52 protein-coding genes, 1 tRNA gene and 3 pseudogenes (1 of these 56 running past the window's edge) are annotated in these 57,671 nt (G+C 65.8%); 35 read left to right on the forward strand and 21 right to left on the reverse strand.

Translation table 11 applies throughout. The features are described 5' to 3' along the window. Positions 1-487: 487 nt before the first annotated feature. Positions 488-907: a hypothetical protein gene (locus tag AB0J29_RS29575; RefSeq protein WP_364793375.1), complete on the reverse strand. Its 420-nt coding sequence runs from the start codon at positions 905-907 to the stop codon at positions 488-490. Between AB0J29_RS29575 and AB0J29_RS29580 the strand changes: the two genes are divergently transcribed. After that, a complete protein-coding gene (locus tag AB0J29_RS29580) occupies positions 896-1,123 on the forward strand; it encodes a hypothetical protein (protein ID WP_364793376.1) in 228 nt (75 codons plus the stop codon). The two genes, AB0J29_RS29575 and AB0J29_RS29580, sit on opposite strands and share 12 nt — an antisense overlap. On the opposite strand, the gene AB0J29_RS29585 is transcribed toward AB0J29_RS29580, so the two are convergent. The 6 genes from AB0J29_RS29585 to AB0J29_RS29610 all read right to left on the reverse strand — a co-directional run bounded on the left by AB0J29_RS29585 (position 1,108) and on the right by AB0J29_RS29610 (position 6,648). Then, entirely contained in the window at positions 1,108-1,251 is a 144-nt protein-coding gene (locus AB0J29_RS29585; RefSeq protein ID WP_364793377.1) for a hypothetical protein, read from the reverse strand. The two genes, AB0J29_RS29580 and AB0J29_RS29585, sit on opposite strands and share 16 nt — an antisense overlap. A 355-nt stretch (positions 1,252-1,606) precedes the next feature. Beyond that, a complete protein-coding gene (locus AB0J29_RS29590; protein ID WP_364793378.1) occupies positions 1,607-2,437 on the reverse strand; it encodes a hypothetical protein in 831 nt (276 codons plus the stop codon). Further along, positions 2,430-2,987 carry an ATP/GTP-binding protein gene (locus AB0J29_RS29595; protein ID WP_364793460.1) on the reverse strand — a complete coding sequence of 186 codons (558 nt, stop codon included), beginning with the start codon at positions 2,985-2,987 and terminating at the stop codon, positions 2,430-2,432. Before AB0J29_RS29595 ends, AB0J29_RS29590 begins: the two co-directional genes overlap by 8 nt. Before the next feature lie 73 nt (positions 2,988-3,060). After that, a complete protein-coding gene (locus AB0J29_RS29600; protein WP_364793379.1) occupies positions 3,061-3,435 on the reverse strand; it encodes a DUF742 domain-containing protein in 375 nt (124 codons plus the stop codon). A gap of 7 nt (positions 3,436-3,442) precedes the next feature. After that, positions 3,443-3,850: a roadblock/LC7 domain-containing protein gene (locus AB0J29_RS29605; protein ID WP_364340981.1), complete on the reverse strand. Its 408-nt coding sequence runs from the start codon at positions 3,848-3,850 to the stop codon at positions 3,443-3,445. Beyond that, positions 3,847-6,648, reverse strand: coding sequence for an ATP-binding protein (locus AB0J29_RS29610; RefSeq protein WP_364793380.1), 2,802 nt, complete (start codon positions 6,646-6,648; stop codon positions 3,847-3,849). The genes AB0J29_RS29605 and AB0J29_RS29610 overlap by 4 nt, the downstream gene beginning before the upstream one ends. A 360-nt stretch (positions 6,649-7,008) precedes the next feature. Here AB0J29_RS29610 and AB0J29_RS29615 point away from each other — a divergent pair, with 360 nt between their 5' ends. The 8 genes from AB0J29_RS29615 (at position 7,009) to AB0J29_RS29650 (ending at position 15,220) form a co-directional block, all read left to right on the forward strand. Then, on the forward strand, positions 7,009-7,695 hold the full coding sequence (locus AB0J29_RS29615; protein WP_364793381.1) for a response regulator transcription factor: 687 nt from the start codon (positions 7,009-7,011) through the stop codon (positions 7,693-7,695). A gap of 84 nt (positions 7,696-7,779) precedes the next feature. After that, a complete protein-coding gene (locus AB0J29_RS29620) occupies positions 7,780-9,180 on the forward strand; it encodes a HAMP domain-containing sensor histidine kinase (protein ID WP_364793462.1) in 1,401 nt (466 codons plus the stop codon). A gap of 129 nt (positions 9,181-9,309) precedes the next feature. Further along, positions 9,310-10,743: a trypsin-like peptidase domain-containing protein gene (locus AB0J29_RS29625; protein WP_364793383.1), complete on the forward strand. Its 1,434-nt coding sequence runs from the start codon at positions 9,310-9,312 to the stop codon at positions 10,741-10,743. A gap of 80 nt (positions 10,744-10,823) precedes the next feature. Beyond that, the gene (locus AB0J29_RS29630; RefSeq protein WP_364392993.1) at positions 10,824-11,318 is read left to right on the forward strand and encodes a MogA/MoaB family molybdenum cofactor biosynthesis protein; all 495 of its coding nucleotides are present in this window, start codon (positions 10,824-10,826) and stop codon (positions 11,316-11,318) included. A gap of 691 nt (positions 11,319-12,009) precedes the next feature. Next, positions 12,010-12,684, forward strand: coding sequence for an MspA family porin (locus AB0J29_RS29635; RefSeq protein WP_364793385.1), 675 nt, complete (start codon positions 12,010-12,012; stop codon positions 12,682-12,684). Between the two features lie 62 nt (positions 12,685-12,746). After that, positions 12,747-13,415 (forward strand): MspA family porin, encoded by a 669-nt coding sequence (locus AB0J29_RS29640; RefSeq protein WP_364793386.1) that lies wholly within the window; start codon positions 12,747-12,749, stop codon positions 13,413-13,415. A 307-nt stretch (positions 13,416-13,722) separates the two neighbouring features. Then, positions 13,723-14,397, forward strand: coding sequence for an MspA family porin (locus tag AB0J29_RS29645; RefSeq protein ID WP_364793387.1), 675 nt, complete (start codon positions 13,723-13,725; stop codon positions 14,395-14,397). 151 nt (positions 14,398-14,548) lie between these two features. Next, positions 14,549-15,220 carry an MspA family porin gene (locus AB0J29_RS29650; RefSeq protein ID WP_364793388.1) on the forward strand — a complete coding sequence of 224 codons (672 nt, stop codon included), beginning with the start codon at positions 14,549-14,551 and terminating at the stop codon, positions 15,218-15,220. A 200-nt stretch (positions 15,221-15,420) separates the two neighbouring features. On the opposite strand, the gene mscL is transcribed toward AB0J29_RS29650, so the two are convergent. The 4 genes from mscL to AB0J29_RS29670 all read right to left on the reverse strand — a co-directional run bounded on the left by mscL (position 15,421) and on the right by AB0J29_RS29670 (position 17,726). Continuing rightward, the gene (gene mscL / locus AB0J29_RS29655; protein WP_364793390.1) at positions 15,421-15,828 is read right to left on the reverse strand and encodes a large conductance mechanosensitive channel protein MscL; all 408 of its coding nucleotides are present in this window, start codon (positions 15,826-15,828) and stop codon (positions 15,421-15,423) included. A 111-nt stretch (positions 15,829-15,939) separates the two neighbouring features. Beyond that, on the reverse strand, positions 15,940-16,662 hold the full coding sequence (locus AB0J29_RS29660; protein ID WP_364793392.1) for an SAF domain-containing protein: 723 nt from the start codon (positions 16,660-16,662) through the stop codon (positions 15,940-15,942). A gap of 110 nt (positions 16,663-16,772) precedes the next feature. Further along, positions 16,773-17,069: an FmdB family zinc ribbon protein gene (locus AB0J29_RS29665; RefSeq protein ID WP_364793394.1), complete on the reverse strand. Its 297-nt coding sequence runs from the start codon at positions 17,067-17,069 to the stop codon at positions 16,773-16,775. A gap of 69 nt (positions 17,070-17,138) precedes the next feature. Beyond that, positions 17,139-17,726: a 5-formyltetrahydrofolate cyclo-ligase gene (locus AB0J29_RS29670; protein WP_364793464.1), complete on the reverse strand. Its 588-nt coding sequence runs from the start codon at positions 17,724-17,726 to the stop codon at positions 17,139-17,141. 86 nt (positions 17,727-17,812) lie between these two features. Here AB0J29_RS29670 and AB0J29_RS29675 point away from each other — a divergent pair, with 86 nt between their 5' ends. The 9 genes from AB0J29_RS29675 (at position 17,813) to AB0J29_RS29715 (ending at position 26,965) form a co-directional block, all read left to right on the forward strand. Beyond that, a complete protein-coding gene (locus tag AB0J29_RS29675; protein ID WP_364493493.1) occupies positions 17,813-18,769 on the forward strand; it encodes a UTP--glucose-1-phosphate uridylyltransferase in 957 nt (318 codons plus the stop codon). Positions 18,770-18,970: 201 nt separating this feature from the next. Beyond that, complete coding sequence (gene glp / locus AB0J29_RS29680; protein WP_364793396.1) at positions 18,971-20,230, forward strand: gephyrin-like molybdotransferase Glp; 1,260 nt, start codon at positions 18,971-18,973, stop codon at positions 20,228-20,230. Between the two features lie 12 nt (positions 20,231-20,242). Continuing rightward, complete coding sequence (locus tag AB0J29_RS29685) at positions 20,243-20,893, forward strand: GNAT family protein (RefSeq protein WP_364793398.1); 651 nt, start codon at positions 20,243-20,245, stop codon at positions 20,891-20,893. Positions 20,894-21,225: 332 nt separating this feature from the next. Then, entirely contained in the window at positions 21,226-22,329 is a 1,104-nt protein-coding gene (glpR, locus tag AB0J29_RS29690) for a gephyrin-like molybdotransferase receptor GlpR (protein WP_364793400.1), read from the forward strand. A gap of 93 nt (positions 22,330-22,422) precedes the next feature. Next, positions 22,423-22,495 (forward strand) — tRNA-Ala (locus AB0J29_RS29695). A gap of 89 nt (positions 22,496-22,584) precedes the next feature. Then, entirely contained in the window at positions 22,585-22,788 is a 204-nt protein-coding gene (locus AB0J29_RS29700; protein WP_364793402.1) for an IclR family transcriptional regulator C-terminal domain-containing protein, read from the forward strand. 98 nt (positions 22,789-22,886) lie between these two features. Beyond that, on the forward strand, positions 22,887-23,792 hold the full coding sequence (locus AB0J29_RS29705; protein WP_364793404.1) for an FAD binding domain-containing protein: 906 nt from the start codon (positions 22,887-22,889) through the stop codon (positions 23,790-23,792). A 343-nt stretch (positions 23,793-24,135) separates the two neighbouring features. Then, positions 24,136-24,651, forward strand: coding sequence for a (2Fe-2S)-binding protein (locus AB0J29_RS29710; protein ID WP_364793406.1), 516 nt, complete (start codon positions 24,136-24,138; stop codon positions 24,649-24,651). Further along, positions 24,644-26,965 carry a xanthine dehydrogenase family protein molybdopterin-binding subunit gene (locus AB0J29_RS29715; protein ID WP_364793408.1) on the forward strand — a complete coding sequence of 774 codons (2,322 nt, stop codon included), beginning with the start codon at positions 24,644-24,646 and terminating at the stop codon, positions 26,963-26,965. The genes AB0J29_RS29710 and AB0J29_RS29715 overlap by 8 nt, the downstream gene beginning before the upstream one ends. A 164-nt stretch (positions 26,966-27,129) precedes the next feature. On the opposite strand, the pseudogene AB0J29_RS29720 reads toward AB0J29_RS29715, so the two are convergent. Next, positions 27,130-27,955 (reverse strand): annotated as a pseudogene (locus AB0J29_RS29720) (IS21 family transposase); the annotation flags it as partial. Positions 27,956-28,134: 179 nt separating this feature from the next. Here AB0J29_RS29720 and AB0J29_RS29725 point away from each other — a divergent pair. Further along, positions 28,135-28,494 (forward strand): hypothetical protein, encoded by a 360-nt coding sequence (locus AB0J29_RS29725; protein ID WP_364793410.1) that lies wholly within the window; start codon positions 28,135-28,137, stop codon positions 28,492-28,494. 229 nt (positions 28,495-28,723) lie between these two features. Here AB0J29_RS29725 and AB0J29_RS29730 read toward each other — a convergent pair whose 3' ends face one another. From AB0J29_RS29730 to AB0J29_RS29745, 4 genes and pseudogenes are all read right to left on the reverse strand, one after another. After that, on the reverse strand, positions 28,724-29,107 hold the full coding sequence (locus AB0J29_RS29730) for a hypothetical protein (protein WP_364793412.1): 384 nt from the start codon (positions 29,105-29,107) through the stop codon (positions 28,724-28,726). 223 nt (positions 29,108-29,330) lie between these two features. Next, positions 29,331-29,465 (reverse strand): annotated as a pseudogene (locus tag AB0J29_RS29735) (IS3 family transposase); the annotation flags it as partial. Positions 29,466-29,548: 83 nt separating this feature from the next. After that, on the reverse strand, positions 29,549-30,019 hold the full coding sequence (locus tag AB0J29_RS29740; protein WP_364793414.1) for an SRPBCC family protein: 471 nt from the start codon (positions 30,017-30,019) through the stop codon (positions 29,549-29,551). A gap of 853 nt (positions 30,020-30,872) precedes the next feature. Then, positions 30,873-32,393 carry a class I adenylate-forming enzyme family protein gene (locus tag AB0J29_RS29745; protein WP_364793417.1) on the reverse strand — a complete coding sequence of 507 codons (1,521 nt, stop codon included), beginning with the start codon at positions 32,391-32,393 and terminating at the stop codon, positions 30,873-30,875. A gap of 510 nt (positions 32,394-32,903) precedes the next feature. Here AB0J29_RS29745 and AB0J29_RS29750 point away from each other — a divergent pair. The 3 genes and pseudogenes from AB0J29_RS29750 to AB0J29_RS29760 all read left to right on the forward strand — a co-directional run. Then, positions 32,904-33,167: a hypothetical protein gene (locus AB0J29_RS29750; RefSeq protein ID WP_364793419.1), complete on the forward strand. Its 264-nt coding sequence runs from the start codon at positions 32,904-32,906 to the stop codon at positions 33,165-33,167. 145 nt (positions 33,168-33,312) lie between these two features. Beyond that, positions 33,313-34,110, forward strand: a complete 798-nt coding sequence (locus AB0J29_RS29755) for an IclR family transcriptional regulator (RefSeq protein ID WP_364793421.1) — start codon at positions 33,313-33,315, stop codon at positions 34,108-34,110. A gap of 129 nt (positions 34,111-34,239) precedes the next feature. Further along, positions 34,240-37,530 (forward strand): annotated as a pseudogene (locus AB0J29_RS29760) (NAD-glutamate dehydrogenase domain-containing protein); the annotation flags it as partial. A gap of 3 nt (positions 37,531-37,533) precedes the next feature. On the opposite strand, the gene hutC reads toward AB0J29_RS29760, so the two are convergent. Then, on the reverse strand, positions 37,534-38,295 hold the full coding sequence (gene hutC, locus AB0J29_RS29765) for a histidine utilization repressor (protein ID WP_364793423.1): 762 nt from the start codon (positions 38,293-38,295) through the stop codon (positions 37,534-37,536). 190 nt (positions 38,296-38,485) lie between these two features. On the opposite strand from hutC, the gene hutU reads away from it, so the two are divergent. The 6 genes from hutU (at position 38,486) to AB0J29_RS29795 (ending at position 46,595) form a co-directional block, all read left to right on the forward strand. After that, positions 38,486-40,156, forward strand: coding sequence for a urocanate hydratase (hutU, locus tag AB0J29_RS29770; RefSeq protein ID WP_364793425.1), 1,671 nt, complete (start codon positions 38,486-38,488; stop codon positions 40,154-40,156). 6 nt (positions 40,157-40,162) lie between these two features. Then, positions 40,163-41,350 (forward strand): imidazolonepropionase, encoded by a 1,188-nt coding sequence (gene hutI, locus AB0J29_RS29775; protein ID WP_364493475.1) that lies wholly within the window; start codon positions 40,163-40,165, stop codon positions 41,348-41,350. Continuing rightward, positions 41,347-42,303, forward strand: a complete 957-nt coding sequence (gene hutG, locus AB0J29_RS29780) for a formimidoylglutamase (protein ID WP_364793427.1) — start codon at positions 41,347-41,349, stop codon at positions 42,301-42,303. Before hutI ends, hutG begins: the two co-directional genes overlap by 4 nt. Positions 42,304-42,422: 119 nt before the next feature. Beyond that, positions 42,423-43,817: an amino acid permease gene (locus AB0J29_RS29785; protein ID WP_364793429.1), complete on the forward strand. Its 1,395-nt coding sequence runs from the start codon at positions 42,423-42,425 to the stop codon at positions 43,815-43,817. 54 nt (positions 43,818-43,871) lie between these two features. Next, entirely contained in the window at positions 43,872-45,464 is a 1,593-nt protein-coding gene (gene hutH, locus AB0J29_RS29790; protein WP_364793431.1) for a histidine ammonia-lyase, read from the forward strand. Between the two features lie 423 nt (positions 45,465-45,887). Continuing rightward, complete coding sequence (locus AB0J29_RS29795) at positions 45,888-46,595, forward strand: class I SAM-dependent methyltransferase (RefSeq protein WP_364793433.1); 708 nt, start codon at positions 45,888-45,890, stop codon at positions 46,593-46,595. Here the strand turns inward: AB0J29_RS29795 and AB0J29_RS29800 are convergent. Together AB0J29_RS29800 and AB0J29_RS29805 are read right to left on the reverse strand one after the other, a co-directional pair. Then, complete coding sequence (locus tag AB0J29_RS29800) at positions 46,576-47,424, reverse strand: alpha/beta hydrolase (protein ID WP_364793435.1); 849 nt, start codon at positions 47,422-47,424, stop codon at positions 46,576-46,578. The two genes, AB0J29_RS29795 and AB0J29_RS29800, sit on opposite strands and share 20 nt — an antisense overlap. Before the next feature lie 10 nt (positions 47,425-47,434). Next, positions 47,435-48,469 carry an alpha/beta hydrolase gene (locus AB0J29_RS29805; protein WP_364793437.1) on the reverse strand — a complete coding sequence of 345 codons (1,035 nt, stop codon included), beginning with the start codon at positions 48,467-48,469 and terminating at the stop codon, positions 47,435-47,437. A gap of 246 nt (positions 48,470-48,715) precedes the next feature. Between AB0J29_RS29805 and AB0J29_RS29810 the strand changes: the two genes are divergently transcribed. From AB0J29_RS29810 to AB0J29_RS29830, 5 genes are all read left to right on the forward strand, one after another. After that, entirely contained in the window at positions 48,716-49,660 is a 945-nt protein-coding gene (locus AB0J29_RS29810; RefSeq protein WP_364793466.1) for a helix-turn-helix transcriptional regulator, read from the forward strand. 353 nt (positions 49,661-50,013) lie between these two features. Further along, entirely contained in the window at positions 50,014-50,799 is a 786-nt protein-coding gene (locus AB0J29_RS29815; RefSeq protein WP_364793439.1) for an IclR family transcriptional regulator, read from the forward strand. A gap of 395 nt (positions 50,800-51,194) precedes the next feature. Continuing rightward, a complete protein-coding gene (locus tag AB0J29_RS29820) occupies positions 51,195-52,376 on the forward strand; it encodes an acyl-CoA dehydrogenase family protein (protein WP_364793468.1) in 1,182 nt (393 codons plus the stop codon). Positions 52,377-52,576: 200 nt separating this feature from the next. Next, complete coding sequence (locus tag AB0J29_RS29825) at positions 52,577-52,996, forward strand: YciI family protein (protein ID WP_364793442.1); 420 nt, start codon at positions 52,577-52,579, stop codon at positions 52,994-52,996. A 12-nt stretch (positions 52,997-53,008) separates the two neighbouring features. After that, positions 53,009-54,340, forward strand: coding sequence for an RNA polymerase sigma factor (locus tag AB0J29_RS29830; protein WP_364793444.1), 1,332 nt, complete (start codon positions 53,009-53,011; stop codon positions 54,338-54,340). A gap of 131 nt (positions 54,341-54,471) precedes the next feature. On the opposite strand, the gene AB0J29_RS29835 is transcribed toward AB0J29_RS29830, so the two are convergent. Continuing rightward, complete coding sequence (locus AB0J29_RS29835; RefSeq protein ID WP_364793446.1) at positions 54,472-55,074, reverse strand: hypothetical protein; 603 nt, start codon at positions 55,072-55,074, stop codon at positions 54,472-54,474. 145 nt (positions 55,075-55,219) lie between these two features. On the opposite strand from AB0J29_RS29835, the gene AB0J29_RS29840 reads away from it, so the two are divergent. Together AB0J29_RS29840 and AB0J29_RS29845 are read left to right on the forward strand one after the other, a co-directional pair. Then, complete coding sequence (locus tag AB0J29_RS29840) at positions 55,220-56,161, forward strand: ATP-binding cassette domain-containing protein (RefSeq protein ID WP_364793448.1); 942 nt, start codon at positions 55,220-55,222, stop codon at positions 56,159-56,161. Beyond that, the gene (locus tag AB0J29_RS29845) at positions 56,158-56,907 is read left to right on the forward strand and encodes an ABC transporter permease (RefSeq protein ID WP_364793450.1); all 750 of its coding nucleotides are present in this window, start codon (positions 56,158-56,160) and stop codon (positions 56,905-56,907) included. The genes AB0J29_RS29840 and AB0J29_RS29845 overlap by 4 nt, the downstream gene beginning before the upstream one ends. On the opposite strand, the gene AB0J29_RS29850 is transcribed toward AB0J29_RS29845, so the two are convergent. Next, positions 56,891-57,671: the 3' portion of a BTAD domain-containing putative transcriptional regulator gene (locus tag AB0J29_RS29850; RefSeq protein WP_364793452.1), read on the reverse strand. Its footprint extends 2,360 nt past the window's final position; only the last 781 of its 3,141 coding nucleotides appear in the window; its start codon lies beyond the right edge, outside the window — the gene reads right to left on this strand; its stop codon occupies positions 56,891-56,893. The genes AB0J29_RS29845 and AB0J29_RS29850 overlap by 17 nt on opposite strands.

Genomic DNA, 57,671 nt, shown 5'->3' on the forward strand with positions numbered 1-57,671 from the left:
TCGTCGAAGCGCATGCGCCGCAGGCGCGAGTCTCGACGGCTCGGACGCGAGACTGAAGGGGGCCGCGAACACGCCGCGCCCGCGCGGCCAAAAACATCGAGCACCATGTTCACGGCCATGCGAACTCCTTCGAACGAACCGCTATGTGCAAGCTGACGATAACTCGCGCGCTGCTGGCATGGGACGGGAACGGGTGGGGTCGATGGTCGATCGGCCGAGTTGGCTGTTGACGCTCTCGCGGGGTCTCGGATCGGAACCACCCGAGAGTGCGGCAAACTGATAGCTACTCGAATGATGTGTGTCACGTGGTAATTTTCCGGGTCCTCGATTGCGATGCGGTAGCTCTTCGGTAGATTACGTACTGGGAGTTGGTTTTTCGTGGTCGTAAAAGTCCTGGCGCAGTGATGATTTCGTGCTCCCGCGCCGGTACTCTCGTCCAAGAGGGCGGGTTCTCGGAATCCGGTTCACCGGATCTCTGAGAACCCGCTCATCGCCAAAATTCTGACTCCTCTGGCGATTTCCCCACTTCCCGGCTACCGGGCAGACCTGGCAATTCCGCCAACAGCGACTCGAGTCGGGCCAGTTGCTCACCCACGAAGTCGGCCGGACCCTCGATCAGTGAGAGCGGCCACGGCCAATGCGGCCCGTCCAATCGCTTGACCTCCTCGGCCAGCTCTGCGGTGGTGGCTTCGAGTTCGCTGATTTCCGTGCGCAATTCGCCTACTTGCGTACGCAATTCGGCCGATTCGTCCTCCAGCTCCTTGATCCGCTGGAGCACCGCGGCCACGCCATCCACCAGGGTCAGATAGCGGCCCTCCGCATCGGTGCCGAGCTGCGGCCAACCGGACAGCCCCGGACCGCGCAGCTGGATCTGGATATCGCGCAGCACTGCATCTTGTTCGGGCATCACATCCGGTTCCTCCCATACGAAGTCCCACTGGCCGAAATCTATTGTCTCTGCCTCGTTTACATCACCGAGACGCCGTTGACGACTACCTGCCGCAAGGTCTACTGGATATTGCGGCTGGTCTCCACATTGGTACCCGACCAGGCAGCGTTCTGCCACGACCAGGTCGCGACGCTCGCGTCCAATGCCCGGCTGATCGATCAGAAACCCCAGTAGCTACCCACATTCGTGGGGCCGAGTACGGTCGCCGCATCGTTGAGATAGGCATTGATCGCCAGATGATCCCGCGGTGTCGAATCGAAATCCGGGCAGAAGTTGATCGGCCGATCGGGACGACCGCACAACGCAACACCTGCGCCAAACCCGCACGCGCATCGACGATTCCGGCGTCATAGCCGTCCAGCATCCTGGTCGCGGTCGTCTCCGGTTCGACACGATAGAGATGCCGTTCGTCCGCAGATCATCGGCCTCGGCTGGGGTCGACTGTTTGCCGGGCAGGGCAGACCACCCTCGGCGAAGTAGCGCATGACAAAATCGAAACCCGCCGCTCGGATGGCCGCACCGCTGGGACGGCCCGCTGCATAGCCGAGACCGAGACGCATATCGGTAACTGTAGGGGCATCATCGGCAGAAATCGGCGGCATTGCCGAACCCGCCGAACCCGCCCGCGCCCGGTGGTTGACCAGGGCTCCAGTCGGTTCAGCGCGCCGACTGGAGGTCGGACCGGCTCTCCCGGAGTTCGGACTGGCGCTTGGCCTCGAGCGCGGCCGCGGTTTCGCGCCGATCAGGTGCGATGAGCACCGCGCTGATCGGGACAGCCAGGGCGAGCGATCCGATGACGAACATCGGGAAAACGAATTCGAACAGCGTGAGTCCGTCCGGCGCCTTCGCGGTGGTGTCGACGGTCAGGTCCAGGGCCGCGATACCGGCGTAATACATGCCCGCGATGCCGACGGCGAACAGCAGCACCGTGGCCGCTCGCGCGAGCAGGCCGTGCAGCGCCTGGAACGACCACAGCGTGCCGATGCCGGTGATCAGCGCGACCACCACCGCGACCGCCGTGAGCCATGGCGAGATCTCGACCGAACCCTGGATGCGGAGGGACCCGAGCTCCAGATACAGGGTCAGACCGATGCCGAATCCCATGACCAGCCCACCCGGGAAGAGCCGGGCCAGTTGCAGCCGGCGGCCGATGATGATCAGCGCGACGAATACCGCGACGAACGACGCCACCATGGCCGCGATCATCCGGCCGCCGTCGAAGCGCGCGGCGGTACCCGAAATATCGAGGCCGAGCAGCGCGACCGAGGTCGACAGCCATGCGCCGACGCCGCCGATCGCCACCGCGGCCGAGGTCACCCACACCAACCGGAACCGGGATGAACGCGCCGCGTGCAGCACACACGCCAGTCCGACCACGGCGCCGAGCACCGAAACGCCGAAGGAGAGTCCGGCGACCCAATACCCCATCGAGAACTGGTCTACCGCCGCGCCGCCGTTCGCCGCAGCGAACAACCGGACGTCATGCATGTCGGGCGGTTCCTTCCAATTCGAGCGCCTTCAGTTGGGCGATCGCGTACTCGGTGACGGCCGCAAGCGCCTGGCGGACCTCCATGGCATTGCGCGCGTCGATATCCACGATGGGCACCCCCTCGCGCACCGAAAGCGCCTCGCGCAGTTCGGCGATCGGGAAGCGGGGTGCGCCCGGGAACCGGTTGACCGCGATCAGGAACGGCAGATTGCGCGCCTCGAAGAAGTCGACGGCGGCGAAGCTGTCCTCGAGCCGTCGGGTGTCGATGAGCACCACCGCGCCGATGGCGCCGCGGATCAGGTCGTCCCACATGAACCAGAAGCGGCGCTGGCCGGGCGTGCCGAACAGGTACAGCACCAGGTCGCCCGGCAGGATGATGCGGCCGAAATCCATAGCGACCGTGGTGGTTGCCTTATCCGGAGTATCGGCGAGATCGTCGATACCGTCGGAAAAGCGGGTCACCATGGCCTCGGTGCGTAGTGGGACGATCTCCGATACCGCGCCGACGAAGGTCGTCTTTCCCGCGCCGAAGCCGCCCGCGACCACGATCTTGGTCGAGGCGACGCGAGCGTCGGCCTCGGCGGATCCGGAGTTGCCGAGCTGCCCGTAATTTCCGCCTTGCCTATAGGGCACGGAGTCCACGCAAAGTCCTTTCCATCAGGGAACGGCGCTCATCGAAGCTTGCCTCGTCGTTCAGGGTCGAATGCACGCGCAGCGCGCCGTCGACGACGAGGTCACCGACCATGACCCGGACCATGCCGAGCGGTCGATCCAGGTGGGCGGCGATCTCGGCGACCGACAGCCGGTTCGTGCCCAGCCGCAGGATCTCGGTGCGCAGGTCGCCCGCTGGCCAATCGAGATGCGCAGTGTACGACAGGGTTTCGATAACCGCTTCGAGCGGTAGGTCGACCGCGGGTTCGGTACGCCCGGAGGTCAGGGCGTATGGTCTGACGCGGGTGGTCGGCCGGTTCGGCCCGTGGCCGGGTGGACTCGACATCGTTGGATCAGACGGCTGTCCGGGCGGTGGCCGTGACCACCGTGCCCACACGGTCGACGAGCAGGGCCATTTCGTAGCCGATCCGGCCGATATCGTGCGACTTGTTGGCGAGCACTGCCAGGTGCGACCCGTTGCCGACGCTCATCACCAAAAGGTAGCCGCGCTGCATCTCCACGATCGACTGCATCACCTTGCCGCCGTCGAAAAGCGATGCGGCTCCGGTGGAGAGACTGGCCAGGCCCGCGGTGACCGCGGAAAGCTGTTCGGCGCGGTCCGCGGGTAGATTCGGACTGGTCGCCTGCAGCAGACCGTCCGCCGTCACCAGCACCGCATGCGACACTCCGGGCACATCCTTGGTGAAGCGGGCAACCAGCCAGTTGAGGTTCTCGTCCGTGGTGCTGTTCGGGTTGGTCATACAAGCCCTCCGTCGTTGTACTGCGCTTCGGCCCGCCCGCTGCGGACCCCACTGAGATGCCTGGTCAGGTTGTTCCGGATCTCCTCCGGATCGCGTATGCCGGGTTCCTCGACCGGCGCGAGGCCGCCGGGCACCAACTGCGCTCCGGGCCTGCGGATCGGCAGTCCGCCGACGGTACGGGCCTCTGCGGTCGGATGGCTGGCCTGTTCGGCGGCCGTCCAGCCCGCGTCGGCCGGGGAGGTCCATGCGGACGGCGAGTGTTGCGCCGCCGCGGGTTCGACCAACCACTCCGAGACCATCCGCTGATAGATCGGGGTGGGCGATTCGCCCTGCACGGGCTGCAGTCGGGTCGAGGTGTTGGTCGTGGCTTCGGCCGAGACCGGTTGTAGTCGAGTCGAGGTCGGCTCGGGTTCCGCTGCGGCGGCGGGCCTTCTGGCCGGCAGCGGCGGCCGCAGGGTGGGCTGTGGCCCGGTCGCATCCGGCGCGGCGGGCTCGCGGGAGACGATCGGCATAGATCCGGTGTGCGCCGGTTCGTCGGGCTGTTCGGCCCACAGATCGGCGACCGCGCCGGGGGACGCCTGCGGTTCCATATCGATGACCGAATTCGGTCCGGTGGCAGGCTCATCCGTCGGGGTCGGCGGCCCGAACGGCGCGCTGCGGGATCGGTCGTCCTCGACGCGGCGGCTGCTCGGATTCTCCGCGAATACGTCGATCGAGGTTTCGGTGTGATCATGGCCGGGTATAGATATCTCAGGCGCGTCGGCGACGCGCATGGTCGGACGACGTTGTGGCAGACCGGAACTGGTGACCGCGAACCGCGACGGTTCACGCTGCGGCAGACTCGGCACCGGCACCAGGGTGCGTGGCGGCTGTTGTGGTGACGGGGCCGACGACGGGGCCATGGTCTGCGCATCGATGGCCCGCTGGTTCGGATCGGTCGCATCGAGCGGCGGCGCGACGAGTGCGCCGGGCAGGTGCACGCTGGCAGTGATGCCGGGCTGCTGCGCCATGGTCGAGGTGCGGCGCAGGCCCACCGTGATGGTGTGCCGCTTGGCGAGTCGGCCGACGACGAAAAGGCCCATGCGGCGCGCGGTTTCGACGGTGACCTCACCACCGGAGGCCAGCCGGTCATTGGTGAGCTGTAGATCCTCCGGCGACATGCCGAGGCCGCGGTCGGTGATCTCGATCAGATAGCCGCCGTCCACCGCGCGCGCCACCGTCACCGCGACCGGTGTGGTCGGCGGGGAGTAGCGCAGCGCGTTATCGATCAGTTCGGCGACCAGATGTTCGATATCGACGGCGGGCTCACCGGCGACGATGCCGTCGGGCACCGCGCCGATTTCCACCCGCTGGTAGTCCTCCACCTGGGAGACCGCACTCCAGAGCATGTCCGATAGCGGCACCGGATGTAGTTGACCGCGGCGCAGAGCGGTACCGGCGAGCACCAGCAGGTTGTCGCCGTTACGGCGCATGCGGGTGGCGAGGTGGTCGAGGCGGAACAGGCTCTGGAGCCGTTCGGCATTGTCCTCGTCGTGTTCCAGGTCCTCGATCAGTGACAGCTGCTGTTCGACGAGGGATTGACTACGGCGGGAAAGGGTTTCGAACATATTCCCGATCTGCAGGCGCAGTCGGGCCTGATCGGCGGCGAGATTCAGCGCCTGCTCGTGGATTTCGTCGACGGCGCGGGCCAGTTGGCCGACCTCGTCGGTGGTATGCACGCCGACCGGGGTGATCTCCGGGGTGGCGCCGCCGCTGCGCACGACCGCGAGTTCGTCAGGGAGTTTGATGTGCGCGACCTCGAGTGCGTCGCGGCGCAGCCTGCGCACCGGGACGACCAGGGTGCGCGCGACGGCGAGGGCAAGCGCCAGACCGGCCAGCAGCATGCCGATGACGATCGTGGTCTCGCGCAGCGCGCCGCTCTGCGCCTCGGTGGTCCGTTTCGCCAGCGCCCTATCGATGGTGTCGGCGAGGGAGTTGGTGGTCTTGTCGTAGATGTCCGTGCTGGCCTGCAGGGAATCCAGCACCGCAGGCTCGGATGTCGGATCCCCGCCGTTCTGGCTGAATGCGCCGAGACGGATGCCGACCGCGTCCAGCAGCGGCGGCATATTCGTCGCATTGTCCGGAAGGATGATGCCGTAGGTATTGACCATGGTCATCTCGGCGCCTGCTGAGGTGAGCACCTTCGGGCGCACGCTCGGATTGTGGCCGGCATCGGGGGAGCCGATCAGCATGCGCTGCAGGGTGAGTACGCGCCGGGCGTTCTGGATCGCGCCGATCTGCAGGAAGTAGCGCTGGATGACGAGGTCCTCGACCGAGGGCGAGAGCGCGTACGCGTTGCCGATGCGAACCGCGATCTCATCGGCCTGCTCACCGACCATCATCGGCGATCCGTTGCGCAGGCTGTTGCGCATGCTGGTGGCGGTGGCGACGGCCGAGGCCAATTCGGAGGTGACTCGCGTGCTCACCTTGGTCGTGCGCATTCCGGCCTGGAGATCGACGAGCGCCTGATCGAATTTCGTCAATGCCGCGTCGGTTGCCGGATCCGCGGTGTTTCCCCAGGACGCGGTCGCCGCGACGGCGAGTTGTTCGGTCGCCGTACCGAACTTGACGATCGGGCGAATGATGATGACCTGTTCGGTCGCCGCATCCAACTGCGACATGGTGCGCAGTTCGTTGTTGATGCGGAGCACGGCGAAGACGGTGGCCAGCAGCACGGGCAGGACCAGCACGATGCCAACCTTGCGAGTGACCGACCAGTTGGACAGACTGAATTGCCAGGACCGCGGTGCAGCTTCCATCCGCTTCCGTTGCCTCCGCTTCACGAGCTTGCACGAGTGCCCCCGGATGGCGCGTGGCTGTTCGGTTTTGAATCAACCCGCTGAGAACCAACTAGAGGTCTTCTTTTTACCGCACCGGAACATACCGTGCAGAGTGACTAACGGCAATCTGGGGCAGGCACTCTACAATTCACTCGAATATGGCTACTCAGAACAGGTTTCGACGCGCAAAACGGTTGCCGGTTTCCATCGAGATCTGTACGTGATCACAAACCTGCTGGTCGCTCGACCAGCCCCTAGCGGGCAGTATCGATGCTGGGTGCGGCGTGTCGAGCGGCGCCCTCTCAGTCGACTCTCAGTCGATGCGGTCAAACTGGGGACATGCGCATTCTGGTAGTCGACGACGATCGTGCCGTCCGGGAATCGCTGCGCCGGTCACTGACCTTCAACGGCTACTCCGTCGATCTCGCGGTCGACGGAGTAGACGCGCTGGACAAGGCAACCGCGCAGCGACCGGATGCACTCGTACTAGATGTGATGATGCCCCGGATGGATGGGCTCGAAGTTTGCCGACGCCTGCGCAGCACCGGAGATGATCTGCCGATTCTGGTTTTGACGGCGCGAGATTCGGTTTCCGAACGGGTAGCCGGACTCGATGCCGGTGCCGATGACTACTTGCCGAAACCATTCGCGCTAGAGGAATTGCTGGCCCGATTGCGGGCGTTGCTGCGCCGCACGGCCGCCGATCCCGGCGAGGTTTCCGAGACCATGACGTTCGCCGATCTGTCGCTGGATCCGGTGACCCGTGAGGTGACCCGCGCTGACCGCTCGATCAGCCTGACCCGCACCGAGTTCGCACTGCTGGAAATGCTGATGTCCAATCCGCGCCGGGTGCTGACCCGCAGCCGCATCCTCGAGGAGGTCTGGGGCTATGACTTCCCGACCTCGGGTAATGCGCTCGAGGTCTACATCGGCTATCTGCGCCGCAAGACCGAGGCCGAGGGTGAGGCCCGGCTCATCCACACCGTGCGCGGTGTCGGCTACGTGCTGCGCGAAACACCCCCGTAGACGGGTCGATACCCCGTGGCCAGAGCCAATCCCAAGCCGCCAGTGGTCGCCGCGCTCGGCGCATACCCCCCGCAACCAGCGGATATGCGTCCGCCGATGCCGCTGACCAGATCAGTCTCCCTGCGCTGGCGGGTAACCCTCCTCGCCGCCTCGGTGGTCGCCATCGCCGTGGCCGTCACCTCGATCGCCGCCTATGCCATGGTGGCCCGCGCGCTGTACGCCGATGTGGACTCGCAACTCAAAGCGCGCGCGAACACCATGATCAACAATAATTTCGACAGTTTGGGGTTTCAGTCGATCGTGCTGGCCGGGCTGTACTCCAACGATGTCGGAGTTGCGCTGATATACGCGAAAGACAAGGCGTATATGCCACCGCAGCAAACGATTCCGCCGGTGGGCACCCAGGAACTGGCGGTCGCGAACGGTGAGTTGCCCTCGTCACTGCGCACCGTGAGTAATCAGCGTGTGCTCGCGGTGCGGACGCATTCCGGCGCGACGCTGGTCGTCTCGCAGCGGTTACAACCGACCCGCGAGGTGTTGGACCGGCTGGCGTGGTTGCTGTTCGTCGTGGGCGGTTGTGGTGTTGTGCTGGCGGCGGCAGCGGGTACCGCGGTCGGCCGCACCGGCCTGCGCCCGATCGGACGGCTGACCGCCGCGACCGAACGGGTCGCCCGCACCGACGATCTGACACCGATTCCGGTGACGGGTGACGATGAACTCGCGAGGCTCACCGAGAGCTTCAACACAATGCTGCGCGCACTCGCCGAATCGCGTGATCGGCAACGCCGGTTGGTCGCCGACGCCGGACATGAATTACGCACACCGCTGACCTCGCTGCGCACCAATATGGAATTGCTGATCGCCTCCAGTCGACCTGGCGCGCCGCGGATTCCGGAACAGGATATGGCCGAGCTGCGCGCCGATGTGATGGCACAGATCGAGGAGCTGTCGACCCTGGTCGGCGATCTCGTCGACCTGGCCCGCGAGGACGCGCCCGAAACCGTCTACGAACGAGTGGATCTCGGCGAGGTGGCCGAGCGGGCGCTGGAGCGGGCCCGCCGCCGCGGTGCGATCGAGTTCGCCGCGCAGTTGCAGCCCTGGTTCGTATACGGCCATGAGGCGGGCCTGGAGCGGGCGATTCTGAATGTCCTCGACAATGCCGCCAAGTGGAGTCCGGTGGGCGCGCAGGTGAAGGTCACCATGCGGGAAACCGGTCGCGGATTGCTCGAACTCGATGTCGACGACGCTGGACCCGGCATCCCGGCCGCCGAGCGCGAGCTGGTGTTCGACCGTTTCTATCGGACCACGGCGTCGCGTTCCATGCCGGGTTCGGGGCTCGGCCTCGCGATCGTCAAACAGGTGGTGACCAAGCACGGCGGCACGATCACCATCGAGACCTCCGAGCGCGGCGGCGCCCTGATCCGAATTGTGCTGCCGGGCGCGGCGACCATGCTCGATGGTGCGGCCGACTCCGTAACCGATTGACGCCGTTCGAGACTAAGGTAATGGGGGGCGGCACCGGGGCCGTCCGCGATATCTCGGAAAACTGAAAGCGCGGTCTCAGTTCGCTCTCAGTCGTCGTCGCCAAGCTGGTCGAAGACGTTAAGGAGAAAAATGACCGAGGATTCCAAGGAAGGCTCGATACCGCAGCCGGATAACACCAATGCTGCGCCCGGTCCGCATCCGACCCAGGAGATCCCGGTCGTACCACCGGGCCAGCCGGATCAGGCCCATGCGCAATCCGGATACGGGCCCCGGGAGGCGTCACCGCGTCCAACGATCTGGCAGCAACGCACGGCGCAGAACCTGACTCCGCAATTTCCGGGTCCGGAGGCGGGCCCGGAGTACGCCCAGCCGTCCTTCGCCCCGCCGATCCCGCCCGGCGGGCCGTATCCCGGCGCCCCATTGGCCGCCGCGCCGCAGCCCGAACCCGCACGCCGGCCGGTCCGCACCGGCCTCGTCGCCGGCGCGCTTGCGCTCGCACTGGTCAGCGGTGGTGTCGGTGGCGCGGTCGGCGCGCTGGTCACCCGCTCCGATAACGGTCATACCGCGGTGACCAATGCCTTGGACGCGCCCAGGCCCAATGTCAGCAATATCACCAACGCACCGGCCGGCTCCACCCAGGCGGTGGCGCAGAAAGTGCTCCCGAGCGTGGTGATGATCAAGGTCGCCAGCAATCGCGCACAGGGCGAGGGCTCCGGTGTGGTGTTGTCCTCCGACGGTCTGATCCTCACCAATAACCATGTCGCCTCCGGCGGTGGCATCAACGCCAAGATGGAGGTCGCCTTCGCCGACGGCACCACGGCACCGGCCACGCTGGTCGGCGCGGATCCGGTCTCCGATCTGGCCGTCATCAAGGTGCAGGGCAAGGACGGACTGACCCCGATCGAACTGGGTACGTCGTCGAATCTCCAGGTCGGCCAGCCGGTTATCGCCGTCGGCTCGCCGCTCGGGCTGGCGGGCACGGTGACCACGGGTATCGTCTCGGCACTCAACCGTCCGGTCTCCACCAACGGTGCGGGCACCCCGAGCCAGGTGCAGCCGGTCATCGACGCGATCCAGACCGACGCCGCGATCAACCCGGGCAACTCCGGTGGCGCGCTGGTCGACGCCAGCGGCAAGCTCATCGGGATCAATACCGCCATCGCCAGCCTCGGCGGCAGCGAGGTGTCCGGTCAGCAGAGCGGTTCCATCGGCCTCGGCTTCGCCATCCCGGTCGATCAGGCCCGCCGGGTCGCCGACCAACTGATCAAGACCGGTCACGCTACCTACGCCCAGATCGGCATCAAACTGCGCCCGCAGGACACCGCCGCGCGGGTGCTCGAGGCGACACCGGACGGTCCGGCCGCCAAGGCGGGCATCCCGGCCGGTGCCATCATCACCAAGGTGGACAGCCGGACCATCGACTCGGGCGACGCACTGATCGCCGCGGTCCGTTCCCACCAGCCAGGAGACAAGGTGAAGATCACCTATACCGATGAACAAGGCAATAACCCCAAGACGGCCGAGGTGACCCTCTCCGGTGCGGCCGCGGACGGTGGCCGCTGATGCGGATCCTGCCCGGCGGATTTTCGGCGCGACCGGGAGCCGACGCCCACCTCGTCGATCTGGACGCTACGGTTACCACCATGGAAATCGATGCTCCTGTCGCGGGGCGTGCTCTGGTGGTGGTCGTCGACGATCGAACGGCGCATGGAGGTGTGGACTCGCTCGGGCCGCTGGTCACCGAGCTGCTCACCGAGGCGGGTTTCCTGGTGGACGCTTCGGTATCGGTACAGGCCGATGAGGTGGAGATCCGCAATGCGCTCAACACCGCGGTGATCGGCGGTGTCGACCTGGTCATCTCCGTCGGCGGCACCGGTATGTCCCCGCGCGATGTCACGCCGGAGGCCACCTCACAGGTGCTCGACCGGGAACTGCCCGGGATCAGCGAGGCGCTGCGTTCCTCCGGTCGGGTAGCCGGTTCGCTGGACGCCGGTCTTTCGCGCGGTCTGGCCGGCGTCTCCGGCAGCACATTGGTGGTAAATCTGCCGGGCAGCCGCGCTGCGGTCCGCGACGGCATGGCAACCCTCGGTCCGCTCGCCAGCCGAGTAATCGGCGAGCTGTCGGGATTGGCGGAATAAATTACCGCCGCGGACGCCTCCGATGACCCTCGTCCGGTGACACGCCGGGCGAGGGATGCGGCGCGTCTGGCAAAAATTTTCGGAGACGTCCTCCCCGAGACGACCAGTGACGAGCATCGGGCCGATACCGAATCGTTATCCGACGACTGGTTCCGCTCGCAGGTGCCGCCCCATCACGGCTGATGATCAATCTACGGTCTCGCCACGTATCTTCGTTCGCGGCTGCGTCTTCATCCATTGCGAATCGCTCACGCTGAAGTTTGCTGAATCATCAAGTACGGTGCTGTCTCGTAGTTACCGTCGGCGTCGTTGTGACGATGACTGCCTTTTAGGGCGGTTTGGGTGGCGCAGCTTTCCTGTTTATGCACGTCAAGCAATATGAGCATTTGAGATGATGTGATCTAGATCACATTGATCTTAACGGAAACTTACGTTGCCAGACCGTTACTGGTCGGTCTAATCTCGCCACGAGCCACCCACGCTGCTGGACCTCGCAGGCTCGGGTGCGGCACGTACGTCTGTCGACCCGGCGGAACCTGGCTCGGTTCCGATGCCAGCCCTGACCGTTGCGCCGAAATAACAGCCGGATACATATCGGCAACAATCGGGCGACAAACTGAGCTGGGCCTGAGAGGACCACTGTCCAGCCTCGATGGTCGAGGCTGACTGTTAGAACCTGATGAGGGGAAGTATGAGCGAGAACCGCACCAACGGTCTGCGCCGCGGTGCCCGGATCGCGGGCGTCGGCGCTGCCGCGGCCGTGGCCATGGGGCTGCTTTCGACCGGTGCTGCCAATGCCGATACCTTCGTGCCGTTGCCGGACGGCCAGAAGAACGGCCCTGATGTGACGCTCACCCGCACCGGTGAGCACGCCCTGATTTCGCCTTCGCTGGCTGCCAATGGCGCCGGCCGCGTGGTCTGGGTTTCGGGCAATGCCATCGCCGATGTGTCCGTCACGCCCGAGGGCAACGTCGGCCCGAGCAACGGCGCCTCCGGGGCGCCGGGTACCAACAACTCGTCGACCCATGGCGCATCGCAGCTGAGCACCGGCTATATCGTCGGCTGCCAGGTCAGCATCGCCAGCGACGCCATCTCGGCCGGTCTCTCCGGCGGTATCAACCTCTCGGGCGGTTCGCTCGGTGGGTCGATCGGCATCAACCTCGGCCCCGGTGAAGTCAAGTTCGTGCAGATCGATTACAAGGACATTCTGAAGCCGGGTCGCTACTCGGTCGAGTACCAGGATGCCGAGATCGAGATCCAGGGCTGCGCCGGCTACGCCCAAGCGCGTGCCTACACCGTCGTCGAGATCATCGGCAACAACTACTCGAAGACCACCCTCTACGGGCAGCCGTTCAGCATCGGCTGACGTCGGTCAATCCACGAATATTCTTCTCGCTCAAGCGATTCAACCCTCGAGGGATTATTAGCATGATCAACCGTAAGAAGGTGGCACGGGTGGCCGGTGTCGGCGCCGCTGCCACTGTAGCTCTTGGCCTGTTCTCCACCGGCGCCGCGAACGCCGATACCTTCGTGCCGCTGCCGGGCGGCTCGATTACCAAGACGCTGTCCGACGGCACCGTGGTCACCATCAGCCTGACCAACGAATCCGCCAACATCAACCCGTCCATGGGCTCGACCCCGCTGCACCGCAACGCGTGGGTTTCGGGTAGCGCTCAGGTCACGGTATCCGGTGACGGCGGCGGCGCGATCTTCCCGGGCTACACCGTCGGCTGCCAGGTGAACATCTCCGGTGGCGGCGCCACTGGTGGTGTCGAGGGCACCGCGGACTGGAGTGGTGACAAGGTCACCGGTGGTGTCGGCGCGAACAGTGGCGCCAACCTCACCCTCGGTCCCGGCCAGTCGCAGTCGTTCTACGTGCTCGATCTCGAGCAGGCCGACGACTTCGGCAACGAGGCGCACAAGAAGCGCAACAAGTTCAAGAACGGCAGCGGCTCGGTCACCTGGGCGGATGAGACCATCGGCCTGACCGGCTGCGGCGGTTACGCCCAGGCTCGGTCCTTCGTCAGCGTCGAGGTGGAGACCGACAACGTCGTCACCTGGACCACCCTGTGGGGCCAGCCGTTCAGCCTCGGCTGATCGACAGGGGCATCGCCCCTGAAAACGTAAGCGGGCTCGTCGCATTCGCGGCGGGCCCGCTTTCATGTGAAACCCGTTAGTACCCAGCGTAATTCGCAGATCGTAACGGATCGAGCGGTAACATGTACGAAATCTCACAGGAATTCGGCGCAAACCACTAATATTGTGCGCACCCAAGATCGTCCACCGACGAGATTGTCGGCAAACCGCTTGATGGCCAATGTCTTTCCAGCGAGCGGTGTCCGCATGAAAGGGTATTCGGCCTCGGTACCCCGAGGGCGACCGCTAGAATCTGATGAGGGGAAGTATGAGCGAGAACCGCACCAGCGGTCTGCGTCGAGGTGTCCGCATCGCGGGTGCCGCTGTCGCCGCCGCTGCTGGGATGGGCCTGCTTTCGACCGGCGCCGCCAACGCCGATGTTTTTGTGCCGTTGCCGGACGGCCAGAAGCTGGGCCCGGGTGTGACCGTCAGCCGGACGGGTGAACACGCCTTGATTTCACCATCTTTGGCCGCGAATGGCGCGGGCCGAGTTGTATGGGTCTCGGGTAACGCCAATGCCGATGTGTCCGTCACGCCCGAGGGCAACGTCGGCCCGAGCAACGGCGCCTCCGGGGCGCCGGGTACCAACAACTCGTCGACCCACGGCGCATCGCAGCTGAGCACCGGCTATATCGTCGGCTGCCAGGTCAGCATCGCCGATAATGCGATCTCGGCTGGGGTTTCCGGCGGTATCAACCTCTCGGGCGGGTCGCTCGGTGGGTCGATCGGCCTCAATCTCGGCCCGGGCGATGTCAAGTTCGTGCAGATCGATTACAAGGACATTCTGAAGCCGGGTCGCTACTCGGTCGAGTATCAGGATGCGGAGATCGAGATCCAGGGCTGCGCGGGTTATGCCCAGGCGCGTGCCTACACCGTTGTCGAGATCATCGGCAACAACTACTCCAAGGTCACCCTGTACGGAGCGCCGTTCAGTATCGGCTGACCGCGGTATCCGATGTGCGGCGTTCCCGGGCCCTACGTGGTTACACAAGCTGCCGCCTCCGGGCCTGACGGAAACGCCGCGGTGGGATCTGTCGAATCTCTACTCGCCTAATCGAATTCATCGAACTCAATCGCTAGGGGTAGTACCAATCATGATCGATCGTAAGTTTGTGGCGCGCGTGGCCGGGCTCGGCGGCGCCGCCGCGCTGGCACTCGGCCTGTTGTCCACCGGTGCGGCAAATGCCGACACCTTCGTTCCGCTACCGGGCGGCCAAATCGTCAAAACGCTATCCGACGGAACGGTTCTCACCATCCGGATGGTCGGCGAATCGGCCAATATCAGTCCTTCTATGGGTGCCACACCGGTACACCGCAATGCATGGGTATCCGGTAGCGCGCAGGTCGAGGTGACCGACGGCTGGAACGGCGCGATCTTCCCGGGTTATGTCGTTGCCTGCCAAGTGAACATCGACGGCGGCAGTGTCGACGGCGGCGTCACGGGTGGTCTGGACTGGAGTGACAGCCAGAATGTCAAGCCGAAGGTGAGCGCCAGCAGCGGCGCCAACCTGAGTCTCGGTCCCGGCCAGGCGCGGTCGTTCTATGTGCTCGATCTCGAGCAGGCCGACGACTTCGGCAACGAGGCGCACAAGAAGCGCAACAAGTTCAAGGGCGGCAGCGGTTCGGTCACCTGGTCCGATGAGACGATCGGCCTGACCGGCTGCGGTGGCTATGCGCAGGCGCGGTCCTTCGTCAGCGTCGAGGTCGAGACCGACAACGTCGTCACCTGGACAACCCTGTGGGGTCAGCCGTTCAGTCTCGGCTGAGTAACCCGCTCGACAATGGGAACGGGCCCGTCGCGTGCTCGGGTTCCCGCGGTCGTCGCAACACTCTCGATGTGGGAGGTTGCGGCGACCCCTGGAATCCGCCGTGCGCGATGGGCCCGCTTACCTGCGATAGCGAATTACCGTATGTAATTGTGGCGCAGTCGAATTCCCATTCGTATTGTCGGGCACAGGAATTCGACTCAGAATTCGTGACGTCCGCCCGCGCTGCGCTGGCCGTCGGCGAGTAGATCGCGGATCTCGATCAGCACCTCGGAATCGCTGAGCTTGGTATCCGGGAGGGTGCCGAACCGCTTTTTCGCGCGCAGGGCGGGGAGTACCAGCACGAAGTACAGCACCGCGGCGATGATCACGAAATTGATGGCCGCGGTAATGATCGGACCCACCTGCACGAAGGTTGCCGGTTTATCGGCAACCAGCCGGAAACCGAGGCCGAGGTCTTCCCGATTGCCGAAGACGGCGAGAATCGGGTTGATGATGCCATTGGTGAACGCGGTGATGATCGCGACGAACGCCGTACCGATCACCACGGCTACTGCCAGGTCAACGACATTTCCGCGGAGTAGGAAATCCTTGAAACCCTTGAACATTGCCGATATCTCCTCTTCGGGTGGGAGCTGACTCGTTGTGCAAGGCGGTTCGGACTGCCGTATCGACCGATGCTAGTTGACCTTGATGGCAAATGTTCGGCAAAACTTTGGTCAATGAAAAACAACGGTCAGGGCGGTGCGCAGCGAGGCCGCGGCGACCGCGGTGGCGTGTTCGGCGTCCATCGCGACCAGCACCACCCGCTCGGGCGCACTGCGCCGGTCGCCCACGCCGGATACCAGCACGACCGCGGCATCGATCGCGAGCAGCCGAGCGGGTCGGGCGCTCGGACCGCTCTGTTCCTCTGCCCCGATGACATCCACCCGGTCACCCGCCCGCAGAATCTCGGCGACCGCGGTATCGGCCAGCCGAATGGGCACGATGCGGGCATCATCCGTGCCAGCGGCGACCGCCGCCAGGCGCGGTCCGACGATGCGCAGATCGGTGAATACCTCGCCGGTGCGCATAGCGCCGGTCAATGTCGCGCCGACCAGGACGGCGCTATCGCCGATTGCGCCCGCGGGCAGCGTGCCGGATTCGAAAGGTGTAGCGCGCAGATCGGTAGCTTCGAGCAGGTGACCGGGTGGCAGATCGCGTCGGGCGACCATGACCTCGGTGCGGGCACTGCCGGGATCACCACGCAGGAACAGCACGAGCGCGAGTGCGGTGAGTGCCGCCGCGAGCAGGCGGCGGGCCAGTAGTGCATCCGCCCACGACGGTCGATTCCAGATCGCCCCATTCCACATCGCCCAAATCGCGGAGCGCAGCGGATCGCGGCGGCCGAGATCAGCGAAGGATCGGGTCTTGCCGGACGGGATGATGCCCAGGGGAGCCATGCCGGGAGCCTATGGTCACCGGCACCGCGACTCGCCCGGGAAAGACGTGGTCTGTGGATAACGACAGCCCTGGGGATAACTCCCACAGGGCTGCTTCTACCAGGTGAAACTCAGCTGGCGACGGCTGTGCTCGCGGTGCTGGAGCTGCTGGACGAACCGGAATCCGAACTCGACGCGGAGCTGCTGGTACCGCTGTCCGACTTCGCGGGCTCGCTGGCGGTCGACGAGCCGCCACGGCTGTCGGTGCGGTAGAAACCGCTGCCCTTGAATACGATGCCGACTGAATTGAAGAGCTTGCGCAGCTTGCCAGAGCACTCCGAGCAGACGCTCAGCGCCTCGTCGGTGAAGGACTGAACGATGTCGAAGCGGTTGTCACACTGGGTGCACGCATATGAATAAGTTGGCACTGGATCCTCCGCACGGTACGTCGAACTGGCACTCTACAGCCGACAGTGCCAACACCGCTAATCGGCCTTTCATTCCTCGTCCCTATCGCCACCCAATCGATGCAGTCCGCCGTGCGGTGTGAGGGCCCAGCCCATGCGCAGATCGTGCGGCTCCTCGGGGAGCCGGTCGAGCAGTTCGTCGTCGCGGACCACCGCGATCAATCGCGCCGTCGGACGGGCCGCGGGCAACGTTCGGTCGTAATAACCGGCACCGCGCCCGAGCCGAACGCCACGGCGATCCACCGCGAGTGCCGGGACCAGGATCAACTCCGCCAACGCAATAGCATCGGCGAGCACCTCGCCCGAGGGTTCCAGCAGTCCGAATCGGGCCCGCTGCAGCTCGTGCGGGCCGGCGAACTCGGCCCATCGCAGTGGTCCCGGTGGTCCGGTGATCGGCAGCAGCACCCGAGCGCCTGCCGTGCGCAGTGCTGTCAGCATCGCCGTCGATCCGGGTTCACCGCGCACCGGGACGTACGCACACACCCACTCGGGGACGTCGAGTTGGGCGACAGTGTGGGCCAACTCACGTGCCTCGGATTCCTGGTCGGCGTTGGTCATCGCGGCCCGTTGCGCAATGATTTCGGCCCGCCAGGCATGTTTGTCGCGCTCGCCGGGCATGTCCACAGTGATCACCTTAAGCTCACCGGGACCCGAGTCGGCGTGATGGCCACTTCGGGCCTGTGATGGATGGATAGGGTAGGCGTATGACAGCAAAGGCCGGACAATCCGCGAATGGCGCGGTCGTGTCGTGTTTCCGCACGGCCGTCGTGCCCGCGGCCGGACTCGGGACGCGGTTCCTGCCCGCGACCAAGACCGTGCCCAAGGAACTGCTGCCGGTGGTGGACACTCCTGGCATCGAACTGGTCGCGACGGAAGCCGCCGATTCCGGTGCGGAGCGGCTGGTCATCGTGACCTCGCCGGGTAAAGACGGCGTGGTCGCACACTTCGTAGAGGACTTGGTGCTGGAGGGCACGCTCGCCGAGCGCGGCAAATTCCAGCTGTTGGAGAAGGTGCGCAAGGCGCCCGCGCTGCTGGATGTCACCTCGGTGGTCCAGGACGAGCCGCTCGGCCTCGGCCATGCCGTCGCTCAGGCCGAGGGCGCCCTCGATGACGACGAGGATGCCATCGCCGTACTGCTGCCCGACGACCTGGTGCTGCCGTGTGGGGTGCTCGATGTGATGAGCCGGGTGCGGCGCAAGCGCGGTGGAACCGTGTTGTGCGCCATCGATGTTCCCAAGGACCAGGTCAGCGCCTACGGTGTCTTCGACGTCGCGCCGGTGCCCGATGCGGTGAACCCGAATGTGCTGCGGGTCAACGGAATGGTGGAGAAGCCCGCACTCGCGGATGCGCCGTCGACCTACGCGGCCGCGGGCCGATACCTATTGGACCGCGCCATCTTCGACGCGCTGCGCCGGATCGAACCGGGCACGGGCGGCGAATTACAACTCACCGACGCGATCGCACTGCTCATCGAGGAGGGCCATCCCGTCCATGTGGTGGTCCACCGTGGGTCGCGCCACGATTTGGGCAACCCGGGCGGTTATCTTCGTGCTGCGGTCGATTTCGCTTTGGAACGAGAGGAATACGGCCCCGCCCTGCGGGAGTGGCTGCAGCATCGGCTCAGTGCGGACTGGGACCCACAGCTGACGACCGACGACTGATAGGCGTGGGCGCCGGGTTTCGCCGATGGTGGACCGTCGGGTACGAATGATGGTCCATCTGCGGTGTGAGCGACGGGCTCGGAGGCGGCAGCTTGCGTAACCACGCAGAGCCCCGGGAGCACCGCGGATCGGGCAGAGCCGCGCGGGTTCGGTTGCGCGGTCGCGGAATCGGGTCGGTGGGAAGAGATCAGGAAGGGCTGGATGCGCTCGGTTGAGGATCAGCAGATCAAGGTAACGGCCGCGGCGGTCGCGCCCCGGCCGGTCCGGGTCGCGATCTCCGAGGCCCAGGGCCTGCTGTGTGCCGAGGATGTCGTCACCGAGCGGCCACTGCCCGGATTCGATCAGGCCGCGATCGACGGATACGCCGTGCGCAGTGTCGATGTGTCCGCCGCGGGCACCGATATTCGCGACGAGGACGGCGAACTGGTCGATCTGACGTTGCCGGTGGTCGGCGAGGTGGTCGCCGGGTCCAAACAGCCGATCCGGTTGCAGCCGCGCCAGACCGTGCGGGTCGATACCGGTGCGCCGCTACCGACGTTGGCGGATGCCGTGCTGCCCTTGGATTTCACCGATGGCGGCCGGGCCAGGATCAAGGTGTACGAGCCGGTGCGATCCGGCGACTATGTCCGGCGCATCGGCGACGATGTGCAGCCCGGCGATGTCGCGGTGCGTGCGGGCACCATTATCGGTGCACCGCAGGTCGGCCTGCTTGCCGCGGTCGGGCAGGACAAGGTGCTCGTACATCCGCGCCCTCGGCTGTCGGTGATCTCGGTGGGTGGCGAGTTGATCGATATCGATCGAACGCCCGGACCCGGACAGGTCTACGACGTGAATTCGTATGCGCTGGCCGCCGCAGCGCGCGATGCGGGTGCGGATGTGAACCGGGTCGGCATCGTGAGTTCGGATCCGCGGCGGCTGCGCGATGTGGTGGAGGGGCAGCTGGTTCGCTCCGAGGTCGTGGTGATCGCGGGCGCCGTCGGTGGGTGGGCTTCGGAGCAGGTGCGTGAGGCGCTCGAGGGTCTCGGGGACCTCGAAATCACCAGGGTCGCCATGCATCCCGGCTCGGTACAGGGGTTCGGGCGACTGGGGCGCGATGAGGTTCCGACATTTCTCCTACCGTCGAATCCCGTTGGCGCACTGGTGGTTTTCGAGGTCATGGTGCGACCGCTGATCCGAATCGCGTTGGGGCGCAGACATCCGATGCGCCGGATCATTCGCGCCAGAACGATCACGCCGATCACCTCGATACCCGGACGCAAGGGGTATCTGCGCGCGCAACTCATGCGCGATGAGGCCACGGGCGACTACCTGGTCCAGCCGCTCGGCGGCGGCGCGGGCGGTTCGTCGCATCTGCTCGCCACGTTGGCCGAGGCGAACAGTCTGATCGTGATCGACCCGGACGTCACCGAGATCAGGACCGGTGACGAGGTCCGGGTCGCATTTCTCGCACAGCGCGGCTGAGGCGTGGAGACGATGAGTGTGTTTCGGGTCGCGCAGCATCCCGGTTGGCCCGCGCATCTGGGACCGGTGCGCGTCGCGGCCGGGAAGGTGACATTGCGTCCGGTGCGGTTGCGCGATGCGGCGGCCTGGAGCCGGATCCGGTTGCGCGACAGGGCACATCTGGAGCCGTGGGAGCCGACCGGGCGCGGTACCTGGGAGGCGCGCAACCACGTCTCGAACTGGCCGTCGCTGTGGTCGAGTCTGAAGACCGAGGCCAGGCGCGGTGCGATGATTCCGCTCGTGATCGAGGTCGACGGCGTGTTCAGCGGGCAGTTGACCGTCGGCAATATCGTGCGCGGCGCATTGTGTTCGGCATGGGTCGGCTATTGGGTTGCCAAGGATTTGAGCGGTCAGGGCGTGGCGACGGCCGCGCTCGCACTCGGGCTGGACCACTGCTTCGGGCCCCTCGGATTACATCGGGTCGAGGCGACCGTGCGGCCGGAAAACCTGGCCAGTCAAGCGGTTCTGCGCAATGTGGGGTTCCGTGAAGAGGGGCTGCTGAAGCGGTACCTGGATGTGGACGGGGCCTGGCGCGATCACCTGCTGGTCGGCATCACCGTCGAGGAGGTGGCGGGGACCGTCGTCGATCGACTGGTGCGTGATGGTCGGGCCACGCTGCCCTGAAATTCGGATACCGGAACCTACGTACCGTTTCCGATGTGCCCGGTCGCCTTCGACGCGCGGCGAAGATGGTGGAACTGTGACAGGTGTGGCGTATGTGCCCGGCGCGCCTGACCGAACTTGGTGCGACACGGAATTAACCTACGGACGTCGGAGGTGCGTCCCGTGCCACCGGCAACCAGCCTGTGAGGCAGTGCCGAATACGCCTCACGGCGGCCGGACGTCCGTCCGTCCGAGGCGTTTTGCGGCGAGCGAACGCACCGCGACGGAGCGCGGTTCGACCCGGTCGAAAGGCCGAGCGGACGATGCGGTGGGGACGGAGGTGCTGAGGCGAGATGCCGAATTCGATCCTGTGGATCGGCCTGGTCGTGTTCTGGGTCTTCGTGCTGTTCCCGATCCTCGCCGACCGGCACCCCAGGATCAGACAGATAACCGACGCGGCGTTGGCGACCCGCGTATTGCACCGCGGAGGTTCCAAGCGGCGCACCAAGAGTGGTCCGGCCGCCGGACACGACAGCGATCCGGATTACCGGCCGACCCGAGTGCAGAGAAGGCTTTCCCATAGCGATGATGCGGAGGACCGGATGACCCCACCGGCCGACGGCCAGGTCACCGAGGACGACAAACCCACGGAGAACCCGCTCGAAGCCGGGCCGGCGGAACCCGATGCCGAAATCGACGACAGGGACGCTGAAGTCGACGAATTCGACGATGCCGACGACGAATCCGCCACCGCGGATGGCGAATTCGATGACAGCGTCAGCGAGCTCGCCGACGCCGATTTCGACGATGCCGAAATCGCGACGGCCAGAACGGATGCGAAGCAACGTGCGACCGTCGATGATGACCGGGTGGCGGTAGAGCACACCGAACCGGCTGGTGCCCGGATCCCCCAGGCCCGGACGGCGGCGCCCGCTCACTTCGACGAATCCGACTCCGACGAATCAGATTTCGTGCCGACCCGGCGCGGTCGCGGCGGATTCGACCCGGAGGCCGACGCCATCGCGCGCGCGGCCCGCTACACCTTCCGGCAGCGCGCGGTGCTCGGCCTCATCCTGGCCGTCTTCGTCTTCGGCGGACTCTCGGTGGCGCTGAGCCCCATGTTCTGGTGGGGCTGCGGCGGCTCCGCGCTCGTCCTGGTGACCTACCTGGCGTACCTGCGCAAGCAGGTCCGCATGGAGGAGGAAATCCGTCGTCGTCGCCTCGCCCGCCTGGCTCGCAGCCGCGGCGAGCACATCGAGGCCGAACGCGAGGCCGAGCAGCGCGCCAAACAGCGCATCATGGACCGCGACACCGCCCGTGCTCTCCGCCGCCGCTCCGCCCTCATCGAGGTGGACGACGAAGACCCCATGTTCGAGCACCTGGAAAACTTCGACCCCGCCACCGCCCGCGCCCTCCGCCGCGGCACCAGCGATATGCGCCGCGCCGCCGGCGCCTGACCCGAGCCAGCATTCGCCCAGGTCAACCGTGCGATTCGGAGTCTGCCCACACCGCCTGATACAGTGTCACAGCGCGGTTCCCCGGAGCCGCACGGGGCTATAGCGCAGTTGGTAGCGCGTCTCGTTCGCATCGAGAAGGTCAGGGGTTCGATTCCCCTTAGCTCCACAATTCGGCTCGAATTGTGGCCGTGATCTGAGGGATCACCTCAAATTGTGCATGGGAGCCAACTTGCGCTCTCATGCATTTTTTGGTAAGTGGTCATTTTCGGGTTCTTCGCCGGGGCCATCGCTATCGCTGCGCCTGTCTTCGATGGTTGTGGCGTCGTGGTCGGCGATATCGGCATCTCGATTCCCACCAGCCGATTCGAACCGTCCGCCGAGTCGGATCTCGCGACGCTGGTCCGCCGCGCCGCGGCCGATCTCACCGAGCGTGTCGGCGGGCGCTACGCCTGCGGCTGATCGTTCCGGCAGGCTTGCGACCGTTTCCTCTCAACTTCCATCGCGTTACCCTTGACGAACCGAGTGTTTGGTGTAACGAAACCGCTCGGAGAGGTGAGATGAGTGCCGCACCGTTCGCCTACGTCGACCCTGGGACCTTGTCCGAGGTCCTGGACCTGCTCGACCGGTTGGAGGACACTCGGCTCCTGGCCGGTGGCCAGTCCCTCATTCCCTACATGCAGTTCCGGATGGCGCGTCCTGCCGTAGTGGTCGACCTCAACCGTGTCGGAGAACTGGCCCACATCACCGACCACAATGGTCGGTTGGAGATCGGCGCCATGACCCGGCAACGCGCGCTCGCCGAGTCAGAGATCATCCGCGCGCAGGTACCCATCGCACACGAGGCCCTCCGCCTGATAGGCCACGTCGCCACTCGCCCGCGTGGGACTCTGGGCGGTAGCGTGGCGAACCTCGACCCCAGTGCCGAGCTGATCGCGGTCACGGCCCTGCACGACGGGGTGCTGCATGTCCGCAGCGTCCGGGGCGAGCGGGTGCTGGGCGTCGCGGATTGGGCACGTGACCTGCTGACCCCGGCCCTCGATCCCGGCGAGATGCTGACTCGAATCGACTGGGCGCCCTGGCCGACCGGGCACGGGCACGCGTTCCTGGAGTTCTCCAAACGTCATCACGACTACGCGGTCGTGGCTGCCGGTGCGCTGATGACCGTCGACGAACAGGGCCGCATCACTCGTGCTGCCGCAGCGGTCGCCGGAGTCGGCATCATCGCGACCAGACTGACCGCCGCTGAACGGTTGCTGGTTGGTGAGGTGGGCAGACCGGAGTTGTTTGCCGAGGCCGCTCGTGCAGCCGCAGATCTCGAACCCCTGACCGACACGCAAGCGAATACCGGCTACCCCCGCCGCTTCGTGTCGGCGGGGTATCGCCGCCATCTGGGCCAGGTGCTCACTCGCAGGACGCTGCACCTCGCCCACTCTCGTGCGCTTGGACAGCAGGAGCGTCGATGACACCCGCTGTGCCGACCCGGGGTTCGAGCGCGAGGCATCGGAGTGATGCTGAGATACGGTTGTGCACCGCCGTAGCGGCGGGCCGGGGCGCCGAGGGGACCGGTCTGCCAGCAGCGCCGCATGACGCGCACTCACACGCGGGCGAGAATGCGCACCGCGTGAACGGTTGCAGCCCAATCAATTCCAACGAAGAACACTGCGCCGACCAGCGACAATCCGGTCGGCTTCCATCACCCGATGTGGGGCAGGAATACAGGGCGACCGAACCAGGTCAGCGACCCGACTTCCGTCCGATCCCCACCACAGACACCCTCTCGATGTCTGTAAGAGAAAGGGTGCACGAGTGACCCGACCTGACATCGGCCCGAAGCTCGATAGAGCCCGGAAGATCACGATCATCACCAACGGCGACACGCATGCGGTCGAGGTCGACGTGCGGACCCCACTCAGCGATGCCCTGCGCCGCGATCTCCACCTCACCGGCACGCATGTCGGCTGCGAGCATGGAGTATGCGGGGCCTGCACCGTCCTGCTCGACGGCCGAGCGGTCCGCAGCTGCCTACTCCTCGCCGTCCAGGCCGACGAGCACGAGGTCACGACCGTGGAGGGGTTGTCCGGGGATGGGACTTTGAACTCTTTGCAATCTGCCTTCCGCTCACACCACGCGCTGCAGTGCGGATTCTGTACCCCTGGCATCCTGTGTACGCTCACCGACGCGCTGCGCACGAGCCCCGCCCCCACCGAGGATGACATCCGTGCGGCGCTCACCGGCAACCTCTGCCGCTGCACCGGCTACCAGAACATCGTCGAGGCCGCCGTCGACGCCGCAGCGGCGCTGCGAGGTGCCGGCGATGAGTGACCGCTACGTCGGTACACGCGTCGAGCGCCGCGAAGACGCGGCCCTGCTGACCGGGCGCGGCCAGTTCGTCGACGACATCGCCTTCCCGGGCACTCTCGTCGCCCGAGTCGTTCGCAGCCCTTATCCACACGCCCGCATCCGCAGCATCGACACCGCCGAAGCGTCCCAAATGCCAGGCGTACACCTGGTGCTGACTCACGCCGACCTCCCAAAGACCCTGCGTGACAAGCGATTCCCGCTGTTCGTTCCCAACCCGTGGATCCGCCGAGAGTGGAGCAACCCGGTCCTCGCCGGGGACGAGGCCTGCTATGTGGGGGAACCCGTCGCGGTTGTGGTGGCGGACGATCGGGCTCTGGCCCGTGATGCGGAAGAAGCCGTATGCGTCGACTGGGAGATCCTGCCTTCGGTCGGGGACTGTCTCGCCGGTCTGGAACCGGGCGCGCCCGCCGCGCATACCGGGGACGAGGACAACATCGCGGCCGTGTTCACCATCGGGCACGACGATGTGGACACTGCGCTCGCCAGCGCCCCACACCGGCTCACCGAAAGAATCTGGCAGCACCGCGGTGCCTCGCACTCGATGGAGGGCCGGGCGGTCCTGGCTGTGTACGAACCCGTAGACGACCAGCTCAACGTGTGGTCGGCCTGTCAGGCGCCGTACCAGAACCGGCAGATCATCGGCCAGATGTTGGAGCGCGACGAGGCCCGCATCCGGGTGGTCGCACCCGACGTCGGCGGCGGGTTCGGGCCCAAGGGCATCGTGTACCCCGAGGATGTGCTGGTGCCGTGGCTGGCGATGCGTATGGGCCGCCCGGTGCGTTGGACTGAAGACCGGCACGAGCAGTCGATCGCGACCACCCAAGAACGGGACGAGCATGCCGAGGCGACCGTCGCCTTCGACGACGAGGGGAGAATTCAAGCCGTTGACGTCACGGTCGTGCACGACACCGGGGCCTATCTCCCGTGGGGGATCATCACGCCGATCATCGGCGCCACCACGTTGCCCGGCCCGTACGTACTGCCCGCGTACCGGCTGCAGATGACGGTGGTGCTGACCAACAAGGTCGCCACCTCGCCACTGCGCGGCACCGGCCGTCCCCAGGCCGTGTTCGTGATGGAACGCCTGGTCGACCGGATCGCCCAATATCTCGGCTTCGACCCCGCCACGGTCCGCGAGCTGAACATGATCCGCCCGGACCAACTGCCCTACGACATCGGACTGGTCGGCCGCGACGGCAGCCGAGTCGTCTACGACAGCGGCGACTACCCACAGTGCCAGGCCCTCGCCCTGGAGCGCGCGCAGTACTCGACCTTCGCCGAACGCCAGGCTGCAGCTCTCGCCAACGGCCGTTACCTCGGAATCGGAATCGCGAACCTGGTCGAGGCCACCGGACTCGGACCGTACGAGGGTGCCGAGGCGCGGATCCTTTCGACCGGCTGCCTGGGCATAATTTCCGGCGCGGCGTCGCAGGGCCAGAGCCACAAGACGGTGCTTGCCCAGGTCGCCGCCGACGCATTCGGCACGACGCCCGACCTGGTCGAAGTCATCGCTGGCGACACGGCGTGCTTCCCGTTCGGCATCGGCACGTTCGCCAGCCGGGTCGCCGTCAACGCCGGTTCGTCGGTGCACATAGCCGCGACCCGGCTACGTGAGCAGGTCCTCGACCTTGCCTCGGCCATCACCAAGGTCCCGCGCGAACTGGTCGCACTCGTCCCGGGCGCGGTACGCGCCGAGGGGCATCCGGACATTTCGCTCGCCGAGCTGCGGCATATCTCGCTGGGCATGCCCGGCTTCACCTCCGACCACGACGCCGACCCAGGGTTGTCGGTGACCGAGTACTTCAACCCGCCACAGTCGACCTACTCCAACGCGACGCACGTGGCCGAGGTGGAGGTCGACATCGAGACCGGCCGCGTCGACATCATCCGCTATGTCGTCGGGCACGACTGCGGACGCCAGCTCAACCCCATGGTTGTCGACGGGCAGATCCAGGGCGGAGTGGCGCACGGGATCGGCAATGCGCTCTACGAGTTCTCCGGCTACGACGCGCAAGGATATCCGTACACCACCACGCTGGAGGAATATCTGCTTCCCACCGTGCTGGATGTGCCGAAGGTCGAGGTCGTTTCCATGGAAAGCCCGAGCCCACTCAACCCTCTCGGGATCAAGGGCGCGGGCGAAGCTGGCACGATCCCGGCCGCATCGGCGATCGTCTCGGCCATCGAGAACGCCCTGGCTCCCTTCAACGTCCGGATCCAGCGCGCGCCGGTCAGCGCCGAACACCTTGTGGAACTGATCGGGGCTGCGAGGTGAAACGACTCTCTCAGTCTACGACGGCCGAACTCGACCTGAACCTGCTCTGGCGCTTGCCGCACTGTACGCCCGCATCGGGTGCCTCCAGGTCGCCTGCGCGTCGTCGGCAGTGAAATCCCTTGTCGTGGAGGATGTTTTGGTTGTGGTCCGGGTCCGGCCGGGCATCAGGCCACCCCGCCTTCGGTGTCGAGGTTGATGCCGAGCGCGGTGTCGTAGTCGGTCAGGCACCGTTGTTCGACCTCTGGCTCGGGCGCCGGTCGCAGAACACCGATCTGGTTGCGCCGCAACGCCTTCGCCGCCTCGACAGGAACGGCGTCGGACAGGGTTTGATGCCACGCCCAGATCCGCTCGTGATCGGCAACGATCCGGCCGCCGGAGAACACCCGGACCCGGTTCAGGTCGGCGATGATCTCGATTCGGCGCCCGATCACGGCAGGATGCACCGAATAGTCATTGGAATCCAAGCGAATGTAGTGATCACGCGCCAGGCGCCCTGAGCGCCTCCACCCGGTCTGCGGCGCCGGGTGGCAACGTCAGCATCGCTTGGCGGTCGGCGGTGATCCGATCGGTCGGTGCGCAGCCCAGCGCTCGCCGCGGCCGGGCGTTCACAACTCCAGCCACTGGCTCAGTATGGGTATTGAAATCGGTTGGGCCACTGAAGGTTAGGTCCGGCAGGAACGAGCGCTCCAGGTAGTCATGGGCGCGTTCGATCATGCCTTTCGCTTCCGGATCGGCGGGCCTGCAGACGATCACCTTCGCCCCCAAGGTCCCCCGGAACCCTTGGCATTCGGCGGTCAGCTCGCTGCGTCCGCCACGCCAGCGGCCGATCGCGCCTTCACCATCCCAAACCAAAACCCTTGGCGCTGAACCCAACCGGTGAATATGGGTCCACCAGCCGGCGAACAGATCCTCCGCATGCCGGGTCGGGAGCAGCAGCGCCATCAACCACTGCGAATAGCCGAGGACCATGGTCAGGAGTTCCCGCCTGGGCTCTGACTGGTAGGTCAAATCGATTGAGTCGCAAACAGGTTCATGCATCGTCTCCCAGAAATGGGAGGGCGCACCTCCTTGACTAGTGATCTGGAACACACCAAACTTTGATTACTCCAGTAGTTCTGGAGACTTGTCGGCCGACATGGTGAGTTCTAAGCGAATCGAGGGTTCGGGCTATGACGACGAGTATCGCGGCCGTATCGGCTGAAACCGAAGTACCTGCTGCGGATTTCGACACGACACATCTCAAGGAGAACCTGCGCTGGGGCCACTTGTTCTGGCCGGGCTCCACGGCGTTGACCGAGGAGCAGATCGACGATCGAGTAGCCCGCTACCAGCGGTCGCTCGAGCGCTTCCGGGCCAGCGGCATGCAGGGCAACTACCTGCCCGACGATCTGGAAGTGGACTCGGCGTGGCATGCGCACCAGTGCGATCCGGTCGGGTACGCGGAGTTCTGCACCCAGTATTTCGGCGGCATTCTCGCCCACACGGTAACGCTGTGTGTCTGCAAGTTGGTCGATCTCGACCAGAAGTGATCCGCGCTCGGCGATAGCCGAAACGCATATCCGCGCGTGATCCGTTCGGCGTAGCTCCCCTGCCGGGGAGCTACGCCCCGGCGGCAACTATCCGACCGTACGTGCGTCCGGTGGCGGCCGGACAGCTCACTGCTCGTGTGGACCGACCGCACAGTGCCGTGAATTGCAATACAGCCGTCCAGCTGCAGATGAATTCTTCGACGAAGGTTTCCGCGATACATTCGCAATCCTAGGTAGATGCGATGACACCGAGAGCGAGATCGAGGCGATTGTCGCCTTGCTCCGATTGCCCCTCGGAGTCGGTATAGATAACTCGCCGAAACAAATCGACGACGCCCGCCGTCGATATCCTGACTGCACCTTCGTCCTGACAGATATGCGAACGCCACCCGCAGGTCCATACGACGCAATTCTGAACCTGTGGACCAGCTTCGGCTTCTTCGACACCCGCGAGGAAGACCTTGCCGCCCTCGCGGCCTGGGCCGAAGTTCTTGTTCCCGGGGACAAGCTCGTGATGGAAATCGATACTCTCGAATACTTCGAGCATCGTGTACGCAACGGTAGCGAATTGATCAGTACGCAGCTGATCCAACGGTCCGATCTCGTCGGTCACGCTCGATATGATTGGACCACCCAGGAACTCAATGTCCACTGGAGGCGCCCTGGATGGTCTCGACAGTGCCGGCTCCACATGTATTCCCGCCCACAACTCGAGACAGCAATCTACGAAGCCGGATTTGGCCATGTGGCATTCGCGGGCGACTTTCATGGCCGTCCGGTGGACCTGGACAGCGGAACCGTCATTGTCGTAACCAAGTGGCGCGGCACTTCAAAACGCCGACCGCCCCGATCGAGGGCCGTAGGTCTGAGAGTGTCAGTGTTTCAACGAGTTTCACTGCCGTGTATTGCGACCCGGCATCCGAGCGATGGATCGCACCGCTGATCGGGTGGCCTTCACGGGCCCGCAGGGATCGAACCATTCAGCTACTGAGCGTCCACTGCTGGTGGGCGCGCTGGGCACCTGCTGACGATGCCCATCGGCCTGGGGGATCGCCTACTTCTTCTCCACGGTCCTGGCGAGCATGCCGAGCGAGGCCCGCAGCACGGATTCGGGAAGAATCGGGAAGATTCCCATTTCGCGGTAGGTCGCTGGGATCTGGCTCCAGTCGTAGTACGACGTCACCGAGGTGCCGATCTCGCTGGGTTCCACGCGGTAGCCGTAGCGGTGTTCGATCGGCACCTGGCCCTCTCGGCCGACTGTCCACGCGATATGGGCGTCCTGTTCGAATGCGGTGATGGTCACCGTGACGTCGTACTTTCCCATCTCGGGAAAGTCATTGAGCGATTCACGATCCATATGCACGACGAATTCATCTCCGACCGCGGTGATGGCTTCGCCTTCTGCGGATTGCAGCATGCCCGTGCTGTCGATCGACACATGCCCTTCGGGTGAGCACAGCAGGGCGAAGATCTCGGCCGGCTGTGCCGCGATCTCCCGTCGGACCTCGAACCGTTCTTCAGTCATGGGATCCATCCTCGCACAATCGTTGCGCGGACGCTGATGAAAGACGTTTCGTGCCGACCAGACCGAAATAGACTTTGGTGCAGCCTATTTCGCTGAGCTTCACCGCCTTGGCTCCGTCGTTCGGATATCATTTCCGCATACTGGTTGATAACCAGCTGTGGCGTGATGCGGAGAGCTTCGGAGCCAATGTCGCAGCCGCACAGGGGTATTCCCCTGCCTAGCTGCTGGAGAGCCTCATTAATATCTTAAATGTCGCAGCCGCGCAGAGGCATTCGCCTGCCTAGCTGCTGGAGAGCCTCGTTCATATCTTCAATGTCGCTTCCGGCCGGATCTCCGAGCCGGGCGAGGTAGCGGTACTGATCACCTTCGTCGTTTCCGACAAGTCCGCCATCATTGTGGGGGCGGTCTTCGTTATCGACGGCGGCACCATCAATACTGCCTGACATCGGCACGAGCCGACCGAGGTGGGTGGCGGATCATCGAAAGGGCGGCCTGTGCGGCGAATACGGGATCGCACCGACCAGCCGCCAGCTCGGTGATTGCCTGCATGCTCGACATCTGCCAGGCCGGGGCGTTGGAGATCGCCACACACGGGATCCTGCGCTGTTGGACGAGATCGTCCATGCCACAAAGGATTTCCTCGACCGATGTCGTAAGTCCCATACCTGCCGGTACAGCAGATCGATGTAGTCCGTATTCAGCTGCCGGAGACTGGCTTCCACCGAACCGTGCAGGCTCTTGCGGTGAGCGCCCTCGGAATTCGGGTTCCCGGGCCGGCGCAATGTCGTGTACTCCGTTGCCTGCACCAGGCTGCCGCGGACCCATCGAGTCTGCGGCAGCCACTTCGGGCATGTCAGCCCTTGCCGTATCTGAGTTCACGTTTCAGGATCTCGCCGCTGCCTGCCTTGGGGAGAGCACCGACGAACTCGACGATCCTCGGGCACTTATATTGGGCAAGCCGACCCTCGAGCCAGCCGAGCAGTTCCGTCTCGTCGAGCTCCTGACCGCGGCGCAGCACCACGACCGCTTTCACGGTCTCACCCCAGTGCGGGTGGGGTACGCCGACGACGGCGGCCTCGAGTACCGAAGGGTGCGCGCCGATCGCGTTCTCGACCTCGACCGAGTAGACGTTCTCTCCGCCCAAGATGATCATGTTCTTGAGCCGGTCGTGGACGTAGAGGAATCCGTCGTTGTCGATCATCCCGATATCACCGGTACGGAACCAGCCGTCGGCGGATATCGCGGCCGCGGTTTCCGCGGGTTTGTTCCAATACCCTATGGTCAGCTGCGGCGTCCGCAGCCAGATCTCGCCGTCCTCACCGGTGCCGACGTCGCGACCGGTGGAAACATCGACGATCCGGCACTCGCAGTTGGGGTGGATGCGGCCGACGCTACCCGGATGCCGGTCGACCTCCCCCCGGCGCAAGATCGGCGCGACCGCCACCCCGGCACAGGTTTCGGTCAAGCCGTAACCCTGCGAAAAGCCGGTCTGCGGCAGCATCTCCATCGCCTCCTCGACCACCGAGCTGCTCGAGGGCGCGGAGCCGTAGATGATCACCTCGAGACTGGACAGGTCGAAGGCCTCGGCGGTCTTCTCGGCAACCAGACTGGCCAGCAGGTCCGGCACCAGGCTGGTGTGGGTGACACCTCGATCCTCGACGGCGGCGGCGATCGCGGCGACCGAGGTCCCCGACGGGATGACCACCTCGCCGCCCAGATGCACGCAACACGTCACCGAGCTCATCCCGCTCATACGAAACATCGGCAGGCAGGCCATGTACCTCATCTCCGGATACAACGCCCAGGCTGCCGCCGCCTGCTGGGCCATCTCCCGCAGATTTCGCTCGACCAGCTGAATGCCCTTGGGCTCGCCGGTGGTTCCGGTCGTGTAGGACAGCAGCACGAGGGACTCGTCGGTTTGATCGGCATCCGGCGCGTAGCCGGAATCCCCTGCGGCATACCAGCGCTCGAAGTCGGAGCCTTCGGGTCCGTCCAGCCGGACCACCGGGCACTGTGGGTCCAACCCCGATGCCAACTCCCGCTCGGCGAAGAGCAGGGACGGGTTGCAGTCCTCCAGAACAGCCCGGAGCTCGGCCGCCGTCAGCCGCCAGTTCAGACCGACCAGCACAATGCCGGCCCAGGAGGCGGCGTAGACGAGCTGGACGTAGGCCAAGTCGTTGTGCGCGAGCACCGCCATCCGGTCTCCCCGGCGTAGACCGGCAGCGTGCAGCCGGTCCGCGATTCGCGCCACGTCCCCGGCGAACTCCGCATAGGTCTGCGACCCCGCAGGCGCGCTGATCGCACGGCATCCGGCGCGGTCCCGTGCGTGCCCGACCAACAGGCCGGCCAGCGTCGGGGGGTGAGGGATGGTCATCGGCGTCTCCCTAGATCCTGGCCGCGACCGCAGCCATCTGCCCGGCGTACCGGATGGTCGATATCCCATGCGTGCCGGATCACGTGGCCAGCGGTTCGATCTGGTCGACGACGAACTGCCGCACCCAGATGACCTCTCGGGCGAACACCAGGTGGTCTCGAAGCTCGAGGAACTCCTGCTCCCTCTTCTGCATTCGTATCTCTCGCTGGTCGGAACCGTGCAGGCACTAATGCTCGGGCTCCGGAAAGGCGACCACCGCACAGGTGCCCACCGTCCCGCGATCAGTCGCGGGTCCCGAAGATGCTGTGGGGGATCGTATCCAGCACATAATCGAGTTGTCACGCGATTCGAAAGGACGCTTGTTCCTTGGGGTTTCGGTGCCCACGAATGACAACGTTATGGACTCAGCCGACACAGATCCCCTTTCCGCGAGCTATGTCGTGATCGTAGCGTTGCTCGAGATTCCGTGTGGCGCAATGGTGTAGGCCATCGGATGGCAAGGGTGCGCCGATGATCGTCACCGGAGGAACCATCACGATCGGCCTCCTGATTCCGGTGCCCGGCGCCGTTTCCCACTGGTATGCGTCGTTCAACCGTGGTGCGCGATGCGCACGGCCAGGCTGGGATCCCGACGACGCCTGCGGCCACTCGATCGGTTTGGGTGAGTCCGAGTTCGGTGCGGCGGTCGTAGACGGCTTGGGCCAGTGCCATGGAGAGCCGGATTTCGCGGCGGGCCTCGGTGACATCGTCGGGTTCGGTGTAGCCCTCGGTTAGCTTGCGTTCCCGGAGGTTTTTCCAGCGTGCGTGGCTCATCGGTCCAGTTCTCCCTTCACGATTATGGCGATCGATGCGCCGGAGATCTCGGCGCGGTTCGGCCCGGTTCGGGGTTTGGACCGGAGAGTTTTGTAGGTTGACTCGAATGGACCAGTCGTCGCGTTCGAGTGCGTCTCCGGCGGTCGGGCGCGCGCTGGATATTCTGGTTCGCCTGGCCGAGGGCCCGGGGCCGGTGCGGGCCGCGGTGCTGGCCCGGGATCTGGGGTTGCCGCGGTCGTCGGTGTATCACATTCTGGCGGTGCTGGTGGATCGCGGATTCGTGGTGTATGTGCCGGGTGAGCAGGCGTATGGGCTCGGCGTGACCTCGTTCGAGATCGGGTCGGCGTTCCTGCGTCACGAACCGCTCGAGCGGCTGGCGCAGCCGATCCTGCATCAGTTGGCCAGGCAACTCGGGCAGGCCGTGCACCTGGGGATTCTGCATGGCAACGAGACGGTCTATCTACTCAAGGAACGCCCGAGTTCGGGTCCGGCCGCCGAGGTTTCGCTGATCACCGATATCGGGGTGCGGTTGCCCGCGCACTTGACCGCGAACGGTCGCGCCATTCTCGCCACGCTGCCGGATGCGCAGGTGAAGGCATTGTATTCGCGCCGTTCGGATTTCATCACCAGAACCGGGCGCGGGCCTCGCACATTGACCGAGTTGCGGCGCGCGTTGGAGGAAGTTCGGGTCCGTGGCTGGGCCGATGAGGTGGAGTTGGTGACGCCGGGGCTGCGGTCGGTCGGTGCGGCGGTGTTCGATCACAACGGTCGGCCGGTCGCGGCCTTGAGTACGACGTGGCGCATCTTGACCTTTCCCGAGCCGGAGGTGGTGGAGCAGGCGTTGCGGTGGGGTGCGGACCGGTTGACCTCGCGAATCGCGGGTCACGCGCCGCCACGGGCGTGAGTGGCCCGTCCGTGTGAGCCCCCTCACAGGCTGTTGTACATTGTTGTATAGACAATTGCCTACCTGGAGACTTCCACCATGACGCAGGACTGGAACAGCGGACTCTACGCACGGATGACCGATCGCGCGTTGGCGAAGTCGTATGCCTGCTCCCTACCTGACTGGTACAAACACGACTTCGATCCCGGCCGAGCCGTCGCCGACATCGCGCGCATCGAAGCACTGCGCCCCGGCGAATTCGAGGTCGCGTTGCACGCGCCGACCGGTTCGGCACGCGGTCAGCTGCGGCTGACGCTGTACACGACCGGCGAGGCTGTCTCGCTGAGTCGCATTCTGCCGGTGATCCAGTCCCTCGGCGTGGAAGTGCTCGACGAGCGCACGTACGTGTTCGAGGTCGCGGCGGGCACCCACTGCCGCATCTACGACTTCGGCCTGTCCCTCGACGGCGAGCCCGCCCCGGGCGACGTGACACGCACCCGGTTCACCGAGGCCTTCGCGGCCGGATGGCGAGGCGACGCCGAGATCGACACCTTCAACCGGCTGGTACTGCGCGCGGAATTGGCCTGGCGGCAGGTGTCGATCCTGCGCGCCTATGCAAAGTACCTGCGCCAGAGCGGTTTTCCGTACAGTCTGGAGCGCATCGCGGAAGTCCTTTCGGCGCATCCCGCGACGGCCCGGACGCTCGTCGAACTGTTCCACGCGCGGTTCGCGCCGGACGGGCACAGCGCGGCCGCCGAGACCGAACTGGCCGGCTGCCTCGACGACGCTCTCGGCCGGGTTGCCGGGCTCGAAGAGGACCGCATTCTGCGTGCCTTTACCGCACTCATCCGAAACACCTTGCGCACCAACTATTTCGTGCGCGGCGGAACCGCGCCGGTCTTGTCCATCAAGCTCGATCCACAGCGGATCGACGAATTGCCCCGTCCCCGGCCACGATTCGAGATCTTCGTGTACTCGCCTCGGGTCGAGGGCGTGCATCTGCGATTCGGCGCCGTCGCACGGGGTGGACTGCGTTGGTCGGACCGCAAGGAGGACTTCCGCACCGAGGTACTCGGCCTGGTCAAGGCGCAGGCGGTGAAGAACGCCGTGATCGTGCCGGTCGGCGCGAAGGGCGGTTTCGTCGTCGGACAACCGCCGAAACCCACCGGTGACGACGCGGCCGATCGCGCCGCACACCTGGCCGAGGGCGTCGCCTGCTATCGCAGATACATCGCGGGCCTGCTCGACCTCACCGACAATATCGACCGGGCGACGGGCACGGTGATCCCCGCACTCGACGTCGTCCGCCACGACGGCGACGACACCTACCTGGTCGTCGCGGCGGACAAGGGCACGGCTACCTTCTCCGACATCGCCAATGAGGTTGCGGCCGAATACGATTTCTGGCTCGGCGACGCGTTCGCCTCCGGCGGTTCGGTCGGTTACGACCACAAGGCCATGGGCATCACCGCCCGCGGGGCCTGGGAGAGCGTCGAGCGCCATTTCCAGGAGCTGGGCCGCGACACCCATACCGCGGACTTCACGGTGGTCGGCATCGGCGATATGAGCGGTGACGTGTTCGGCAACGGCATGCTGCTCAGCGACCGCATCCGCCTGGTCGCCGCGTTCGACCACCGGCACATCTTCCTTGATCCGAACCCGCAGTCGGGGCCCTCCCACGCCGAGCGCAAGCGCCTGTTCGAACTGCCCCGCTCGTCCTGGGCAGACTACGACCGCGACCTGATCAGTGCCGGCGGCGGCGTGTGGTCCCGGGCGGCGAAGTCGGTGCCGATCGCGCCCGAAGTGCGTGCCGCACTGGGACTTCCGGACACGGTCACCGCGCTGTCGCCGATCGAGGTGATCCGGGCGATCCTGTGTGCGCCCGTCGATCTGATCTGGAACGGGGGAGTGGGCACCTACGTCAAGGCCACCACCGAGTCGCATGCGGCTGCGGGCGACAAGGCCAATGACGGCGTGCGGGTGAACGCCACCGAATTGCGTGCCACGGTGGTCGGGGAGGGTGGCAATCTCGGCTTCACCGCGCTCGGCAGGGTCGAATTCGCCTGTGGGGGAGGCAGAATCAATACCGACGCGCTGGACAACTCGGCAGGGGTCGACTGCTCCGACCATGAGGTGAACATCAAGATCCTGCTCGACACCATGATGTCGGCCGGGCGGCTGGACCGGCACGACCGGGACCGGCTGCTCGCCGACATGACCGGCGAGGTCGGCCGACTCGTCTTGCGGGACAACCGGTCCCAGAACCGGACCCTGGGCGTGAGCCGCGCCGACGCGGCCACGCGGCTCGGCGTGCACGCCCGCATGATCGCCGCACTGGAGGCCGAGCGAGGATTGGTCCGGTCCCTCGAAGCCCTGCCCGATGAGAAGGAACTCGCCCGGCGCGCGGACCAGGGACGCGGCTTGACCTCGCCGGAACTGGCGACCCTGATGGCGCACGTCAAGCTCGCGGTCAAGGACGCAATCCTGGCCGGTGACCTGCCCGACGATCCCGCCCTGCACGATCGCCTGATCGCGTACTTCCCGGATTCGCTGCGGGAACGCTTCGGGGACAGCCTGTCCGAGCACCCGCTGCGCCGCGAGATTCTCGCGACCATGCTCGCCAACGATGTGATCGATCATGGTGGAATCAGTTTCGTCTTCCGGCTGGGGGAGGACTCGACCGCGGTCACATCGGATGTGGTGCGCGCGTATCTGGTCGCCGCGCGGATCTTCCAGTTGCACCCGCTCTGGGACGATATCGCGGACAGTGGTCTGCCGACCGAGGTGAGCAACGCACTGGTGCGCGCCACGCAACGCGTGCTCGATCGCGCCACCCGGTGGTTGCTGGCGCACCGGCCGCAACCGCTCGGGATCGCCACCGAAATCGACCGGTTCGCCCATCGGCTGGCCGCGCACGCGCACTTGGTCCCCGAGTGGCTGCGCGACCGCGAACTGGCCGATCTGCACGACCGGATCTCCGCCTCGGTCGAAGACGGCGTCCCCCGTGAGCTGTCGACCCGCGTGCACCTGCTGCTCGACCAGTTCGTCCTGCTCGACATCATCGAGGTCGCCGACGCGGGCGGTCATGACGTGGCCGACGTCGCTACGCTGTACTACGCCCTGAGCCAGCGACTCGGGACTGTTCGCCTGCTGCAATCGGTTTCGCGACTGTCCCACGAGAACCGCTGGAACTCGTTGGCGCGCCTCGCTTTACGCGACGACCTGTACGGATCGCTGCGTGTGCTGTGCCTCGACCTGCTGGCCGAGCGCGTCGAACCCACCGAGGACCTGGCCGCGGTCCTCACACGGTGGGAAACCAGCAATGCGACGAGGATTTCGCGGGCTTGCTCGACCCTCACCGAGATCTTGGAGAGCCCAGCCGATGTCGCCGCGATGTCGGTCGCGGTGCGTCAGATCCGCAGCCTGGTCAATGCGGTGTGATCTTCACTGGGTCTGGGCGTCGAAGGTTCCCGCGAGCCGGTAGCGGGAACCCGGATGCAGCAATCGTGCGGAGCTGACCAGCCGGTCCTCGGACCAGGTGCGCCGGCGGATCAGCAGACAGGGCTCGGACTCGATGAGCCCGAGCAGTCCGCACTCGTCGGCGGTGGGGAGCACGGCTTCGACCACGTGCTCGCCGCGGCCGAGCGGCGCGACCGACACCAGGTAGGTATTGGGCGTCGTTGCGGTGAAATCCTGGTCCAGATACCGCGGCGCGAACTCCGGATTCACGAACCGATCCTCGAGCTGAATGGCCAGATCGTTCTCGAAATGTACCAGCCGCGAATGGAATACGGGACTGTCCTCCGGCAGCTCGAGCTCCTGCGCGGTCACCGAATCGGCCGACTGCTCGCACAACGAGATGACCTCGGCGCGATGCCGGTGGCCGCGCCGCTCGATCTCGTCGGCGATATTGCGCACCTCGAATAGCGCTGAGCTGACCTTTCTTTCGGCCACGAAGGTGCCGACACCGATGATCCGGACCACCAGGCCATCGGTACTCAACTCACGCAGCGCCCGGTTGACCGTCATTCGTGACAATCCCAGCGCGCTGACCAGCTGATTCTCCGACGGCAGCAGCTCACCTTCGCGCCACCGCCCCGAGACGATCTGCTCGGAGATCAGATCCTTGATGCGCTGGTACGCGGGACCTGATCCCTGGCCACGGGCACGGAACAGCGACCCGATATCGACCTCGTCAATCGCCACACTCGTCACCTGCTCCAGATCCTGCCCATTGGCGCAAACCCTCCGATCGCGACCAAGTGTATCGGCGCTCCGGGCCAGCGCCGACACCGTCAAGTGTCCGAGATCCGAGAATTCTGCCCGCCTGCGCTGTTCCAGGCTTTGAATCCGGGGTGTTATTGGCGTCACGTCCCGAATGTCGACAGGAGTTCCGATGACGACTGATTCCCAGGCCGGCCCGCGCCCGGTCCGCGCCCCACGCGGCACCGAACTGAACTGCCTCGGCTGGCAGCAGGAGGGCGCGCTGCGCATGCTGATGAACAACCTCGACCCGGAGGTCGCCGAGCGCCCCGACGACCTGGTCGTCTACGGCGGAACCGGTCGCGCGGCCCGCAGTTGGGCGGCGTACGACGCCATCGTGCGGACCCTCGAGACGCTGAAAGACGATGAGACGCTGCTGGTTCAGTCCGGCAAGCCGGTCGGCGTCATGCGCACCAGCGAATGGGCACCCCGGGTGCTGCTGGCCAACTCCAACCTGGTCGGCGACTGGGCGAACTGGGAGCAGTTCCGCAAGCTGGAGGCCGAGGGCCTCATGATGTACGGCCAGATGACCGCCGGCTCGTGGATCTACATCGGCAGCCAGGGCATCCTGCAGGGCACCTACGAGACCTTCGGTGCGGTGGCCCGCAAGCGGTTCGGCGGCACCCTGGCCGGCACCATCACCCTGACCGCCGGCGTGGGCGGCATGGGCGGCGCGCAACCGCTGGCGGTCACCATGAACGACGGCGTCGCGCTGTGCGTCGACGTCGACGTCACTCGCATCGACCGTCGCATCGCGCACGGCTACCTCGACACCAAGGCCGACACCCTGGAGGCCGCCCTGGAACTGGCCGTGCAGAAGCGGGACGCGCGCGAACCGCTGTCGATCGGCGTGGTCGGCAATGCCGCGGAGATCTTCCCGCGCCTGCTCGCGATGGGCGCGCCGATCGACATCGTGACCGACCAGACCTCGGCGCACGATCCGCTGTCCTACCTGCCGCTCGGCGTCGATGTCGCGGATTGGCACAGTCGGGCCGAAGCGGACCCGGAGTGGTTCACCGTCGAGGCTCGCAAGTCGATGGCGGCGCATGTCGAGGCGATGGTCGGCTTCCTGGATGCCGGCGCCGAGGTGTTCGACTACGGCAACTCGATCCGCGACGAGGCCCGCAAAGGCGGCTACGACCGGGCCTTCGACTTCCCGGGTTTCGTGCCCGCCTACATTCGGCCGCTGTTCGAGGAGGGACTGGGCCCGTTCCGCTGGGCCGCGCTGTCGGGTGATCCGAAGGACATCGAAGCTACCGATCGGGCCATTCTGGAACTGTTCCCGGAGAACGAGCACCTGAAGCGGTGGATTACCATGGCTGGCGAGAAGGTGCACTTCGAGGGTCTGCCTGCTCGCATTTGCTGGCTCGGCTACGGCGAACGGCACAAGGCGGGCCTGAAGTTCAACGAGATGGTCGCTTCCGGTGAGCTGTCGGCTCCGGTGGCGATCGGCCGCGACCACCTGGACTCCGGTTCGGTCGCCTCCCCGTACCGTGAGACCGAGGCGATGGCCGACGGCTCCGACGCCATCGCGGACTGGCCGTTGCTCAACGCGCTGGTCAACACCGCGTCCGGCGCGTCGTGGGTGTCGATTCACCACGGTGGCGGTGTGGGTATGGGCCGTTCCATCCACGCGGGGCAGGTGTGTATCGCCGATGGCACCGAACTGGCCGCGCGCAAGCTCGAACGCGTGCTGACCAACGATCCCGCTATGGGCGTGATCCGCCACGTCGATGCCGGATACCAGCACGCAACCGATGTCGCCGCCACCCGGGGTGTGCGAATCCCGATGCAGGAGAACTGAATTCGGATGAACAATGAGGTCGGGCAGTGGACGCTCGTCGACAATATCGGCGTTCTCGTGACCAACGACCCCGCGGTCGGTGACGGGAAGCTCGGGCTGATTCGCGATGCCGCTGTGGTGATCGGCGACGGAATCGTGCAGTGGGTCGGTCCGCGAACGCGCGTGCCGGAGGGCAGCGCGGGCACGCGGGTGGACCTCGGGGGCCGCGCCGCCATGCCAGGATTCGTCGACAGTCACGCTCATCTGGTGTTCGGCGGCGAGCGGTCCGAGGAGTTCGCGGCCCGCATGACGGGAGCGGCCTACAGCGCAGGCGGTATCCGCACGACCGTCGCCGCGACCCGGGCCGCGACCGACGCCGCGCTGAGCGCCAATACCGCGCGACTGGTCGCCGAAGCGCTGCGCACCGGGACCACGACGATCGAGACCAAGTCCGGCTACGGACAGACGGTGGCCGACGAGCGCCGCAGCCTCGACGTCGCGGCAGAGCACACGCCGGAAACGACCTTGCTGGCCGCCCATGTCACGCCGCCGGAGTTCGCCGGGCGTACCGACGACTACGTGCGGCTGGTCGTCGACGAGATGATCCCGGCCTGCGCGTCGCGGGCCAAGTGGATCGACGTCTTCTGTGAGGAGGGCGCATTCGACGCCGACCAGTCGCGTGCCGTCCTCGAGGCCGGTATCCGCGCGGGGCTCACGCCGCGCGTCCACGGCAACCAGTTGACCTACGGCGAGGGTGTCCGGCTGGCCGCCGAACTGAACGCCGCCTCGGTCGACCATGTCACCTATACGACCCGTGCGGACATCGAGGCGCTCGCGGCGAGCGAAACGGTCGCGACACTCCTGCCGGGAGCCGACTTCTCCACGCGCAACAAGTACCCCGATGCGCGGGGCCTGATCGATTCCGGCGTGACCGTGGCGCTGGCCGCGGACTGCAACCCGGGTACCTGCTATACGACGAGCATTCCGTTCTGTATCGCGCTGGCGGTCCGCGAGATGCACATGAGTCCCGACGAAGCGGTGTGGTCGGCGACGGCGGGCGGCGCCAAGGCATTGCAGCGCGACGATATCGGGCATATCCGGGTCGGTGCGCGTGCCGACCTGATCGGACTCGACGCGCCCTCGCACCTGTACCTGGCGTATCGGCCGGGAGTCGCGCTGGTGCGCGAGATCTGGAAGGACGGTGTTCGACGATGACTGCTGTCGACCACCCGCCGGCCGGCTGGTCGGGACGCGACGACGGTCCGGGTGCGGCACATCTGCGCTGGCACAACGCGATTACGCCGTTCGTCCGCGAAAGCCCGCCCGGGGCAAGCGTTCTGGTCGGATTCCGCAGCGATGAGGGGGTCCGCCGCAATAAGGGGCGGACCGGCGCTGCTCGGGGTCCGGCCGCCTTGCGCCAGGCTTTGGCGTCGCTGGCGCTACCCGGTCCGACCCGGATCATGGACGCCGGTGACGTGGCAGTCGAGGACGGCGACCTCGAGTCCGGCCAGGAGCGTCTCGGCCGGACGGTCACCGCACTGCTGGACCGCGGCCATATGGTGACCGTGCTCGGCGGCGGGCACGAGGTGGCCTACGGCAGCTATCTCGGTGTCTCGCGGTCGGCCGCGGTCCGGGCCGGGGCGCGCTGGGGCGTGCTCAACCTGGATGCCCATTTCGATCTCCGCGGGGACGAGATACCCAGCTCCGGAACACCGTTCCGGCAGATGGCCGAGGGCGAGGCCACGGCGGGCCGGGTGCTGAACTATTCGGTGCTCGGCATCTCGCAGCCCAGCAATACCGTGGCCTTGTTCGAGACCGCCGCGACGCTGGGTGTTCGCTACCGGCTCGATGAGGATTGCACGATCGCGGATCTGGCCGGCGTGCGAGAGTTCGTGACGGATTTCCTGGCGGCGGTCGATGTCGTCTACTTGACGATCGATCTGGATGTGCTGCCCGCGGCGGTCGCGCCGGGGGTCAGCGCGCCGGCCGCGTTCGGCGTGCCGGTCGAGGTGATTCAGCGGGTCTGTGACGAGGTCGCGCGCAGCGGCAAGCTCGCGGTGCTGGATGTGGCCGAGCTGAATCCGGACTTGGATGTCGACAATCGGACCGCGCGGACGGCCGCGCGGCTGATCCATCGAATCGTGGCGCAACGTCGGGAACTACAGTAGTTGCCGCTGTGTAACTGCACACCTCTTGACATGTTGTATAGACAGCCCTATACATATGTGAGCCCATGCACAATCCCTGTCGGGTTGTTGTTTTCAACTACACCGGGAAGTCACGATCCGTGAACGACATCACCTCGACCCTGACCCGGGGTCTCACCGCACGGCACATCCGCTTCATCGCCCTCGGCTCGGCCATCGGGACCGGCCTGTTCTATGGGTCGGCCGATGCGATCAAGCGGGCCGGGCCGTCGGTTCTGCTGGCCTACCTGATCGGCGGCGCCGTGATCTTCATCGTGCTGCGCGCACTCGGCGAGATGGCGGTGCACGCCCCCGTGTCCGGTTCGTTCGGTGAATACGCGAGCGAACACCTCGGCCCGCTCGCCGGCTTCATGACCGGCTGGACCTACATCTTCGAGATGATCATCGTCCTGCTCGCCGACGTCACCGCGTTCGGCGTCTACATGGGCTTCTGGTTCCCGGACGTCCCACGGTGGATCTGGGTGCTGTCGGTGATCTTCTTCATCGGCGCGATCAACCTGCTCAGCGTCAAGGTGTTCGGTGAACTCGAGTTCTGGTTCAGCCTGGTCAAGGTGGTCGCGATCGTGGCCATGATTGTGGGCGGAATCGCGGTGCTGATCTGGGGTTTCGGCCTGCACGACACCAGCACCGGCCTGTCCAACCTGCACGGTGACGGCGGATTCTTCGCGACCGGATTCGGTGGCTTCCTCAGCTGCTTCGCGATCGTGATGTTCGCCTTCGGCGGCACCGAGATCATCGGCGTCACCGCGGGCGAGGCGGAGCAGCCCGAGCGGACGATTCCGCGGGCGATCAATACCGTCCCCGTGCGCATCATCCTGTTCTACGTCCTCACCCTGGCCGTGATCATGGCCGTGACCCCGTGGGACTCCATCGGCGACCACGGCAGCCCGTTCGTGCAGATCTTCGACGGCCTTGGCCTGAGCTCGGCGGCGACGGTACTGAATATCGTGGTCATCACCGCTGCGCTGTCGGCGATCAACAGCAATATCTTCGGCGCGGGCCGCATGATGTTCGGGTTGGCGCAGCGCGGGCAGGCGCCCGCGATCATGCGGCAGGTCTCCCGCAATGGCGTCCCGTGGATGACCGTCGTCATCATGGTGTCGGCCCTGCTGGTCGGCGTGGTGCTGAATTACCTGATGCCCGACCGGGTCTTCCTGGTCATCGCGTCGATCGCCACCTTCGCCACGATCTTCGTCTGGGTGATGATCCTGGCCTCCCAGTTGGCGGCCCGGAAACGGATGAGCGCCGCGGAAGTCGCCGCGCTGAAGTTCCCGGTCCCGATGTTTCCCTATCTGCCGATCGCGGCCATCAGCGGCTTGGTGTTCGTGATCGTACTGCTCGCCTTCGACGCCGACACCCGCGTGGCATTGATCGTCGGGGCGGTCTGGCTGGTCCTGCTCGCCGCCGCTTTCCGGCGGTGGTGCGGTGCCGTCACCGAGCCGACCCCGGCCGCCGCCGCGGCGATCGCCGAATAAACACAGAAATCCCGGCCGTGGCGCCGGCACTCGATTGGAATGGAACACAACACGATGAGCTCGAACACCATCCGACTGTCCGAACAGCACGCCGATGTGGCGGGAGCCGACAACGAAGTGGTCGTCGGAGTCGGCGCCGTCACCCCGGAGGACGTGGTGCGGGTCGCGCGCGGCGGCGCCGCGGTGCGGCTGTCGGAGGACGCGCTCACCGTGATCTCCGCGAGCCGCGCTCGGATCGAGGCGCTCGCGGCGGACCCGAAGCCGGTGTACGGAGTCTCGACCGGTTTCGGCGCGCTGGCCACCCGCCACATTCCGCTGGAATTGCGAACCCAGTTGCAGCGCAGTCTCGTTCGCTCGCATGCGGCGGGTTCGGGACCCGAGGTCGAGCGCGAGGTGATTCGCGCGCTCATGCTGCTGCGCCTGTCCACCCTGGCGACCGGACGGACCGGTGTCCGGGCCGAGGTCGCGCAGGCGTACGCCGCACTGCTCTCGGCCGGCATCACACCCGTGGTGCACGAATACGGCAGCCTCGGCTGTTCCGGTGACCTGGCGCCGCTGGCGCATGTCGCGCTCGCGGTGATGGGTGAGGGTTCGGTCCGTGACGCGCACGGCACCCTGATGCCGGCCGCGCAGGCGCTCGCCGAGGCCGGCATCGAGCCGGTCGTACTGGCCGAGAAGGAGGGGCTGGCGCTGATCAACGGCACCGACGGCATGCTCGGCATGCTGGTGCTGGCCTGCCACGACCTGCGGCGGCTGCTGCGGCTGGCCGATGTGACCGCGTCCATGAGCGTCGAGGGTCTGCTCGGCACCGACAAGGTGTTCGCCGCGGACCTGCAAGCCTTGCGCCCGCAGCCGGGTCAAGCGCTGGCCGCCGCGAATATGACTCGCCTGCTTCGTGGTTCGGGCATTGTCGCCAGCCACGCGACCCCCGACTGTACGGTCGTGCAGGACGCCTACTCGCTGCGTTGTGCTCCGCAGGTCGCGGGCGGAGCGCGCGACACCCTCGAGCATGCCGAGCGAATCGCGTCCTACGAGCTGGCCAGCGCCGTCGACAATCCCGCCGTCACCCTCGACGGCCGGGTGGAGTCGAACGGCAACTTCCACGGTGCACCCGTCGCCTACGTCCTGGACTTCCTGGCCATCGTGGTCGCCGACGTGGCGAGCATCAGCGAACGCCGCACCGACCGGTTCCTGGACCGGGCCCGTAACCACGGCCTGCCGCCCTTCCTGGCCGACGACCCGGGCGTCGACAGCGGCCACATGATCGCGCAGTACACGCAGGCTGCGATCGTCTCCGAGCTCAAGCGCCTGGCCGCCCCCGCGAGCGTGGATTCCATCCCCTCCTCGGCCATGCAGGAGGACCACGTGTCGATGGGCTGGTCCGGGGCCCGCAAACTGCGCCGCGCGATCGACGGCCTGACCCGCGTCCTCGCCATCGAAGCCCTCACCGCCGCCCGGGCGCTGGACCTGCGTGCCCCGCTGGAACCCGCCGCCGCCACCGCCGCCGTCCGCGACCGCATCCGCGAGTCGGTCAAGGGCCCCGGCCCCGACCGTTACCTGGCCCCGGAGATCGAGGCCGTGGTCCAGCTCGCCGCCTCCGGCGAACTGCTGGCCAGCGCCGAATCCGTGGTAGGCCCTCTGGCCTAGGCCGCGTCGGTCGGCGCGGCCGAGTGCGAACCTGAATTCTCATGGTGCACTGCTGGATTCGATGGCGTCCACCGTTCGATGTGAATCCTCGAACAGGCCCCGTACCGATGCAGGCGCTGGTTCACGCCGACCGTCGTGCCTGCTGCGCGTGCGGGCGCGGGGGCGTTGGCGGAGCTAGTCAGGGTTGAGAGTGTCGATTGGCGATGCTATGGACGGCGGCCAGACCGGGCCGCCGTTCTCGCGGCGGCACTGGTGTTCGGTGATGAACCGAACGATCAGCGCCGGGTCCGGTCGATCTCGGCGGCGAAGAAAGCCGACGCGGCCGGTTTCGACTTCGATCGATGAGGCCGCCACTTCATCTCCGATACTCCGTTCCGGACCCCGACAAGCCGCCGATTGCCCGCCGTGATGGAGTATGTCCTGATGGGGCACGATCAGCACCAGCACTGGGAACAGACCTACCGCTCCCAGCCCGGCATGTACGGTGTGCGGCCTTCCCGAGCTGCGGTGCATGCCGCCGAATACTTCCATGCTGCTGTCGTGCGCGATGTCCTCGAACTCGGCGCGGGCCACGGACGTGACGCCTTGTATCTGGCCCGATCCGGCTTTCAGGTCACCGCCACCGACTTCAGCGCGGTCGGCTTGGCCCAGCTTCGGCACGCCGCCGTAACCGCGGGTATCGACGACCGGGTCCGGACACTCGAACACGATGCGCGCACGCCGATCCCACTGCCCGACAACGCATTCGATGGCGTTTTCGCGCACATGCTGTTGTGCATGGCGCTGTCCACTGAGCAGATCCTCGCCTTGGCGAGCGACATCAAGCGGGTGCTACGACCCGGCGGCGTCTTCATCTACACCGTCCGCCATGTCGGCGACGCGCATTACAAGACGGGCATCTCCCACGGTGACGACATCTACGAACAGGGTGGGTTCGCGGTCCACTTCTTTTCGCGCGCGCTGGTCGATGCCGTCGCCGACGGATGGGATCTGACCGAGGTGCACTCGTTCGAAGAGGGCGAACTGCCCCGCCGCCTGTGGCGCGTCACCCAGGCCCTACCACCCCGAACATCCCGGTCGGTCGACGGCAAGCCAGAAGGTACGAGCCGGGTCAAGCGAAGCGCTGAATGAACTTCAAGCTCGTCTCCGCGACTTCGCGCCATCCGCTGTCGATGGTGAGGGCGTGTCCACGGTTGGGGATCTCGACGAACTCGGTGACGTCGGAGTTCTTGCGTTGCTGGTGGAAGGCCGCTTCGGAGATCGCCCGGGGAACGGTGTTGTCTTTTTCGCCGGAGATGATCAGCAGCGGTCCGCGTTCGGGATTGTCGGTGTCCACCTTGGCTTCTGACCAGGGATTGAGGTTGGCGGCGGCGGCTTGGAACAGTGGAGCGCCGGGTGCTGCGACCGCGAAAGTCTCATACAGCTTCTTGGCTTCCTCCTCGCTGACAGCATTGGCGAATCCGAAACGGAACTGGTCGAAGGTCAACGGCACCGCACGATGGCGATTGGCCGGGTTGTGCAGCACTGGTGCGGCGGAGCGTAGCGAGGAGATGGGCAGCGGCAGCACGCCGCGGAACGGCGCCGCGTCGATCGCCACCGATGCCAGCGAGAGCCCGCGCCCGGCCACTATCTGGGTGAGCAGGCCGCCGAACGAGTGCCCGACCACGGCGGGTTTGCGAGAAAGCTCGCCGATGACGTCAGCGACGTGGTCGGCGACCTGCCCAACTGTCTTGTCCGCGAACACTTCCGGATGCTCGTGCGCTTCGGCGACGGTCGCCGGATCGTCGGGCCAGTTCGCGGTGACCGGCGCGTAGCCAGCCTCGGTGAACAGTGCGGCCCAGCGGTCCCAGCTGCTGGCCAGCAGCCACAGTCCGTGGATGAATACAACTGGTGTGCGGTCGCTCTCGTTGGCTTGTGCGATCTGCTCGCGGGTGTGCTCGTCGATGGATGACGATGTCATGGCTTTCCCCTTACTTGGCGGCTTGTTCGATGAATGCCGCGACTGCGGCCGGTTGGGAGACGAGGGAGGCGTGGGAGGCATCGACCTCGCGGAGCGCCGATGCGAGCACCGATACGGCCTGGGCTACAGCGGCTTTGGCGGCCTGTGTGTCGTGCAGGCTGTTGAGCATGACGAAGTCGTGGATGATGCCGCCGTAACGCACCGCGGTCACCGGGACTCCGGCGGCGCGCAGTTTCGCCGCGTACGCCTCGCCTTCGTCGCGCAGCACATCCGCCTCGCCGGTGATGACCAGTGCGGGCGGCAGTCCGGCCAGGTCTTCGAGGTCGGCCCGCAGCGGTGCGGCGGTGATCTGTGCGCGATCGGATTCGCTGGTGGTGTATTGATCCCAGAACCACTTCATCCCGTCGCGGGTGAGGAAGTAGCCTACGGCGAACTCCTGGTAGGAGCCGGTATCGAAGTTGGCGTCGGTCACCGGATAGAACAGCACTTGCTGCCGGAAGGTGACATCGCCGCGTTCCTTGGCCATGAGTGTGAGGGCGATCGCCATGTTGCCGCCGACCGAGTCGCCCGCGATGGCGATGCGAGACGCGTCGAGGTCCTTGTCCGAGCCGTTGACGGTGACCCACTGCGCCACGCGGTAGGACTGCTCATTGGCGACCGGGTACTTCACCTCCGGTGAGCGATCGTATTCGGGGAACACCACTGCCGCGTTGGTGCCGACGGCGAGGTCACGGACCAGCCGGTCGTGGGTGTGCGCGTCACCGAAAACCCAGCCCGCACCGTGGGTGTAGATGATGACAGGCAATGGGCCGGTCGCGCCCTGTGGCTTCACGATGCGCGCCCGGACCGATCCGGTCGGGCCGCCCTCGATAGTGATCCATTCCTCGTCGACGTCCGGTTTGAAGATCGGGCTGTCCTGTACGCCGTCGACTGTCTTGCGGCCCTCCTCCGGATCGAGCTGGTACAGGAACGGCGGTTCGGATGTCGCGTCGACGAAGGCTTGCGCAGCGGGTTCGAGCGCGATACCGAGCGGGTTGCCGGCCATGATCAATCCCCTTGGGTTGTGGAGCGTGAAGGAATTCGAGCCTGCCCCGGATGCTGGTGGCGGACAGCAGGATTCGCCACCGGCGTATGGGCACGAATTTGCACGCTAGAGATTCGTACGGCTGGCGAACAGCCGTACCGGCAGGATTCTGCACGCAGAGAACAGTCGTGCTCGATGATATGCAGTGTCAGTACTCTTCGGGCACGACAAGCGTGCTATTGGCGCAGGAGGTCGGACGTGACCGTCATGCTGGATACCCGGTTGCTTCCGTTCGCCGAGCGGGCCGACGCGGTAGATGACGCGCTGTCGGACACCGAGGTTCCGGCGATCCAACGGTTCACCGAAAACCGAGGGCAGCTGTGGCATCGGCTGAGCGTGTGGGATCTCGGTGCGGGCGTACACGCAACCCGGGTGGACGGTACGCCCATGCGAGTCACGCGCGGACCCGAACAGTTGCGCGCCGCCGCACCCGAACGCGTCGGCCTGGGGCTACAGCTGTACGCACCCGCGACCTTCACCCACTGTGGCGCCGACCAGGTGGTGGGCGTCGGCGAGCTCGGGCTCACCGACGGCACCAGCATGTCCGACTACACGTGGAACGGCGTCGGCGGAGTCAAAGTGGTGGTCATCGACTACACACAGCTCGCATTGCCGGTCGACACCGTGCGCGCGGCCGCCACCAGACTGCCTGCGAGCCCGCTCTACGGCATGGTCGCCGCCCATATCGCCGCACTCGGCGAGGAGGGCGACATCCAGCCCGGACGCGCCCGCATCATGGTCGGATCGGCGACTACCCAGCTGATCCGCGCCCTGATCACCACCGCGGCCGAGGACACGCGCCGGCAACGCGACGACCTGCACGACAGCCTGTACCTGCGCATGACCGCGTACGTGGAACAACGACTCGGCGACCCCGCGCTCAACGCCGAGCAGGTCGCACGGGCACACCACATCTCGGTGCGACAGTTGTACACCGTGTGGTCTGAACAGGGCACCCCGATCGGACAGTGGATCATGACCGCCCGACTCGAAGGCGCCCGCGCCGAACTCGCCCGATGCGGTCGATCCACTCCGGTGGGTGCGGTCGCGCGCCGATGGGGATTCGTCAACGCAGCCCACTTCGCACGCCGTTTCCGCGCCGCCTACGGAATGACACCCCGTGACTGGCAGCACATGCACGACGCGCGATAGGGCAAGCCCGCGGGTCGGCAGCGCATACGATCATCGCCATTATGGTGCGTTCGAATGTCGCATGGCCGGACTCGAACTCACTGCCGCCTATGTGAGGTCATCCCGGTATCAGCCGGTTCCAACCGGTATCGAATCGGTCGCCTTACTGCGTGTGGGAATGGGTCAGGATGTGCAACCTGTCGGCTGCCATGGGGAAGCATCACCGTGGCAGGCGATACAACCATGCCGCTATTGGCGTCGGAATCGCCCATCGGCATCGGTCGAGACATGGCCGCAAGCGCCCGTCGAGACGTATCGTGATTGCCACCGAAGGTCGCGCGGCAGTGCGGCCAGGGCTGTTCCGGAGGATCGACGTGGCACCGAGAAGGCGGCCGGAGTCACCGGTCTCGCAGCTCGAACGGGTCGATCTAGTGCTGGAGGCCCTCGAGCTCGAGGGGTACCTGACACTCTCGCAGATTTCGGCCGCGACCGGGATCCCGCCTTCCTCTGCGCATCGCCTCCTCGAACGCATGGTCAAGCTTCGGTGGCTACTGCGCGTGGGGGACTGCTATGAGCTGGGCACTCGGATGTTCGAACTGGGCTCGGAAGCCGTGCGCAATCACTGGTTCCATCGCATCGCTTACCCGTATCTTGCTGAGTTGCAGCAACGCACGCAGTTGGTTGTACATCTGGCGTATCTCGACGGTAGCGACGTCGTCTACTGGGACAAGCTGCCGGGCACGATTGGGGTTCGGGTCCCGACCCGCATCGGCGGGCACCAGCCAGCGCACCGCACGGCGTTGGGTAAGGCGTTGCTGGCAGCCGAACCCGACAGGTGTCTCGAACATCCCGGATTCGACTCGATGAAACGCAGTACCCCTGCCACCATCACCGATCGAGACGAGCTCGCTCGGGAGGTAGTCAAGGTGCGTGAGGACGGGGTGGCCTTCGACCGCGGGGAGGCATTGGTCGATATCGGATGCATCGCGGCGACTGTCAGCGCAGGCCACGGCAGTACAAGCGACGGCTACACGACCACGGCGGCGATCTCGATCTGCGGCCCGCTCCGGCAGATCGGGTGCGAGTTCATCAGTCCGTTACGTGCTGCGGTCAGTAAGATCAACCGAGCCGCGGCCGTGAACCCGATGATTGATTCATGACGAGTCGGCCAGGGGCGGATCTCGCGGTCGCCAGCACTGTGAACCGTTGCCGAAGCCAACAGGGGCCAGAGTATCCGGTTGGGCCAAAACCTCGGAGCCGCAGTGGAATTCATGTGGTGCTCGCTCGCGTGGTGCTCGTCCCGCTGAGCGAATCGCGGTGTGGGATCAGGTATCCCGATCCTGGTGCTGGCCTTATGAACTGGAGCCGTGACGTCGCTGTCGTACGGTCGCCGACGGCTGGACAAGGATATCGCGGCTCAGCTTGATGCCCGGCACGTTTCCGATGAGCGGAAAAGGCGGTGGGCATCCCTGGCCGCGCGTCCGCATCATTGATTTCCAACGGCTTCCCTGGTCGTGAAATCAATGTCATTCTCATCGAACAACGGGGTAGAACGATGACCGAGTCGGTTCTCGACCGGATAATGGAGCAGCAAGACGATCTACGTAAGGGCGGGCCGGAGGCGGATCGGCTGGGCCGCCTTACGGATTCGACCGTCGACACGATGAAGGCTGCGGGGTCGATCAAGATGTTGCAGCCGAAAACGCACGGCGGCTTCGAGGTCGGCGTGCGGGAATTTGCTGAGACTGTTATGGCTACGGCGGCGATCAACCCGCCTGCAGGCTGGGTCAATGGTGTGGTCGGTGTGCATCCGTGGCAACTCGCGATGGCGGATTCTCGTGTGCAGGAAGAGATTTGGGGCGAGGACGAGAACACCTGGATAGCGTCACCGTACATGCCGAATGGCATGGCAGTACCGGTCGAAGGTGGCTACCGGATGAGTGGCCGCTGGAGTTTTTCCTCGGGAACCGACCATTGCCAGTGGGCATTCCTGGGTGCGATGAAATGTGACAGGGATGGCAATGTTGTCAACCCGCCGACCATGTTGCACGTCATCGTCCCACGCGGCGAGTACTCGATAATCGCGGACTCGTGGGATGTCGTCGGCCTGAAGGGTACTGGTTCCAAGGATCTCGTCATCGAGGACACGTTCATTCCGGAGTACCGGGTAATGGAGTACGACCGTCTGCTCGATGGCAGCCAGGTCCGTGCGGCGGGTCTGTCCCAGACCCTGTACCGGATGCCGTGGTCGTGCATGTTCCCCTTAGGTATCACCGCTGCCACGATCGGAATTTGTGAAGGTTTGCTGGCTGAGGCGATGAACTACCAACGAGAGCGCATCAACGCGCGGGGAACTGCCATCAAAGACGACCCTTACACGTTGTACGCCATGGGCGATTCGGCGGCGCAGATCAGGTCGGCACGGGAAGCGCTGATCACCAACGCCGAGCAGATCTGGGACCTCGTCGATGCGGGCAAGGAGGTTACGTTCGAGCGCCGAGCTGCCGGGCGGCGCGATCAAGTGCGTGCCGCATGGCAGGCGGTGCGGGCGATTGATGACATCTATCCGCGGTGTGGCGGTACGGCACTGCGCATGGACAAGCCGCTGCAACGGTATTGGCGCGACGCGCACGCCGGACTGCACCACGCGATCCACAGTCCCAGCACGGTGTACCACGCGGCGGCGCTGAGCGGCCTCGGTGTCGAGCCACACGGGCCGCTGCGGGCGATGATCTGACTCGGCCGCTCATCAATCTAGTGTGTAACGCGTTGTAGAAGTGGGCCACTGCTTCTGCTGATCCACACTCGCCTACTCGTTGGCCGAAACCCCTGGTGCCTAGTCTCGAAGATTTTTCGGGGCCGTGTCGATCTGTCGTGTTCTCCGTTCGACCTTGGGGTGAGAGGGTCGGAAGGCGACCCGGAACTAGGAGGATGACTGTGAAGTACATGCTGATCTGGCGGGCCACCGACGAGGGCAATGCGGCCATGGCGGAGGTCGACTTCGAGAAGATGCTCGAGACCATCGGACGGTACAACGACGAGATGATCCGGGCCGGCGTGCTGGTCGCGGCCGAAGGGCTGGCCGGGCCGGAAGAGGGTGTGGTGGTGGACTATTCGTCGGAGCCGCCGGTGGTTACGGACGGGCCGTACGGCGAGACCAAGGAGCTCTTCGGCGGGTTCTACATTCTGAATGTGGCCTCCAAGGAGGAGGCCATCGAATGGGCTAGGCGCGCCCCCTCGTTCGGGCCGGGATCCAAGACCGAGATTCGGCGGGTCACCACGATCGACGAATTCCCGCAGGACAACGAATGGATTCAGAAGGAACTGGCGTGGCGCCAAGCTACCGGACAGCTGTGAGTCACTGAGCGAATGGCCGATTCCACTGGTCGTGAGGCCGTTGCCGCCGTGTGGCGGATCGAGTCCGCGCGGATTGTCGGGGCGCTCGCGCGTTATACCGGCGATTTCGCACTGGCCGAGGACCTCGCTCAGGAGGCATTGGCCGAGGCGCTGGTGAACTGGCCGCGGGATGGTGTGCCGCGCAATCCGGCCGGGTGGCTGCTCACCGTCGGGCGGCGGCGGGCCATCGACGCGTTCCGCCGGCGTGCCGCGCTCGATGACCGGTACTCCGCCCTCGCCCGCGATCTGGGCGAGGGCGGGGTCGCCGCCGGTGGCCCGCCCGCGGAATCCGCGAGTGCGGAGACGCTGTGGGATCCCGATCAGATCGACGACGATATGCTCGCGCTCATCTTCATCGCATGCCATCCGGTGCTGTCGCGCGAAGCCCGGATCGCGCTCACGCTGCGGGTGGCCGGCGGCCTGTCCAGCGACGAGATCGCCAAGGCGTTTCTGGCGCCAACGGCCACCGTGCAGGCCCGGATCACGCGGGCGAAGAAGACCCTTGCGGCAGCTCGCGTACCGTTCGCCGTGCCGTCCGCGCAGGAGCGCAGTGAACGCCTCGGTTCGGTGCTCAGCGTCATCTATGTGATCTTCACCGAGGGATCGTCGGCCACCTCGGGTGACGATCTGATCCGATTCGATCTGGCCGGTGAGGCGCAGCGGCTGGCCCGGGTGCTGGCCCGGCTGATGCCGACCGAACCCGAGGTACACGGGCTGCTGGCGCTGCTCGAGCTCACCGCCGCACGGTTCCCCGCCCGCACCGACTCCGACGGCCAGCCGATTCTGCTGGAGCACCAGAATCGCCGCCGCTGGGACCGCTCGGCGATTCGCCGTGGGCGCGCCGCCCTGGACCAGGCCACCCGGGCAGGCCGGGGCCTCGGCGCCTACGGCCTGCAGGCCGCGATCGCCGAATGCCATGCCGTCGCCCCATCCGTGGACACCACCGACTGGGATCGCATCGTGCTCCTCTACGAGGCCCTCGGCAGACTCGCCCCGTCCCCTGTCGTCGAGCTCAATCGTGCGGTCGCGGTGTCCATGGCACAGGGGCCGGCTGCCGCCCTGCGCATTGTCGACGAACTCAAAACCTCAGCAGCCCTGGCGAATTCGCATCTATTACCGAGCGTTCGCGGCGAACTGCTCACCCGCCTCGGCCGCGGCGGCGAGGCACGAGCCGAATTCGAACTCGCGATGCGACTGTGCGGCAACGAACGTGAACGCGTCCTGCTGGCGAGGAAACTAGGCGCGACATCACATGGGGGAGTCATCTTCGGTGCGGCCCGACCTGCTGCCCAGCCGGATGGTTGATCAATCCGGCGCGAAGATCCCGGTGCCGGCGACGAGGCACAGCATGCAGGCCGACGGCAACCCTCGACCGGCCCGACGAAAAATCCCCAGGTCAACAACCTGGGGATCTTTTGTACCTGATGTTCCTCCGATCAGGCAGCGTCGAGAGCTTCGGTGATTTTGCGGGTCATCTCGGCCATGACGGGGCTGGGTTGGCCTTTGCGGGCTTGGGTGGCTGCTTCGATGGCGACGTTGATGGTGGTGCGGAAGTTGTCGGCTTCGGCCGGGTCGTGTTTGTCGAGCAGCGTCATGGCGTCGGTCAGGGCTGGCAGGACCTGGTCGGCGAGTTCGGCGACGGACTTCCCCTTCAGTTTGATGTCCCTGGACTTGGCGGAGGCGAGCACGTGCCCGACCAGGCCGGTCGCCGAGCACAGGGCGATGGTGGCTTCGGTGGCCGCCTTGTGGGGCGAGCCGGTGACGGTCAGCAGTGAGACGGCGCCGTAGGCGGCGGTGCGCAGGGTGGTCTTGTCCTGGTCGGTGAGGGTGATGGACATGGTGGTGTACTCCTTGGAATCTGTTGTGGTGGAATGCAATTGAGTGGCTGGTGGGTTGTCGGCTCGGCGAAACCTGCTGGTTCCCGGCCGCTGCGAGTCGCGGACGGCTGCTGCGATGGCGTGGAAGTCCTTGCGCAGGATGTGGTCGTGGTTGCTGCCGACCTTCGCGCTCACCGCGATGTTGGGGTTGCGGGCGTACACCGCATCGTGTTGTTCGTCATGGCAACCACTCTCGGCGTCTGGCCTGACATCGCCCTGTCACCAGCCTGACGCAGGAACGACCAGGTGAAACACGGTGTCAGCGGCGTGACAGGTGGGTGACAGGCCGGGGGCCGATGGTGGTCGCATGAGTAATTCAGCTATCGCGGTGTCAGGACTGCGGAAGACATATGGGGACAAGGTTGTGCTCGACGGCATCGATCTGGATGTTCCTGCGGGCACGATCTTTTCCCTGCTCGGTCCGAATGGAGCGGGTAAGACGACGACGGTAAATGTGCTGAGCACGTTGATAAAAGCCGACGGCGGGTCGGTACGCGTTGCCGGCCATGACGTCGCGACCGAGGCCAAGGCGGTGCGCGCGGCGATCGGGGTCACCGGCCAGTTCGCGGCGGTGGATGAGCTGCTGACGGGGCAGGAGAACCTGCAGCTGATGGTGGACCTCAACGGGGTCGGCGCCAAAGACGGCAAACGGACCGTCACCGAGCTGCTGGATCGCTTCGATCTGGTCGAGGCGGCGCACAAACCCGCGTCGACCTACTCCGGCGGTATGCGCCGCAAGCTCGATCTGGCGATGACGCTCGTCGGCAATCCGCAGATCATCTTCCTGGACGAGCCGACGACGGGTCTGGACCCGCGCAGCCGTCGCACGATGTGGTCGATCATTCGTGATCTGGTGGCCGACGGCGTGACCATCTTCCTCACCACCCAGTATCTGGAGGAAGCCGATCAGCTCGCCGACCGGATCGCGGTGCTCGATCAGGGCCGCCTGGTCGCCAAGGGCACTCCCGACGAGCTCAAGCGCCAGATCCCCGGGACGCACGTCCGGCTCCGGTTCACCGACGTCGCCCGACTCGACGCGGCCGCGCGTCTGTTCTCCGACGCCACGCCGGACCACGAGACACTGACCCTGCGGGTGCCCAGCGATGGCGGAACGACATCGCTGCGGGCTCTGCTGGATCGGCTCGATGAATATGCACTCAGCGCCGAAGAATTCTCCATGCACACACCCGATCTCGACGACGTTTTCCTCGCCCTGACGGGCCACGCCACGGAGGTGGAAGCGAAATGAGCACCAAATCCCATGCGATGGTGATGTTGCGCCGCAACTTCAAACACATCGCCCGCAACCCGACCTCGGTGTTCAATGCGGTCCTGATGCCGATCATCATCATGTTGATGTTCGTGTACATGTTCGGCGACGCTTTCAACGTCGGTGTCGACTACATCGATTACGCGACGCCAGGACTGATTCTGCTCGCGGTCTGCTATGGGCTGGGGGCCACCGCGACGTCGGTGAACTCCGACATGACGAAGGGGATCATCAACCGGTTCAAGGTCATGGACGTCTCCCGTGGCGCGGTGTTGAGCGGTCATGTCATCGCCACTGTGCTGACCAATCTGATCGCTATCGCGGCCCTCATCGGGGTGGCATTCCTACTGGGATTCAGTCCGTCGGCGAGTTTGCTCGACTGGCTCGGCGTGGCCGGCATCGTCGTGCTGCTCGGTTTCGCGGCCAGCTGGCTCACGGTCGCCTTGGGATTGGCCGCGAAGTCTCCGGAGACGGCGGGTCTGGCCTCCGTGCCGCTGGTCATGCTGCCCTTCTTCAGCAGCGCGATCGTGCCGGCGGAGAAGATGGGGCCGGGCCTGCGGCAGTTCGCGCAATACCAGCCCTTCACGCCGATCATCGAAACCCTGCGCGGGTTGCTCAACGGCACACCGAACACCGGCGATGCGATCGTCGCCATCGCCTGGTGCGCGGGGATCGCTGTCGCCGGGTACCTGTGGGCGCGTGCCACGTTCAGCAAGCGAGCGTGACCGCGACCAACTCGTGCCAGCTCGCCTGCGTCCCCTCCAGCGTCGCCTCGGTGAACCGCGGTTCTCCGAGGCGACTTCGGGTGGCCTGCTCGATCCTGGCCACATCCGGTTGGGAACGATCCGGCAGACCGAGCACGCTGGTGCTCGCCGCGAGCAGCCGCGCGGCTTGCTCGTACTGTTCCGCACGCAGCGCCAGATCCGCGGTCCCGACCAGCACCCCGGCGAGCAGCGGTGCGTGCCCCGCCTCGGACGCCGCTTGCAGGGCCGCGACGCGGTGTGCGCGGGCCTCGTCGAGATCCTCGGCAAGATAGCCGAGCAGATTCTGTTTCACGGCGCGGCCGATTGCCCGTTCGGCGGCATCGCCAAGCAGCGCTGTCGCGACGTCGAGTTGCTGGCGTGCCTGCTCGGCATTGCCGCTCCAGCGCGCGAGCTCCGCCTTCGACAGCGCCAGCTCGGCCAGCACAGTCGGCCAAGCGACCCGTTCCGCGGACCGCTGCGCCTCGGCCATCGCCGCCGCGCTCGACTCCGCATCGCCCATCAGCCAGTACAATTGGGCCTGCCGCGACCGCAGCGGCACGACATCGTCGATGGCACCGATCTCGGTGACGACCGCGATCGCCTGTTCATAGTGCTCGCACGCAGCGGCGAATTCGCCGCGTACGGCGATTCGATTCGCCAGCTCGGTCCGGGCGAACGAGATCCCCCACCGTTCGCCGAGCGCGCGAAACTCGGTGAGCGCCGTCTCGAGATAGGTATCCGCATCC

This window comes from Nocardia sp. NPDC049707 (assembly GCF_040674855.1).
Classification (GTDB): Bacteria; Actinomycetota; Actinomycetes; order Mycobacteriales; family Mycobacteriaceae; genus Nocardia.

Bases quoted from the DNA above. Each gene is read 5' to 3' on its own strand.
- AB0J29_RS29575 (WP_364793375.1), bottom strand. From the start codon at position 907: ATGCCCGAACAAGATGCAGTGCTGCGCGATATCCAGATCCAGCTGCGC.
- AB0J29_RS29590 (WP_364793378.1), bottom strand. From the start codon at position 2,437: ATGCATGACGTCCGGTTGTTCGCTGCGGCGAACGGCGGCGCGGCGGTA.
- AB0J29_RS29600 (WP_364793379.1), bottom strand. From the start codon at position 3,435: ATGTCGAGTCCACCCGGCCACGGGCCGAACCGGCCGACCACCCGCGTC.
- AB0J29_RS29605 (WP_364340981.1), bottom strand. From the start codon at position 3,850: ATGACCAACCCGAACAGCACCACGGACGAGAACCTCAACTGGCTGGTT.
- AB0J29_RS29610 (WP_364793380.1), bottom strand. From the start codon at position 6,648: ATGGAAGCTGCACCGCGGTCCTGGCAATTCAGTCTGTCCAACTGGTCG.
- AB0J29_RS29615 (WP_364793381.1), top strand. From the start codon at position 7,009: ATGCGCATTCTGGTAGTCGACGACGATCGTGCCGTCCGGGAATCGCTG.
- AB0J29_RS29620 (WP_364793462.1), top strand. From the start codon at position 7,780: ATGCGTCCGCCGATGCCGCTGACCAGATCAGTCTCCCTGCGCTGGCGG.
- AB0J29_RS29625 (WP_364793383.1), top strand. From the start codon at position 9,310: ATGACCGAGGATTCCAAGGAAGGCTCGATACCGCAGCCGGATAACACC.
- AB0J29_RS29630 (WP_364392993.1), top strand. From the start codon at position 10,824: ATGGAAATCGATGCTCCTGTCGCGGGGCGTGCTCTGGTGGTGGTCGTC.
- AB0J29_RS29635 (WP_364793385.1), top strand. From the start codon at position 12,010: ATGAGCGAGAACCGCACCAACGGTCTGCGCCGCGGTGCCCGGATCGCG.
- AB0J29_RS29640 (WP_364793386.1), top strand. From the start codon at position 12,747: ATGATCAACCGTAAGAAGGTGGCACGGGTGGCCGGTGTCGGCGCCGCT.
- AB0J29_RS29645 (WP_364793387.1), top strand. From the start codon at position 13,723: ATGAGCGAGAACCGCACCAGCGGTCTGCGTCGAGGTGTCCGCATCGCG.
- AB0J29_RS29650 (WP_364793388.1), top strand. From the start codon at position 14,549: ATGATCGATCGTAAGTTTGTGGCGCGCGTGGCCGGGCTCGGCGGCGCC.
- mscL (WP_364793390.1), bottom strand. From the start codon at position 15,828: ATGTTCAAGGGTTTCAAGGATTTCCTACTCCGCGGAAATGTCGTTGAC.
- AB0J29_RS29660 (WP_364793392.1), bottom strand. From the start codon at position 16,662: ATGGCTCCCCTGGGCATCATCCCGTCCGGCAAGACCCGATCCTTCGCT.
- AB0J29_RS29670 (WP_364793464.1), bottom strand. From the start codon at position 17,726: ATGCCCGGCGAGCGCGACAAACATGCCTGGCGGGCCGAAATCATTGCG.
- AB0J29_RS29675 (WP_364493493.1), top strand. From the start codon at position 17,813: ATGACAGCAAAGGCCGGACAATCCGCGAATGGCGCGGTCGTGTCGTGT.
- glp (WP_364793396.1), top strand. From the start codon at position 18,971: ATGCGCTCGGTTGAGGATCAGCAGATCAAGGTAACGGCCGCGGCGGTC.
- AB0J29_RS29685 (WP_364793398.1), top strand. From the start codon at position 20,243: ATGAGTGTGTTTCGGGTCGCGCAGCATCCCGGTTGGCCCGCGCATCTG.
- glpR (WP_364793400.1), top strand. From the start codon at position 21,226: ATGCCGAATTCGATCCTGTGGATCGGCCTGGTCGTGTTCTGGGTCTTC.
- AB0J29_RS29705 (WP_364793404.1), top strand. From the start codon at position 22,887: ATGAGTGCCGCACCGTTCGCCTACGTCGACCCTGGGACCTTGTCCGAG.
- AB0J29_RS29715 (WP_364793408.1), top strand. From the start codon at position 24,644: ATGAGTGACCGCTACGTCGGTACACGCGTCGAGCGCCGCGAAGACGCG.
- AB0J29_RS29725 (WP_364793410.1), top strand. From the start codon at position 28,135: ATGACGACGAGTATCGCGGCCGTATCGGCTGAAACCGAAGTACCTGCT.
- AB0J29_RS29740 (WP_364793414.1), bottom strand. From the start codon at position 30,019: ATGACTGAAGAACGGTTCGAGGTCCGACGGGAGATCGCGGCACAGCCG.
- AB0J29_RS29745 (WP_364793417.1), bottom strand. From the start codon at position 32,393: ATGACCATCCCTCACCCCCCGACGCTGGCCGGCCTGTTGGTCGGGCAC.
- AB0J29_RS29750 (WP_364793419.1), top strand. From the start codon at position 32,904: ATGATCGTCACCGGAGGAACCATCACGATCGGCCTCCTGATTCCGGTG.
- AB0J29_RS29755 (WP_364793421.1), top strand. From the start codon at position 33,313: ATGGACCAGTCGTCGCGTTCGAGTGCGTCTCCGGCGGTCGGGCGCGCG.
- hutU (WP_364793425.1), top strand. From the start codon at position 38,486: ATGACGACTGATTCCCAGGCCGGCCCGCGCCCGGTCCGCGCCCCACGC.
- hutI (WP_364493475.1), top strand. From the start codon at position 40,163: ATGAACAATGAGGTCGGGCAGTGGACGCTCGTCGACAATATCGGCGTT.
- hutG (WP_364793427.1), top strand. From the start codon at position 41,347: ATGACTGCTGTCGACCACCCGCCGGCCGGCTGGTCGGGACGCGACGAC.
- hutH (WP_364793431.1), top strand. From the start codon at position 43,872: ATGAGCTCGAACACCATCCGACTGTCCGAACAGCACGCCGATGTGGCG.
- AB0J29_RS29795 (WP_364793433.1), top strand. From the start codon at position 45,888: ATGGGGCACGATCAGCACCAGCACTGGGAACAGACCTACCGCTCCCAG.
- AB0J29_RS29800 (WP_364793435.1), bottom strand. From the start codon at position 47,424: ATGACATCGTCATCCATCGACGAGCACACCCGCGAGCAGATCGCACAA.
- AB0J29_RS29805 (WP_364793437.1), bottom strand. From the start codon at position 48,469: ATGGCCGGCAACCCGCTCGGTATCGCGCTCGAACCCGCTGCGCAAGCC.
- AB0J29_RS29810 (WP_364793466.1), top strand. From the start codon at position 48,716: ATGCTGGATACCCGGTTGCTTCCGTTCGCCGAGCGGGCCGACGCGGTA.
- AB0J29_RS29820 (WP_364793468.1), top strand. From the start codon at position 51,195: ATGACCGAGTCGGTTCTCGACCGGATAATGGAGCAGCAAGACGATCTA.
- AB0J29_RS29830 (WP_364793444.1), top strand. From the start codon at position 53,009: ATGGCCGATTCCACTGGTCGTGAGGCCGTTGCCGCCGTGTGGCGGATC.
- AB0J29_RS29840 (WP_364793448.1), top strand. From the start codon at position 55,220: ATGAGTAATTCAGCTATCGCGGTGTCAGGACTGCGGAAGACATATGGG.
- AB0J29_RS29845 (WP_364793450.1), top strand. From the start codon at position 56,158: ATGAGCACCAAATCCCATGCGATGGTGATGTTGCGCCGCAACTTCAAA.